Origin of the sequence: Litoribaculum gwangyangense (genome assembly GCF_039543505.1) — a bacterium.
In the GTDB taxonomy this organism is placed as follows: domain Bacteria; phylum Bacteroidota; class Bacteroidia; order Flavobacteriales; family Flavobacteriaceae; genus Litoribaculum; species Litoribaculum gwangyangense.
This window is the reverse complement of record NZ_BAABJW010000001.1, coordinates 230686-288356: the sequence shown is the minus strand read 5'-3', so window position 1 is coordinate 288356 and position 57671 is coordinate 230686. Positions and strand designations below refer to the sequence as shown.

Here is a 57671-nt window from a genome sequence, read left to right as displayed (position 1 = left end):
TTTTACCTGGTAAAATTTTATCCCAAATTTGCTCTGGTTTACCTTCTGCTTTTAACTCAGCTTTTGCAGTTTCTTCAGCTTTTGCTAAAACCTCAGGAGTTAATTGGGCCATAGAAATATAGCTAGGAACATTTTTTAATGTTTTACCTAAACGAGCCAACTCTTCATTATCTTTTTCAATTATTGCTATTCTTGCTTCCGTTTCTGAGGCGATAAAAGCAGGATCAAAATCTTTATATGATAAGGTGGTTGCTCCCATTGAAGCCACTTGCATAGCTACATCTTTAACTAAGGTCTCAGCATTATTCACTTTTGAAGATAACCCAACTAAAGCAGCAATTTTATTAATGTGAACATAAGAGCCCACATAAGGTGCCTTTAATTTTTCAAAACTAGTGATATCTAGTTTTTCACCAATAACGCCAGTTTGCTCGGTTAACTTATCGGCAACTGTCATACCACCGAAATCCGCCGCTAAAAATTCTTCTTTTGTATTGTAGTTTAAAGCTAATTCAGCCAAATCGTTGGCTAAGGATACAAAATTTTCGTTTTTTCCAACGAAATCAGTTTCACAACCTAGAACAATGGCTACGCCTTCGGTTTCATCAGCATTTATTTTCGCTATAGCAGCGCCTTCAGAAGACTCTCTGTCAGCTCTTTTTTCAGCTACTTTTTGTCCTTTTTTACGCAGAACTTCAATGGCTTTATCAAAATCGCCTTCAGCTTCTACTAAAGCTTTTTTGCAATCCATCATTCCTGCACCAGTGGCTTGTCTTAATTTATTTACTTCAGCTGCTGTAATTTTTACTGTAGTACTCATAATTATTATAATTTAAAAAAAGTCGTTTAATTTAATTTCAAAAAAGAAAAGAACTAAACGACTTTTATATGTTTTGTTAACGTTATTTATTCTTCTTCTTCAGATGTCACAGCTTTTTTAGCTGCTTTTTTAGCTTTTTTAGGCGCTTCATCAGAATCTGAACCTTCTTTTTCGGCTTTGCGTTCTGCTAAACCTTCTGCTATTGCTGATGTTACATGAGATAAAATTTTATCTATTGATTTAGAAGCGTCATCGTTTGCTGGGATAACATAATCAACTTGACGTGGGTCTGAGTTGGTATCTACCATTGCAAAAATTGGAATGTTTAATTTTTGAGCTTCCTTAATCGCGATATGCTCACGTTTAATATCAACAACAAACAAAGCACCTGGTAAACGAGTCATATCACTTATAGAACCTAGGTTTTTCTCTAACTTTGCTCTTAAACGATCAACTTGTAAACGCTCTTTTTTAGATAATGTCATGAAAGTTCCATCTTTTTTCATTCTATCAATGGAAGCCATTTTTTTAACAGCTTTTCTAATAGTAACGAAGTTAGTTAACATTCCACCTGGCCATCTTTCAGTGATGTAAGGCATGTCGATAGCTCCAGCTTTTTCAGCAACAATATCTTTTGCTTGTTTTTTGGTAGCAACAAATAAAATTTTTCTACCGGAAGATGCAATTTTCGCTAATGCATTTCCAGCTTCTTCAATTTTAGCTGCTGTTTTGTATAGGTTTATAATATGGATGCCGTTGCGTTCCATATAAACGTAAGGAGCCATGTTCGGATCCCACTTACGTGTAAGGTGACCAAAGTGTACACCTGCTTCAAGTAATTCTTTTACTTCTACTGCCATTTTTGTAATAGTTTACGTTCTGTTGAATTAGCAATGATTAAGTGGTCATTAAAAAAATTCGCCTTAACCATTTAGATGCTAAACTAAATCCTGTCTTTTGGACTAGGACAACAATAACTAGTTTAATTTTTTTTAATTTGGTATTAACGTTTAGAGAACTGGAATTTCTTACGCGCTTTTTTCTGTCCGAATTTTTTACGCTCTACCATTCTAGGATCTCTTGTTAACAAACCTTCTGGTTTAAGCGTTAATCTGTTTTCAGCGTCTACTTCGCACATTGCGCGAGATAAGGCTAAACGAACAGCTTCAGCTTGTCCAGTAATACCACCTCCATATACATTTACTGTAATATCAAAGTTGCCGTCATTGTTAGTCATAACTAAAGGTTGCTTTACTTTGTACTGTAAGGTAGCTGTAGTAAAGTAATTAGCTAAGTCTTTTTTATTAATTGTAATGTTACCTTTTCCCGGGGCAACATAAGCGCGTGCAACAGCCGTTTTCCTACGGCCAATTTTGTGAATTACGTCCATTAATTGAATTCGTTTAAGTTAATCGCTTTTGGTTTTTGTGCTGCATGAGCATGCTCTGAACCAACAACAACTGTTAGATTACGGAATAAATCGGCACCTAATTTGTTTTTAGGCAGCATTCCTTTAACTGATTTTTCTACTACTCTTGATGGGTCTTTTCCAAACAATTCAGTAGCAGTTAAACTTCTTTGACCTCCTGGATATCCAGTGTGACGAATGTACGTTTTATCGTTCCATTTGTTACCAGATAAACTAATTTTTTCTGCGTTGATAACAATGACGTTATCACCACAATCAACGTGAGGTGTGAAGTTTGGCTTGTGCTTACCTCTTAAAAGTTTTGCAACTTTAGAGGCTAAACGACCAAGCGCCTGACCTTCAGCATCAACCAAAATCCACTCTTTATTTACAGTAGCTTTGTTTGCTGAAATCGTTTTGTAGCTTAATGTGTCCACACTTATAATTTTTTCTAATTAAACATTCCTCTCTCAAAAAGAGTTTGCAAATTTACGATAAACTACGGGATTACCAAATCTAGAATACGTTTTTTTATTGTTGAAAATCAGATAACTACTATCTAAAAAAATTAATGACTAAAAGTAGCACGTTGCAACCGGTCGTTTATGGATTTTCCTAAACCAAAATCCGGTAATTTTTCAGCAATAATAATATCTAAATTTTGATGATCTAACTCATGTAAAGCACTATACAAATTAGAAGCGGCCTCAACTAAATCTCCGTTTTTAGATAACGTAATTACATATTTTATTGAATCATTTTTAATGATGTTATTAAAAACAAGTATACCTATTCTTTTACCTATATATTTATTTAATTCTTCGGGAATATTAGTTGTTAAGATGGTTTTTGTAGTAGGGGCATAGTGACGTGCTAACATGCCAGGCGCATCAGGCTTGAGTTCTTTTTTGTTTTTTATAGATATTTTTCCAACCACAGATTCGATTGCTTCAATGGAAATAGAACCCAAACGATACACTACAGGTATTTCGTTTTCAAAACCAATAATGGTAGATTCAATACCGTTTTTGCATGAACCGCCTTCTAAAACCATTTTAATATCCTCTTTAAAATAGTTTTCCACATGTTTAGCGGTAGTAGGGCTAATGCTTCCAAAAGGGTTGGCGCTAGGAGCTGCGAGCGGAAAATCAAGAGATTGTAATAATTCTAGTGTTACGGGATGATTTGGAACACGAACCGCTACCGTATCTTTTCCTGCTGTTATTAAATCTGGGATACCGGGTTGTTTTTTTAAAACCAACGTTAAAGGTCCAGGCCAAAATGCAGTTGCTAGGTGCATTGCTTTTTCAGGAATGTCCTTCGCAATGTTATTTAAATAATTAATTGAAGGAATGTGAACAATTAAAGGGTTAAAAAAAGGACGTTTTTTAGTTTCAAAAATAGTATTAATAGCTTTTTCACTATAAATATTTCCAGCTAAGCCATAAACTGTTTCTGTAGGAATGGCAACCAATTCTTCATCCTTTAAGATGTTAACTGCTTTGGAAATATCTGATGATATAATACTCATAACTAAACAAAATGCCTGCAAAAATAGTTAAAAAATGAGTTATTAATGTGCTTCCAACCAATTGTTTCCAGATCCTAAATCAACATCCAAGGGAACTTCCAGTTTGTATGCATTTTCCATTTCCATTTTAACTAGCGATTTTATAGTATCCAATTCTGGCTTATAAACATCAAAAACCAATTCATCATGTACTTGCAATAACATTTTTGTTTTGTAATTACCAGCTTCTAGTTTGTTGTAAATATTTATCATGGCAATTTTTATAATGTCGGCAGCACTACCTTGAATGGGCGCATTCACCGCATTACGTTCGGCAGCGCTACGAACCACCGCGTTGCGGGAATTGATGTCCTTTAGATAGCGGCGTCTTCCTAAAACCGTTTGCACATAACCATGATCCCGAGCAAAATCGACTTGCTCACTTATATAACTTTTAAGTTTTGGATAGGTAGCATAATAAGTGTCTATCAATTCTTTGGCTTCACTTCGTGATAAATCGGTTTGATTGCTTAATCCGAATGCAGAAACCCCATAAATAATACCAAAATTGACGGTTTTGGCATTGCTTCGTTGTTCACGAGTCACATTTTCAATGGGCACATTAAATACTTTTGATGCGGTGGAAGCATGAATATCTTCACCGTGCTTAAATGCATTGATCATGGTTTCCTCTTTGCTTAGAGCCGCAATGATGCGCAATTCTATTTGAGAATAATCGGCCGATAGTAAAGTGTAATCATCATTTCTAGGAATAAATGCTTTTCTTACCTGACGACCTCGTTCCGTTCTAATGGGTATGTTTTGTAAGTTCGGGTTATTGCTACTTAAACGTCCCGTGGCGGCCACAGTTTGCATATAATCAGTATGTACGCGTCCTGTGCTGGCTTCAACCTGTGTTGGTAAAGCATCCACATAGGTGCTTTTTAGCTTGGCTAATGTTCTGTACTCTAAAATGTGTTTGATTATCTCATGGTCTTTGGCGAGGTAGCTTAAAATATCTTCGGAAGTGGCATATTGTCCTGTTTTGGTTTTTTTGGGCTTATCCACCAATTTTAATTTATCAAATAGAATATCGCCCAATTGTTTTGGTGAGGCTATATTAAATTCTTCACCAGCTTCTTTGTAGATGTTTGTTTCTAAATTTTTAATATCGTTATCTAACTCTTCAGAAAGCGAGTTCAAGAATTCTTTATCAAGTTTAATGCCTTCTAATTCCATATCGGCTAAAACTCTAAGCAACGGAATTTCAATGTCATCAAACAATTTTTGGGTGTTGGCTTCGCCTAATTCTTTCTCAAAATGCTCTTTAAGTTGAAGGGTGACATCGGCATCTTCGACAGCGTATTCGGTTTGTTTTTCCAAAGGCACATCGCGCATTGATAATTGGTTCTTTCCTTTCTTTCCAATTAATTCTTCAATGGAAATGGGGGTGTAATTCAAATAGGTTTCAGCCAATACATCCATGTTGTGGCGCATATCAGGATTGATGAGGTAATGGGCCAACATGGTATCGAATAATTTGCCTTTTACTTTGATGTTATATTTTCGAAGAACCTTGATATCATATTTTAAATTCTGACCAATTTTTTCAATGGTTTCACTTTCAAAAAATGGGCGTAATTGTTCTATTAATTCTTGAGCATCATCTTTATTTTCTGGAAACGGTAAGTAAAACCCTTTACCAACTTCCCAAGAAAAAGCAATACCCACCAATTCGGCAGTTATGGGATCTATGCCAGTAGTTTCAGTATCAAAACACACACTAGATTGCTTCATTAAATTTTGAATAAATAGCTTGGTCGCCAATCCTGGTGCAATACTTTGGTAAAGGTGTGAAGTTGTTTCAGAAGTGTTTCTGGAACTTTGAGTAGAAACAATAACATCCTCATTGCCTTGGGCATCAAACAAAGAAAATTGACCAGCTCCAGCTGATGGTTTTGAAGTTTTTGGTGTTTTTGAGTTTTCTTTAGAAGGAGTTTCTTCTGTATCGGTTTCGGCAGATGAATCTTCAACAGCAAATGTTTTTTGAAAATTGGATAATAATTGACGAAATTCCAGTTCTTGAAAAATCTTGGTTACTTTTTGGATATCGGGATGATCCAACTCAAAGTCTTTGGCATCAAATTCTACTGGAACATCCAACATAATGGTGGCCAGTTTTTTGGAGAGCATGCCCAATTCTTTGGAAGCCTCAATTTTCTCCTTCATTTTGCCCTTAAGCTCATGCGTATTGGCAAGTAAGTTTTCCATACTTCCATATTCTGCAAGTAGTTTTTTGGCTGTTTTTTCACCCACACCTGGTAGCCCGGGGATATTATCGGAGGAATCGCCCATCATTCCCAAAAAGTCAATGACTTGCAAAGGGTCATCTACCTCAAATTTTTTCTTCACTTCCTCAATGCCCCAAGTTTCATAACCACCTCCAAAAACTGGGCGATACATAAAAATATTGTCACTTACCAACTGCGCAAAATCTTTATCTGGGGTTACCATAAATGTTTTATAACCCTCTTTTTCGGCTTGTTTTGATAAGGTGCCTATAACGTCATCGGCTTCGAACCCTTCCTTTACCATAATAGGGATATGCATGGCTCTTAGGATTTGTTCAATGTAAGGAACCGCTACTTTTATCGCTTCCGGAGTTTCATCTCGGTTGGCTTTGTATGCTTCAAACATTTCAACTCTATCGGCACTTCCACCTTTATCAAAACATACGGCTAAATGGTCTGGGCGTTCCCGCTTTATCACATCCAAAAGCGAGTTCATAAACCCCATAATGGCTGAGGTGTCAACTCCTTTTGAGTTGATTCTTGGGTTTTTTATAAAGGCATAATAACCACGAAAAATAAGGGCATAAGCATCTACTAAAAAAAGGCGTTTTTGATCGGACATGGATTTGATTTTGATAGAAAACCAAAACTACAAAAAGTTAATCGTAAAACAGCGTTTTATGCTATTTGGATTTCTAACTTCAAATAAAACCTTAACAATTAGTTAAATAAAATCTACTTGGGGAGTATAAATTTATAATACCATTATCTTTGAAAAAAAAAGAGGTATGCTACGTTGGATTATTTTTTTAGTTGTTTTTATAATAATAGACTTATATGCTTTTCAGGCATTTAAAACAGTTACAAAAAACAACTGGTTACACGGATTATATTGGCTCATCACTACATTGGTTATTGCTAATTTTGTGTTTCATTATTACGGTTTCAATAGGCGAGATGGATTTTCTCATGCCCATGCATTTGCTTTTGGATTTTTAGTGGCTCTAATAGTACCTAAGATAGTGATGTTGGCCATCATGTTAAGTGAGGATATCTTTAGATTACCTCAAGCTCTATTTAGATATTTTACCGAAGGTGAGACGGCCAAAGGCAACTATTTTGCGTCTAGAAGACAGTTTATAAGCAAGATGGCTTTAGGTATTGCAGCGATACCATTGGCATCCATTATCTATGGTATTTATAAAGGGAAATACAACTACAAGGTTTTTAAATATACCCTACATTTTGAAGATTTACCCGAAGCTTTTGATGGTTATAAAATTACGCAAATTAGTGATATTCACTCAGGTAGTTTTGATAATATAGATAAAGTTAAATACGGCGTTGAATTAATAAATGAACAACAAAGCGACGTCATATTGTTTACTGGTGATATTGTTAATAATATTACCGAGGAATTAGTCCCTTATAAAACGGTTTTTAATAAACTTAAGGCAAAGGATGGTGTTTTTTCAGTTTTAGGCAATCATGATTATGGGGATTATGTGTATTGGGATTCAGATGAAGCTAAACATAAAAATCTAGAGGATTTAAAAACGCTTCAAAAAGAAATGGGTTTTGATTTGTTGTTGAATGAAAGCAGGTATTTAGAAAAAAACGGACAAAAAATTGCTTTGGTTGGTGTTGAAAATTGGGGAGCTGGCGGATTTAAAAAAGCGGGGGATTTAAAGCAAGCTGCTGCTGGGATAAAAAAAGATGATTTCAAAATATTGATGAGTCATGATCCATCACATTGGGAAAAAGAAGTAATTAATGATGATTATCACTATCATTTAACCTTAAGTGGCCATACGCATGGGATGCAATTCGGTATTGAAATTCCGGGTTGGTTTAAGTGGAGTCCTGTAAAATGGCGCTATAAATATTGGGCAGGTATTTACAAAGAAATGGGTAAGTATATAAATGTAAACAGAGGTTTTGGTTATTTGGCATTTCCGGGGCGTGTGGGGATTTGGCCAGAAATCACCGTTATTGAGCTTAAAAAGACTACAAATAACGCATAATTCGGAAGAAATGCTATATTTGTATTAGCACATTTGACTAATAAAAATAAAGTATGTCAAAATTTGGAGAACTTATAGATGTTGACATTCCTGTATTGTTAGATTTCTACACAGAATGGAATGAACAATCGGAAGCTATGCATCTTACTTTAAGAGATGTTGCGGCGGCTCTGGGTGATAAAGCTAAAGTCATTAAAATTGATGTTGAAAAAAACGAAGAATTAGCTGAAGCCTTGCGTGTAAAAACTTTACCAACTCTCATTATTTATAAGGATGGTGAGATGAAATGGAGGCAAAGTGGCGAGCAAGATGCCAACACGCTTATTGGGATTATTCAGAAATATATTTAATATTCCAAAGACTTAAATTGAAATCCTTTACCATTAAAATAATCCAAAACTTTTGGAAGTGCATATTGCATATTTTTTGACGCCTTAATGCTATCGTGAAATACTACAATACTGCCGTTTTTAGCTTTTGAGGTAACATTATTCAAACACAGTTCTGGTGTTATACTCTTATCCCAATCAAAAGATAGTACATCCCACATAATGATTTTGTATCCCAAACTTATTAAAGTTTTGCCTTGTTTTGGGGAAATTTGTCCATAAGGAGGCCTAAAAAGATTGTTGATTGTAGATTGACGATTTGCAATTGAAAATTTTTCTTTATGAGAATCAATTACTTTTTTTGCTTCAGTGATATTATTTAAATAATCTTTTGTTTTGGTTTTCCAACCTTTAATATGATTTTGGGTATGGTTTCCAATAGTATGCCCATCGTTTAAAACATTATAAAAGATATCGGGGTGTTTTTCAATATTATCTCCAATACAAAAAAAAGTAGCTTTGGCCTTATAAGCCTTTAATGTTTTTAGAGTCCAATTGGTTATTTCTGGGGTTGGACCATCATCAAATGTTAAATAAATAACCTTATCATTGGCAGGGATATCCCAAACATAATTTGGGAATAATTTTTTTGCGACAATGGGTGTTTTTATGGGTGTAAAGGTCATACCTTCTTCCTTGTTAATTCGATGTATCGATTGACCTCAAACCACTATCTGTAGGGATATCTTTGTCGGTTCTTATTTCATCTTCGTTTTCATCATCACCATAAAAATGTTTAAAAGCCCTTAAGTAATTATTAAAAACATTACCTTCGGTTTTAGCAAACTCAATATCATATTTTAGCAAGACATCAATAAGTCCTTTATAACGTTGAATATCAGTGTAAATATCTTCAAATAAACGCTCTTGATTATCAATCTTTAAACTACTATAATAAGCTAGGTTTTCTTGATATTTTTTAGCCACATCCTTAAATAAACGTTGCGCTTTCTCTTTGCTGTCTACTTCATAATAGGTGCTAATGAAAGGTTCTAAAAGCGTGTAATATCCAAAGTATTCAACTGGCATGTTTTCCATGGCAATATCTGCGATTTCCTCAGCCTTATTCAGTTTGTCCTCATTAATTAATTGCTCTGCCAAACGCGCTAGGTTACCACGATACGTAATAGAGTTTTTACGAGTTTCAACATCATGATAAATATTAGAACTACCGCTGTTTCCCCAATCCCAATTTTTTACTTTTTCATACATTAAATCACTATCAACGCGGCCCATATCAAAGGGGTTTGCTCTATCAACAGGGGTTCTAATGGGCACCAATTTATAACACATACCGTCTAATTGCAAGTAGTCTTTCATCCAGATATAATCATCATCACCAAAACTGCCTCCAGTAAAATAAATGGGACGTTTCCATTCGTTGTTGGCAACAATATCAAGCATAAGCAATCTGTTTTTATAAAGTGCGCCACCTTTTACTTCAATATCAATATGAGGTACTATTTCGTCTGTGTCTTCAGGTTTAACAATTCCAGATTTTAGAGCGTTTTCCTTGTTTACAGGAATTCGTAGAAAAGGCGTTGGCATATAAGTTGAGTTTAAATCTTGGCTTCGAACTTGTGATAAATCAACACCTTCTTGTTGCAAAATATACTTGTATTTTGTTCTGGGATTATCACTGGCAACAAAATCTAAAAATTGTTTTACTTCTAAGGTGTCTTTAATAACAGGTTGGATAATGATATAATCATTAGTGCCATACTTATATAAATCGTGTGAGAGTTGTGAAGGAATAGGATCACTTTCATAAGCCTTACGTTTCATTTGGTCAATATACCAATCTGTTTGAAATAAACTGGTATTAACCACGCGAACATCAGTTCTATAGCCTTCAATTTCTTGAGCATACCATAAAGCAAAAGTGTCATTATCACCAATGGTAAATAAAATAGCATTTTCAGCACAAGAGTCTAAATACATTTTAGCCATGGCTTTGGCCGTGTATTTGCCAGAACGATCGTGGTCATCCCAATTGTTGGCCGCTAAAATACCAGGAACTAAAATTAGGCAAATTATAGCTGTTACTGGAGCTAGTAATTTTTTAGAGATTTTATTTTTTAAAGCATCATAAATACCATAAACACCAAAACCTATCCAAAGGGCAAAAACATAAAAGGAACCCACTACCGAGTAATCACGTTCGCGTGGTTCAAAAGGGCGCACGTTGGTGTACACTTGAATGGCAATTCCCGTAAATAGGAAAAAAACCAGCATGACCCAAAATAGTTTTTTGTCTTTATTAAATAAGAAAAAGAAGCCTATAAGACCTAAAATAAGAGGTAATAAATAATAAGTGTTTAGTGCTTTATTGTTTTTAACATCACTTGGTAAATTATCTTGCGAAAATCCTAAATGCCATTCATCTATAAATTTAATTCCTGTAATCCAATTTCCGTGATTATCATATTTTCCTTGAATATCATCTTGTCTTCCAGAAAAATTCCACATAAAATAACGCCAATACATATAGCCCAATTGATATTCAAAAAGATAAGCAATATTGCTAGCTAAGGATGGCTTTTCAATTTCTATGTAACTTTTAAAACGCTTTAAGAAATTATTGTAATCTTCATAATCTACATTGCCTTGCGCGACTTCTTTTTTAAATTGGGAAATAGCAGAACGCAATTCGTTTTCCATTTGATATTCTGGTTTCAGTTTAAAATCCAAAAAACCAGAAAACATCATGTAGTTTTCAGCATGCTCTGCACTCCACATACGAGGTAAAATGGAAGCGTGTTTGTGATTGTAATTTTGTTTAGCGTTTTTATAATCGTTAACTACTACGTATTTGCCTTTTTCGTAATCTTTTTCATATTTAGGCTTATCATCTACATACGGATTGTTTTCATCCAAATATGCATATTGATCGGTAAACTGGGGGCCATAAAACAGATGTGTTTCAGGGTATTGCTCTAGGTTGTAATAAGCCAGCAATTCTCTCGCACTTGACGGATTATTTTCATTAATCACCACATTGGCATTTGCCCTTATAGGTAACATCAACCAAGTAGAAAATCCAATAATCACAAACGTTACACAAAGAATTCCTGTGTTTAAATGAACAAAACCTTTTTTTCTAGTAAACCGTAAGGCATAGTTAATTAAAGCCACTAAAACGATACCGGCTATGATAGAACCTGAATTGAATGGTAAACCAATGCTATTCACAAAAAAGATTTCAGAAATACTGAATATTTTAAGAATATTTGGTGCTAACAATTTGAATATAAATAGTAAAACAGCTACAGAAACCACATTGGCTACAATAAAGTTTTTAATGGTAATGGTTTTGTAATTTTTAAAGTAGTAAATAAGTCCAATAGCTGGTATGGTTAATAACCCCATAAAGTGCACTCCAAAAGATAAACCAATAATGAAAGCAATTAAAACCAGCCAACGATTACCGCGGGGTGTATCCATGTCTTGTTCCCAGCGTAAACCTAGCCAGAATAATATGGACATAATTAAAGTTGCCATTGCGTAAACCTCCGTTTCAACGGCATTAAACCAAAACGAATCGGTAAAAGCAAACGCTAAACTGCCTACTAAACCACTACCTAAAATAGCCATGGCTTTAGGTTGGGAAAGTTCTTTATGGCCAGTTAATTTTTTCAACAATAAAGTAATAGTCCAGAACATAAACAATATGGTAAAAGCACTGGAAACAGCACTCATCATATTCATCATCCATCCAATAAGTTCATTATTGCCAAAAGTAAAAATGGAGAAAAATGCACCTATCATTTGGAATAATGGGGCTCCTGGTGGATGGCCTACTTGAAGTTTAGAAGATGTTAAAATATATTCACCGGCATCCCAAAAGCTAACGGTAGGTTCAACGGTTAAGGTATATGTAATAAGCGCTATTAAAAAAGAGAACCAGCCTAAAATAGTGTTCCATTTTTTATAGTTGAAATGTGCCATGTATGTCTATGTTTGTTTGCTTTGGCGAATTTAGCAATAAATCTGTTAACGCAAATGTTTTTAAGTAAACGTTAAGTTTTGATGATTATTTTTCAAAAAAATACTTGTGAAAATAAAACTTTGTACTAAATTTGCACCCTCAATTACACATTGGCCCATGGTGTAACTGGCAACACGTCTGGTTTTGGTCCAGAAGAGTCTAGGTTCGAGCCCTAGTGGGCCAACAATAATTGTAAATCCTAATCATTAATTTGATTGGGATTTTTTATGAAATGTTGGCCTGTAAGTTTTTCCCCAGCGCAGTTAAACGAAGAATATTTGGTTAATAAAACTTTTTTATATTTTAAAGGTAATTACAGGTCTTTTGGCGTGATTAACCAAATCCTCACTAATACTACCATTAAAGAAATGAGATATACCTTGTCTGCCATGGGTGCTCATACCTATTAAATCTGCATTTAAGGTTTTCGAAAAATTCATAATACCTTTTTCAATACTTATATCATTGTAAATATTCATGGTGTAATTTGAAAAATCGAAAGAGTTAGCGAAATTCTCAATTCTATTTTGGGCATCGTTGGTTGTTATAAATTTTGCAGGTGTTATAACCATTAGCAAATGTATTTTTGCACCCAATGTTTTGGCAAATTTCAAAGCTTTTTCATAAGTTTTTTTGCTCTCATCTTTGAAGTCTGATGCAAAAACAAAATCATTTACATTAAAAGTTTTATGCTCATTTTTAATAACCAAAACCGGTGTTTCTGAGGTGCGAACCACTTTTTCGGTATTGCTTCCTATAAGCATTTCCCTTAATCCGCTTACACCGTTGGATCCCATAATTATTAAGTCTATATGATGTTTTTTACAAGTTTGAAAAATACCTTTGAATATTTCATGAAAATCTACAATTTCGTGAATAATTAAGCCATCTAAGTATTTTTTGTCCTTAAGTTTTTCAAACTTTTGATGTGCCAATTTCATAAAAAATACAGCTTCAGGTAAACTACTGTAGGAACTTATGGGGTCTACCTCTTGTAAAGGTATTTCAAGGATGTGCAACAAATAAATTTCACAATCGTGTTTTTTTGCCAATTGTGCTGCTACTTTTAGGGCATTTTCTGCTTGTTCAGAAAAATCGGTTGGGACTAGAATTCTTTTCATATGTTCATTTAGTTTAGAACTTTGTAAAGATGTTATTCACAAAACATTTTTTTACTTATGCGGTTTTTCAGGTTTTGTGCAATTCAAATTTCATAAGCAAGTTACATCTAAATTTATAAAATATTCCTTTAAAAATCAATAAAATGTTATATCTTTGCACCGTTGAAAGGCAAAATTAAGGATTCGAGGGGACACAAAGTCCCCTCTTTTTATACTGAAAATGTTTAAAACCAAAGTTACAAACTTACTGGAAGCAGCACTAGAAGAAAGATCAGATTTATTTCTTATTGATTTCTCTATAAAAGGCGACAACCATATTATGGTGGTTATTGATGGAGATAATGGGGTTTTAGTTGAAGATTGCATGTTTATAAGCAGAGCCATTGAGCATAATTTAGATAGAGAAGAAGAAGACTTTTCTTTAGAAGTTATGTCAGCTGGAGCCACCGCACCATTGGTTCATAAAAGACAGTATATAAAGAATTTAAAAAGAACACTGGAAGTAAAAACAACTTCAGACAAAATGGAAGGAACCCTTGCAAAGGCTACCGACAACGATATTACATTAGAATGGAAAGTTAGGGAGCCTAAACCCGTTGGTAAAGGTAAAATAACTGTAAAAAAGGAGGCGAAAATCGCTTACCCAGATATTGTAGAAGCAAAAGTTATGATTAAATTTTAATTCAAAAAGAGTTATGGAAAATATCGCGTTAATTGAATCTTTTTCTGAATTCAAAGACGATAAGCTCATTGACAGAGTAACGTTAATGGCCATTTTAGAGGACGTTTTTAGAAGTGCCCTAAAGAAGAAGTATGGTGATGATGATAATTTTGACATTATTGTAAACCCTGATAAAGGAGATTTAGAAATATGGAGGAATAGAGTGGTAGTTGCTGATGGAGAAGTGGAAGAACCAAACCAAGAAATATCATTATCGGAAGCTCGCAAAATAGAACCAGATTTTGAAGTGGGCGAAGATGTGTCTGAAGAAGTGAAGCTTGTGGATTTGGGAAGACGTGCTATTTTGGCTTTACGCCAAAACCTAATTTCTAAAATTCATGAGCATGATAACACCATAATCTATAAGCAATTTAAGGATTTAGTCGGGGAGATTTACACAGCCGAGGTTCACCATATTCGCCATAGAGCCGTAATTTTGTTGGATGATGAAGGCAATGAAATCGTGCTTCCAAAGGACAAACAAATCCCTTCTGATTTTTTCAGAAAAGGGGACAACGTAAGAGGTGTTATTGATAGTGTGGAGCTTAAAGGTGCAAAACCAACCATTATCATGTCAAGGACCTCACCTTTATTTTTAGAAAAATTATTTGAACAAGAAATTCCAGAAGTTTTTGATGGTTTAATCACTATTAAAAATGTTGTTAGAATACCGGGTGAAAAAGCTAAAGTGGCTGTAGATTCTTATGATGACAGAATAGACCCAGTTGGGGCCTGTGTTGGTATGAAAGGATCAAGAATTCACGGTATCGTTCGTGAATTAGGGAATGAAAATATCGATGTTATCAATTATACCAACAATTTACAATTATACATAACCCGATCATTAAGTCCGGCAAGGGTAACTTCCATAAAAATTGATGAAGAGACCAAGCGTGCAGAGGTTATTTTAAAACCTGAAGAAGTAAGTAAGGCTATTGGTAGAGGTGGTCATAACATTCGTCTGGCTGGACAATTAACGGGTTATGAGATAGATGTATTTAGAGAAGGAGCTGAAGAAGATGTTGAGTTACGAGAGTTTTCTGATGAAATAGAAGGCTGGATTATTGATGAATTCAGTAAAGCTGGCTTAGACACTGCTAAAAGTATTTTAGAACAAGAGGTCGAAGATTTGGTGAAAAGGACAGATTTAGAAGAAGAAACAATTAAAGACGTTATTAGAATTTTAAGGGAAGAATTCGAAGAATAACATATATTTGAGTATTTTAAGGGCAATTTATGGCTGAAACAATAAGATTAAATAAAGTATTACGCGAGCTTAACATCTCTCTGGACCGTGCTGTAGAATTTTTAGATTCTAAGGGTGTCGAGATAGAAAAGCGTCCCACAACAAAAATTTCTGAGGAAACTTACAAAATTCTTTCAGATGAATTTGAGACGGATGCTAACAAAAAAGTGAAGTCGCAAGCAGTAAGTGAAGCAAAGCTAAAAGAAAAGGAAGATTTACGTATCAAGCGTGAGCAAGAAATAGAAGCTAGGCAAAAGGCACAAGAAGCTGTTGAAAAGGCCCAAAAACAAGACATAGTTAAAGCTTCAAAAATACTTACAGGCCCTAAGCAAGTTGGAAAAATTGATTTAGAACCGAAAAAAGCGGAAGAAAAATCAATTGATTCAAAACTAGAACCTGTAAAGCCCCAAGAACAAGCTCCCAAAGTTGAGATTAAGAAAGCTGAGGAAAAACCAGAGTTGGAAAAACCAAAACCAAAGCAAATTATTGTAGATGGGGAATTGGTGACACCAGAAGAGAAAGTTGAAACTCAATATAAAAAACTCAGTGGACCAACCATTGCAGGCGATAAAATTGATTTAACTCAATTCAATAAACCCAAGAAGAAAAAAGAAGAAAAGAAGCAAGAAGCAAAATCTGGTGATCCATCTTCTGCAAATAAAAGAAAACGTCGTCGTATCAGTAAAGCAGGGGGTCCGCAAGACAGTAAAAGGGAAACGACAAATAAAACTAGCGGGAATGATAGGTTTAAAGGTAAACCAGGTCAAGGTCGTAGGAATATCGTTAAAGAAGAGCCTAGTGAAGAGGATGTGAAAAAACAAGTGAGAGAAACACTTGAAAAACTCCAGGGAAAATCCACTAAAGGTAAAGGTGCCAAATACAGAAGGGATAAAAGAGATCAACACAGGGAACAAACTGAAATTGATCAACAACTAGAAGCAGCTGAAAGCAAAATACTAAAAGTAACTGAATTTGTTACAGCGAGTGAAGTAGCGACTATGATGGATGTTAGCGTTACTGAAATTATTTCCGCATGTATGTCCTTAGGTATGATGGTTACGATGAACCAACGTTTGGATGCAGAAACACTTTCTATTGTAGCCGAAGAATTTGGATACCAAGTGCAATTTGTAACTGCCGATATTGAAGAATCTATTGAAGTTGTTGAAGATAAACCAGAAGATTTAAAACCACGTGCACCTATTGTAACTGTTATGGGTCACGTAGATCATGGTAAAACATCTCTTTTGGATTATATTCGTGAAGAAAATGTAATTGCTGGTGAATCAGGTGGTATTACTCAACATATCGGTGCTTATGGTGTTGAATTGGAAAATGGTCAAAAAATAGCATTTTTAGATACACCAGGTCACGAGGCCTTTACAGCGATGCGTGCTCGTGGAGCGCAAGTAACAGATATTGCTATTATAGTTGCGGCTGCAGATGATGATATTATGCCACAAACTAAAGAAGCTATTTCGCACGCACAAGCAGCAGGAGTACCTATCGTTTTTGCCATAAACAAAATTGATAAGCCCGATGCGAATCCTGATAAGATCAAAGAAGGATTGGCTCAAATGAATTTGTTGGTTGAAGATTGGGGAGGTAAAATACAATCGCATGATATATCAGCTAAATTTGGAACTGGCGTAAAAGAATTATTGGAAAAAGTGTTGCTTGAAGCTGAACTATTAGAGCTTAAAGCAAACCCGGATAAACCAGCAACAGGAACGGTTGTTGAGGCATTTCTAGACAAAGGACGAGGTTATGTGTCTACTATCTTAGTACAGGCAGGAACGTTACGTGTTGGCGATTATGTTCTAGCCGGGCAGCATAGTGGTAAAGTAAAAGCGATGCATGACGAACGCGGCAATGATGTTCATGAAGCCGGTCCGTCTACACCTGTATCTATTTTAGGTTTGGATGGTGCGCCTCAAGCAGGTGACAAGTTCAACGTATTTGCAGATGAACGTGAAGCGAAACAAATTGCGGCTAAAAGAGCCCAATTACAGCGCGAGCAGTCTGTAAGAACACAGCGACATATTACACTTGATGAAATTGGTCGACGTATAGCCCTTGGAGATTTCCAAGAGTTGAATATCATTCTTAAAGGCGATGTGGATGGTTCCGTTGAAGCATTGACCGATTCATTCCAAAAATTATCTACTGAAGAAATCCAAGTGAATATTTTACATAAAGGGGTTGGAGCCATCACTGAAAGCGATGTATTGTTAGCTTCAGCATCCGATGCTATTATTGTTGGATTTAACGTGAGACCAGTTGGAAATGCAAGAGCTATTGCAGATAAAGAAGAAATTGATATTAGAACTTACTCAATCATTTATGATGCTATAAACGATCTTAAAGATGCTATGGAAGGCATGTTATCTCCGGAACTTAAAGAAGAGATTACAGGTACAGCTGAAATTAGGGAAATCTTTAAAGTATCTAAAATTGGAAGCATTGCTGGATGTATGGTTACAAATGGTAAAATTTTCAGAACATCTAATATTAGATTGATTCGTGATGGGGTTGTTGTATTTACAGGCGAATTGGCTTCCTTAAAACGATTTAAAGACGACGTAAAAGAAGTTGCCAAAGGTTATGACTGTGGTATGCAAATTAAAAACTATAACGATATTAAGGAAGGTGATGTCATTGAAGCCTTCCATGAAGTTGAGGTAAAAAAGAAATTAAAATAGTACCCTAGTGACATAAAAAAAGCGCCCATAATAGGCGCTTTTTTTATGAGTATTATTTTACATTATTTTTTTTGGCTTGAAAATGAATGCGCTAGGAAACTTTTTTTTGATTTTATCTAAAGCCCTATCAGCTTCTAATCGCGTTCTAAAATTTCCAGCCCAAATTTTAAAGTTTGGGGTTTCATATTCCATGGTTGGTTTCCAATCTCCAAAAGATTGTGAAAATTCTTTTTCGACATTTTGTGCACCAACACGATTACCTGAATAAACTTGAATTTTATATCTCTCCGAGTCATTCTCGTTTTTGTTCATCTCTTTTTTAAGTTCCAGTAAATCATCTATTTTTTTATCTTGCCGAATAACAACAGAACCTTGTTGTTGAGCATAACTTTCAGTGATACTTAAAATGATACAAAAAACGGTTAAAATGCTAATTTTCAAATTCATTGATTTCATATTCAAAATATATTTACACAAATGTATACGATATAAACTTAATTGTGGTCTTTTTTATTATTTAGAATCCCTCTAAATTAGCAATTAACACTTCTCTAACATTTCTAAAATCGACTTTTAATATTACTTTTGCGAGAGATTTTTTTAACTGTATTTTTTTCAATTATTATATGAAAAAATCATACCAAAGTATAGAAGTTAATTTAACCAACAATATGAAACAGGTGATTCACCGTAAATTAAGTAAAAACTTTCTTCGTTTAAATTTAATTATTTTACTAGCTTTCACATCAGTTCTTTCTGCTCAAGAAGGGGATTCAGCTAAAGGAAAATCATTATTCAATGCTAATTGTGCCGCGTGTCATCAACTAGATAAAAAAATGACAGGCCCTGCTTTACGTAATGTGGAAGCGCGTTTAGCAGAGACAGAAGGTTTAGACAGAGCATGGCTTTATGCTTGGATTCGTAACAGTGCTGGTGTTATAAAATCAGGTGACGCTTATGCCAATAAAATATACAATGAGTACGGTGGTGCTGCCATGACAGCTTTCCCTCAATTTTCAGATGAGGATATTGATAATATTTTGGCGTACACCGCTGAAGAAAAAGCAGCTCCTGCGGAAGCCGGAGGCGCTAGCATTGAAGGAGGTGGAGTAACTTCTCAACCGGCTGCAGGTGTTTCAAACGATATTATTTTAGGAGCCTTAGCCATTCTGTTTGTGTTATTGGCAACGGGTTTATATTTAGTTAATAAAACCTTACGTCGTTTTGCTACGGCTCAAAATATAGAATTACCTGAAGAAACCAAAAGAACACCACTTTGGAAAGCTTTCGTACAGAATCAATTTTTAATGTTGGTAGTAGCAATTTTCTTTTTGTTATCCAGTGCCTATTTTGTTTACGGATATTTTATGCAGATAGGAATTGACCAAGGGTATCAACCAGTGCAACCTATACATTATTCCCATAAAATTCATGCAGGAGATAATGGGATTGACTGTAAATATTGTCACTCTTCAGCAAGAGTAAGTAAACATTCTGGAATTCCTTCATTGAATATTTGTATGAACTGTCATAAATCTATTTATGAGTACAATGGTGAAACAACACCTGAATACTCAAAAGAATTTTATGATGGTGAAATCAAGAAATTATACAAAGCTGTTGGCTGGGATGATGCTGAACAAAGATACACTGGTGAAACACAGCCTGTAAAATGGGTCCGTATTCACAATTTACCAGACTTTGTGTATTTCAACCACTCACAACACGTTACAGTTGCTGGTGTTGAGTGTCAAACATGTCACGGTCCTGTTGAAGAAATGGAAATTATGTACCAACACGCGCCATTAACCATGGGTTGGTGTATAAACTGTCACAGAGAAACCAATGTCAATGTAAAAGACAACGCTTACTACACTAAAATACATGAAGAATTGTCTAAAAAATATGGTGTAGAAGAATTAACAGCTGCTCAAATGGGTGGATTAGAATGTGGTAAGTGTCACTATTAATAAATTAATAAAGAAGTAATTCAATTATATAATATGTCATCAAACAAGAAATACTGGAAAAGTGTTGAAGAGCTAAACGAGAATAGCTCTATTGTTGAGACGCTAAAACAAAACGAGTTTGTAGCAGAAATACCTACTGATGAATTTTTAGGTGATAAAAAAACATTAGAGGCAACTTCTACAACACGACGCGATTTCTTAAAATACGTTGGTTTTAGCACTGCTGCTGCATCTTTAGCGGCTTGTGAAGGACCAGTAAAAAAATCAATTCCTTATGTAGTGCAACCAACGGAGATTATTCCTGGGGTTGCCAACTATTATGCAACTACTATTGCTGATGGTTTTGACTTTGCTAGTGTTTTAGTTAAAACGCGTGAAGGTCGTCCAATCAAGATTGAAAACAATACGATGGCCGCTACCAAAGGTGGTGCCAATGCCAGAGTGAACGCTTCTGTTCTTGGGTTGTATGACAGCTTAAGAGTGCAAAGTCCTAAAAAAGATGGAGAATCCATTTCTTGGGATACATTTGATGTTGAGACAACTAAAAAGTTAAATGAATTAAAAGATGCTGGTAAACAAATTGTCTTATTAACACAAACCTTTGCAAGCCCATCAACCAGTAAATTAATTGCTGAATTTTCTGAAAAATATGGTAATGTGCGTCATGTAATTTATGATGCCATTTCAGAATCTGCTGCATTGGATGCTTACCAAGCTAAATATGGTGAGCGCGCTTTAGCTAATTACGATTTTGCAAAAGCGATGACGATTGTATCTATTGGGGCAGATTTCTTAGGAGATTGGCAAGGTGGCGGATTTGATTCTGGATATTCTAAAAACAGAATTCCAGACCATGGCAAAATGTCTCGCCATATTCAATTTGAATCCAATATGTCGTTAACCGGTGCGAATGCTGACAAGCGTGTACCATTAACACCTAGCGAGCAAAAATTAGCTTTAGCTAAATTATATAGTTATGTAGTTGGTGGTTCTGTTTCTGGAAGTTTACCAGAACATATTGATAGTGCTATACTAAAGGCAGCTTCAGAATTAAAGAAAGCAGGAAGCAATGGTGTTGTAGTTACTGGTATTCAAGATGTCAATGCTCAAACGGTAGTTTTAGAGATAAACGAAGCTTTAGCAAGTAAAGCTTTCGACCCGAAAACTCCAATAAAAACAAGACAAGGTAGTGATAAAGCAGTTGCACAATTAGTAACCGATATGAAAGCTGGTAAAGTGGGTGCTATCATCATGAGTGGTGTGAATCCATTATATACCTTACCAAATGCCTCAGATTTTGCTGAAGGCTTAAAAAAAGTAGAATTATCTGTGTCGTTTTCAATGAAAGTTGATGAAACGTCTTCAGAAACTGATTATATAGCTGCGGCACCTCATTACTTAGAATCTTGGGGAGATGTAGAATTAAAGAAGGGACATTATGCATTAACACAGCCAGCTATTCGTCCGTTGTTTAATACTAGACAATTTCAAGAAGTGTTGTTAAAATGGACAGGAAACGATAGTTCTTACCATGATTATATAAAAGAGGCATGGGGAACAAGCATTTTAGGAGGAAGTTCTTTCAATAAAGCGCTACATGATGGTGTTTTTGTTGGAACAATTGCTACTGAAGTTGAGGATACTACAGAGGCCAAGGAAACTGTAGAAACACCGTCTGGAAATGCTGCAAGAGCTCTAGCTGCATCAGTAAAAGCAAGTGATGGTTTAGAGTTAACCTTATATACCAAAGTTGGTATGGGTGATGGTCAACAAGCCAACAACCCATGGTTACAAGAATTCCCAGATCCTATTACAAGAACATCTTGGGATAATTACTTAACGGTTTCTAAAGCTGATGCCGAAAAACTTGGTTTAACCAATATCAATGTTGCAAACGGAGCTTTAAATAGTAATTATGCTAAAGTTACTGTAAATGGAGTTTCAGTAACAGCTCCTGTAATTATTCAACCAGGACAAGCTAAAGGTTCGGTCGGATTAGCATTTGGTTATGGAAAAACAAAAGGTTTAAAAACCGAAATGCAAACAGGTGTAAATGCCTATCCATTATATCAAAACTTCAATAACGTTCAAAATGTAACTGTTGAAGCTGTTGGAGGCGAGCATGAATTTGCTTGTGTTCAATTACATAATACGTTAATGGGTCGTGGTGATATCATCAAAGAAACTACTTTAGAGATATTTAATACTTATGATAGAGAAGACCATGAACATGGTTGGAACAAAGTGCCTAAAGTGTCTTTAAATCATGAAGAAACTCCAGTAACGTCTCCAGAAGTAGATTTATGGGATTCGTTTGATCGTTCCATCGGGCACCATTTCAATTTATCGATTGATTTGAATGCTTGTACAGGATGTGGTGCTTGTGTGATTGCTTGTCATGCAGAAAACAACGTTCCTGTAGTTGGAAAAACGGAAGTACGCCGTAGCCGTGATATGCACTGGTTACGTATCGATAGATATTATTCATCACAAGAGTCTTTCGAAGGTGATAACGAAAAGAAAGATAACATTTCAGGTTTAGGAAGTTCATTGAGTGAATTTGGAGAAATGGAAAACCCATCCGAAAACCCTCAGGTAGCTTTTCAACCCGTTATGTGTCAGCACTGTAATCACGCACCATGTGAAACAGTGTGTCCAGTAGCTGCAACGGCTCACGGCCGTCAAGGTCAAAACCATATGGCTTACAACCGTTGTGTAGGTACCAGATACTGTGCTAATAACTGTCCTTATAAAGTACGTCGTTTCAACTGGTTCTTGTATAATGGTAATGATGAGTTTGATTATCATATGAATGATGACCTAGGGCGTATGGTATTAAACCCAGATGTGGTGGTGCGTTCAAGAGGTGTAATGGAGAAATGTTCTATGTGTATTCAAAAAACACAAAAAACCATTTTGGATGCGAAGCGTGATGGACGTGAGATTAAAGATGGTGAATTCCATACAGCTTGTTCAGCAGCTTGTAACAATGGTGCTATGGTTTTTGGAGACATTAATGATAAAGAAAGTAAAGTTGCAAAACTTAAAGAAGATAATCGTATGTATCACTTATTGGAGCACGTTGGAACAAAACCAAACGTGATGTACCAAACAAAAGTGAGAAATATAACAGAAGCATAAATCTAATTAAAGAATCAATTATATAATTATGGCGTCTCATTACGAAGCACCTATTAGAAGACCTTTAGTTACAGGGGAAAAATCATACCACGATGTAACCGTGGATGTTGCAAAACCTGTAGAAGGAAAAGCCAATAAGCAATGGTGGATAGTTTTTGGTATTGCACTAGCAGCTTTTCTTTGGGGAATTGGATGTATTATTTATACCATTTCTACCGGTATTGGAACTTGGGGTCTTAACAGAACAGTAAACTGGGCTTGGGATATTACTAATTTCGTTTGGTGGGTTGGTATTGGTCACGCAGGAACATTAATTTCTGCCGTACTTTTACTATTCCGTCAAAAATGGAGAATGGCAATTAACCGTTCAGCGGAAGCCATGACCATTTTCTCGGTAGTTCAAGCAGGTTTATTTCCTATTATACACATGGGTCGTCCATGGTTAGCGTATTGGGTACTACCAATTCCAAATCAATTCGGATCGCTGTGGGTGAATTTTAACTCACCTTTACTTTGGGACGTATTTGCGATATCAACTTATTTATCAGTATCCTTAGTGTTCTGGTGGACAGGTTTGTTACCTGATTTTGCTATGATTCGAGACAGAGCAGTTAAACCGTTTCAAAAGAAAATATATTCATTACTAAGTTTTGGATGGTCTGGAAGGGCTAAAGATTGGCAACGTTTTGAAGAAGTATCTTTAGTACTTGCTGGTTTAGCTACACCTTTGGTACTTTCTGTACATACCATTGTATCTTTTGACTTCGCAACGTCGGTAATTCCAGGTTGGCATACTACCATTTTCCCACCTTACTTCGTTGCAGGTGCGGTATTCTCTGGTTTTGCCATGGTAAATACACTTCTTATAATCATGAGAAAAGTGTGTAATTTAGAAGATTATATTACTGTACAACACATAGAATTGATGAATATTGTAATAATGATAACAGGTTCTATTGTAGGCGTAGCCTATATTACTGAGTTGTTTATTGCATGGTATTCGGGTGTTGAATACGAGCAATATGCCTTCTTAAACAGAGCAACGGGTCCTTACTGGTGGGCTTATTGGGCGATGATGACCTGTAACGTATTCTCTCCACAATTCATGTGGTTTAAGAAATTAAGAACCAGTATCATGTTCTCTTTCTTTATCTCCATTGTGGTAAATATAGGTATGTGGTTTGAGCGTTTTGTAATTATTGTAACCTCCTTGCATAGAGATTACTTACCATCTTCATGGACTATGTTTTCGCCAACATTTGTTGACATAGGGATCTTTATTGGAACCATAGGTTTCTTCTTTGTTTTATTCTTATTATACTCTAGAACATTCCCAGTGATTGCTCAAGCAGAGGTGAAAACCATTTTAAAATCATCAGGAGAGAAGTATAAAAACTTAAGAGAAGCTGGAAAAAGTTTAGTTGGTGCTGGTGCTGATGAAAGAACTTCTGGAATTGTTAAAGCTAATGTAACTTCAAATACAGAATTAACTCAAGGAGATAAATCTGAAATGACCAATTCCTTATTGAGTAGCATAGGAACATTCGATCCATCAACTCAAAAAGCAGATGATTTAAAGAAAATAAGTGGTGTTGGTCCGAAAATGGAAGAAGTATTAAACAGTATTGGTATATTTTCCTTCCTTCAAGTGAGTAAGATGACCAAAAAAGAATACGATTTGTTAGACAGTATTACGGGTTCTTTTCCAGGAAGAGCGGAGCGTGATGATTGGTCAGGACAAGCTAAAAAATTAATAAACTAGAATAGAGTCAATGGAAGCTTCAAAAGTTATTCACGCTATTTATACGGATGATGATGTATTAATGTCGGCTGTTAAAAAGGTCAAGGCAGAAAAACATCATATCGAAGAAATATATACACCGTTTCCGGTTCATGGCCTAGACAAAGCTATGGGATTAGCACCAACCCGTATTGCCATTACCTCATTTATGTACGGTTTGGTTGGATTAACAGTAGCCATTGTGATGATGAATTTTATCATGATAGAAGATTGGCCTCAAGATATTGGAGGAAAGCCAAGCTTTAGTTACTTAGAAAATATGCCAGCCTTTGTGCCTATTATGTTTGAGTTAACCGTATTTTTTGCGGCGCATTTAATGGTTATTACTTTTTATTTAAGAAGTAGAATGTGGCCATTCAAAAAGGCTGAAAATCCAGATCCAAGAACAACGGATGACCATTTCTTGATGGAAATTGCAGTTCATGGAAACGAAAACGAACTTACCAGCCTTTTAAAAGAAACTGGTGCAGTAGAAGTAAATATTATTGATAAAGAAGATGAGCATTAATATGAGAAGCTTAGTAAAAATATTAGTAATAGCATTTGTATTTGTAGCCGTATCATGTAAAAAAGATTCAGCCCCAAATTATCAATATATGCCTAACATGTACGAACCTGTTGGTTATGAAACTTATGCAGAATCCAATGCATTTGCAAATGGAGTTGAAGCACAGATACCAGCACAAGGTTCTATTCCTCGAGGATTTGTTCCTTTTGATATAGAGAACACTACAGAAGGTTACAATTTAGCTAAAGAAACTTTAAAAAGCCCTTTAGATTCTACTCAAGTAGATTTAGAAAGAGGTAAAGTTCTATATGAGATTTATTGTGGTATTTGTCATGGGAACAAAGGTAATGGACAAGGTAAGTTGGTACAACGTGAAAAAATCCTTGGTATACCAAGTTATGATGATGCTGTTAGAGCTATCAATGAAGGAAGCACTTACCACGTTATCTATTATGGGAAAAATGCCATGGGCTCGTATGCTAACCAACTTAACGAAGAAGAGCGTTGGCAAGTGGTATCCTATGTGATGAAGTTAAAAGCAGATTTAGAAAAGTAAGATTAGATAAGATATGTACACATTTTCAAATAAGTTAAGAACATTTTCTGTCATTCTGATAATATTAGGATTATTAGGTGTTGGATATGGTTTTATGACATCTCATAAATCTTTTGAAGAGGTTGAAACCTTACTTGCAGAAGAATCACATCATGGTGGTGGTCATGGTGAAGAAGCCTCACATGCTGCGCCAACTCATGATGCCCATGATGCTGCTGAATCTCATGGAGAATCTGCTCATGCCCAAGTTGATGAACATAAAAAACATGTTGAGCATGTTCAGCATCAAATAGCAAATCGTCCATGGTCTGCTTTGTATGTGGCAGCGTTTTTCTTTATGATGATAGCTTTAGGTGTTTTAGCTTTTTATGCCATTCAAATAGCATCTCAAGCGGGATGGTCTCCTGTGCTTTTTAGAGTGATGGAAGGCATTACATCTTACTTATTACCAGGCGCATTAATAGTATTAGCTATTGCAGTGGCATCTGGAACTTTAGGCCATTATAATTTATTTATTTGGATGGACCCTGAAGTAGTTGCACACGATAAATTAATTCAAGGAAAATCAGGATTTTTAAATTTACCTTGGTTTGTTATACGTGGTTTAATATTTATTGCAGGTTGGAGTTTATATCGTCATTTTTCACGTAAATTCTCTATAGCTCAAGATACTGCAGACGATAAAAGTAACTTCAAAAAGTCGTTCCGAATTTCTGCTGGTTTTCTAGTGTTTTTTATTTACACCGAATCCATGATGTCATGGGATTGGATAATGAGTGTCGATCCTCATTGGTTTTCAACATTATTTGGATGGTATGTATTTGCAAGTATGTTTGTAAGTGGTATTACAGTAATAGCTTTGATAACTATCTATTTAAAATCTAGAAATTATTTAGAATTTGTAAATGAAAATCATTTGCATGATGTGGCTAAATTTATGTTTGCATTCAGTATTTTCTGGACATACTTGTGGTTCTCACAATTTATGTTGATTTGGTATTCAAACATCCCAGAAGAAGTAACGTATTTTGTAACACGTTTCAATGATTACAAGTTGCCATTCTTAGGTATGGTGGTTATGAATTTCGTATTCCCAATATTAATGTTAATGAATGCCGATTATAAGCGTATACCTTGGTTTGTTGTTATGACGGGCTTGGTTATTTTATTTGGTCATTATATAGATATATTCAACATGATTATGCCTGCAACCGTTGGTGATAGATGGTTTATTGGAATTCCTGAAATCAGTTCCATATTACTTTTTGCTGGGTTATTCATATTTGTTGTATTTACAGCGTTAACAAAAGCTCCTTTACTAGTAAAAGGATATCCTTTTAGAAAGGAAAGTGAAGATTTTCATTATTAATTAAGATATAAATAAAGACGAACGATAACAATGACTGCTTTATTAACAATTATAATTTTAGTATTTATTTTGGTTGCCATCTGGCAAATGGTAAAGATTTTCGATTTAGCCCAAGCTAAAAGCGATAATTCTCAGGTTGCTAGTGATAAAGATAATGCCGTAAACGGATATCTAATGATGGGCTTTTTAGCATTCATTTATGTTATCACCATTATCTGTTTTGTAAAATGGGGTGATTTGCCTTTGATGTCAAACTCGGCATCAGAACATGGACCCACCATAGATAATCTGATGATTATTTCTATGATTATCATCTTTTTTGTGCAAACTGTTACACAATTTTTATTACACTATTTTGCTTATAAATATAAGGGTGAGAAAGGTAGAAAGGCCTTGTTTTTTGCTGATAACAACAAACTAGAAGCTATCTGGACCATCATTCCTGTGATTGTTTTGGCAGGTTTAATTATATACGGATTGAATACTTGGATTAGCATTATGGGTGTTGACGAAAGTGATGACCCTTTAGTTGTTGAATTATACGCGCAACAATTTAACTGGAAAGCAAGATATGGTGGAGCGGATAACACTTTAGGTAAGGCCAATGTCCGCTTAATAGATATTGATCGTGCAAACATTTTAGGATTAGATGAAGCTGACCCTAATGCTCAAGATGATGTAATTACTACAGAGTTGCATTTACCGGTGGGAAGACCTGTTTTATTCAAAATGCGTTCACAAGATGTTTTACACTCTGCTTACATGCCACATTTTAGGGCGCAAATGAATTGTGTTCCTGGTATGATTACCCAATTTGGATTTACGCCAACGGTAACCACTGCTGAAATGAGACAAAACCCAGATATTGTTGAAAAAGTAGAAAATATCAATAAAATAAGGATCGGAAAGAAAGAAGCCGTGGAAGCAAAAGGCCAAGAATTAAGATATGAGTTTGATTACTTATTGTTATGCAATAAGATTTGTGGTAAATCTCATTATAATATGCAGATGAAGATAGTAGTAGAAACTCAAGAAGAATTTGATGCTTGGATGAAAGAGCAAAAAGAATTTAAAAACTCTCTAATTAACTAATTAAAAAGATAAAAACGATATAAGATTATGTCAGCACACGCAGATACTCACGCTCACGAAGACGACCACGGACATCATCATAAAGAAACGTTTATAACTAAATACATATTTAGTCAGGACCATAAAATGATTGCTAAACAGTACCTGATCACTGCAACGATTATGGGTGTGATAGCGGTTGTCCTTTCTATGATGATGCGTATGCAACTCGCATGGCCAGAAGAACCTAATGTAATTTTTGAAGCTTTATTAGGAAAATGGGCTCCAGATGGTGTAATGGATGCTGATATTTATTTAGCATTGGTTACTATTCATGGTACGCTTATGGTATTTTTTGTTTTAACAGCTGGATTGAGTGGAACATTCAGTAACCTTTTGATTCCATTACAAATTGGTGCACGCGATATGGCTTCAGGTTTTTTAAACATGATTTCCTATTGGTTATTCTTTTTATCAAGTGTCATAATGATTATCTCATTATTTGTTGAAGCTGGACCTGCAGCAGCCGGTTGGACGATATATCCACCATTAAGTGCTTTACCAATGGCCCAAGGAGGCTCTGGTATGGGTATGACCTTATGGTTAGTCTCGATGGCTATATTTATTGCTTCATCACTTTTAGGATCGCTTAATTACATTGTAACAGTTATTAACCTGCGAACAAAGGGGATGTCTATGACAAGATTACCTTTAACTATTTGGGCATTTTTTATAACAGCCGTCATAGGTGTAATTTCTTTCCCAGTATTATTATCTGCGGCCTTGTTGCTAATCATGGATAGAAGTTTTGGAACCTCTTTTTTCTTGTCAGACATATTTATTCAAGGTGAGGTACTGCATTATCAAGGTGGTTCACCTGTATTGTTTGAACACTTATTTTGGTTCCTTGGTCATCCTGAAGTATACATTGTACTTCTACCTGCATTAGGTATAACCTCCGAGATTATTGCTACAAATTCTCGTAAACCTATTTTTGGTTACAGAGCCATGGTTGCTTCCATTTTAGCTATAGCATTTTTGTCAACCATAGTTTGGGGTCATCACATGTTTATTTCAGGTATGAATCCATTTCTAGGATCTGTGTTCACATTCACTACCTTATTAATTGCAATTCCATCAGCTGTAAAAGCCTTTAACTATATCACAACGCTTTGGAAAGGTAATCTACAAATGAACCCTGCCATGTTATTTTCCATTGGTTTGGTATCAACTTTCATTACAGGTGGTTTAACGGGTATTATTCTTGGAGATAGTGCTTTGGATATTAATGTTCATGATACCTATTTTGTGGTAGCTCACTTTCATTTAGTAATGGGTATATCTGCACTTTATGGAATGTTCGCTGGAATCTACCACTGGTTCCCTAGAATGTTTGGAAGAATGTTAAATAAGAATTTAGGATATATACATTTTTGGGTGACAGCCATAAGTGCTTATGGTGTATTTTTCCCTATGCATTTTATAGGAATGGCTGGTTTACCACGTCGTTATTATACTAATAGTAATTTTCCTTTATTTGATGATTTAGCTGATGTGAACGTTGTGATTACTATTTTTGCCGTTATTGGTGGAGTATTTCAAATAGTATTTCTTTGGAATTTCTTTTACAGTATTTTTTATGGTAAAAAAGCCGAGCAAAATCCATGGAAATCTAATACGCTTGAATGGACCGCACCGGTTAAACATATCCATGGTAACTGGCCAGGTGAAATCCCTCATGTACACCGTTGGGCTTACGATTATAGTAAACCGGGACATGACAATGATTTCGTGCCTCAGAACATTCCATTAAAGGATGGAGAAGAAGAACTGCAGCATTAATTTTATAGACATACACTAAAAAAGCCCACCTGAAAAGGTGGGCTTTTCTGTTTAAAAGCATATTTTTTCGATAAAATGTAAAAAAATTACATAAAAATCGATGAAATACAAAAAAATCAGTTAAATTGCACCTATAAATAATTTAGTCTATAAGGTTTCCCTTAATCTTATATTTAAATTTAGTTATAAGTAAATGCTATTAAACAATAATAAATTAACCAAATCTATGAAAACAAAACCCCTTTTTGGGGTAACAAAATCTTTTGTTACCCTTATGACGGTTTTTCTATTGGCAATTTTTTCAATGCATGCGCAATGTCCGATAGTAACCAACTCTTCGCCGCCACCTATATGTGATGCCTCTGGTTATACTTTTGCCGATTTAAGTTCAGATTATGCAACTGATGGTGGTAATGGTATAGTATGGTATAGTTTGGCAAGTGGAGGTGTTCCCTTTAATAACTCCCAATTGGTGCGTGATGGTCTTACTTATTATGCGGATGACAATTCTGGATCTTGTGGAGTTAGACAATCTATAACAATAGATTTTCAAGTTAATCCTTCGGGAGATAATTTAGACAAAATTTATTGTAGTAATGAAAACAGAACAATTCAAGATTATATCGACGAGGTACTTTTACCAAGTTTTCCATTAGGGGTAACATCAGTTGAAATATTCTACGATTTAAGTTTAACTATTCAAGCGAATACTACAGATACTTTATCTGTTGGAGGAACTAACCTATATATTGTTTTTATAGATGGTTCTAATTGCAGAAGTCAAATAGAACTTGCTCAGGTTGGTGTTTTTAGCTCACCTGCTGATCCAACACCTGCTAACCCTCAAGCTTTTTGTTCGGATACCAACCCCACAATTGCTGATTTAAATCCTGGAACCACAGCAACCAATTACAGTTGGTACAATAATGTTGATGTTTTTGGAGACCCAATTCCTCCTGTTCTTGCATCTACCACCCCGTTAGTAAATGGAAATACTTATTACATTCAAATCAATGATGTTTTTTGTACAAGCAATGCAGTTCCAGTGATGGTTGAAGTAGATGATCCAGTTGATGCGGGTAACTCAGAAGCCTTAGAATATTGTAATGATAATTTACCAGCACCATTAAATTTGTTTGACGAATTAACGGGTACTCCAGATATCACAGGAACTTGGAAAGGTCCTGTTCCAACTTCAAATGGTCACTTAGGAACAGTTGATATTTCATCATTAACCACTGCTGGAACATATACTTTTACATATACTGTATTAAGTAATAATGCATGTCCAAATGCTACTTCTAATATTACAATAACTGTTTTTGAAACATTAACATCGGGAACTCCGTCCCTGATAAATCCAGAATCGTTTTGTGAAGCTAGTTTACCAGTTTCTTTTGATTTGTTTACATTGATCGAAAATTATGATACTGGTGGACAATGGACACAAGGGACATTAAGTACAGACCCCGTAGTTACAAGTCCTTTAGATTTAACGGGTTTTATACCTGGAACTTATAATTTTACTTATTTTCAAAATTTGTTACCGAATCCTTGTCCTGAAGAATCAACTACAGTTCAAGTTATTGTGTTGGCAGATCCTAATGCAGGAGTTGCCATAAACCAAGTATTTTGTGAAAATGAATTGGCTGCAAATTCACCTTTTGATTTGTTTAATGCTTTAGATGGTTCTCAAGATGACAACAGTGGAACTTGGACAGATTCAAGTAACAATGTTATTTCAAATTCTTTAGATTTAACTACGCTTACAATTTCAGGCAGTCCATATACCTATAATTATACCATTGATAATGGCATATGTTCTGATACAGAAGCCATAACAATAACTATTGAACCTGCCCCTGAATCGGGTATTGCTAATCCACCAGTAGAATTTTGTGAAGGAGCTGCACCATCAAATTTTAATTTATTTGATTTACTAACAGGTGAAGATCAAACAGGCACATGGAATGATGACAATGCTTCAGGAGCTTTAACAGGCAACACTGTTGATTTATCAGGATTAGCCGCAGCTACTTATAGCTTTACTTACGACGTAACAGCTATTGGAAGTTGCGACGATGTAAACGTAACGGTAAGTATTATAATCAATCCGTTACCAAATACAGGTACGCCAACTAATGCGACATTTTGTGAAAATGATTTAGTAGCCAATTCACCATTAGATTTGTTCGGACAATTATCTGGAACCGTTGATGCAGGTGGTATTTGGAATGACGATAACACATCAGGAGCTTTATCAGGAAGCAATTTAGATTTAACCATATTAACTATTGGTTCATATAATTACACATATAGCATTACAGATGCCAATGGATGTACAAACAGCAGTACTGTGACTGTTACTATTGAAGATGCCCCTGAATCGGGTATTGCTAATCCACCAGTAGAATTTTGTGAAGGAGCTGCACCATCAAGTTTTAATTTATTTGATTTACTAACAGGTGAAGACCAAACAGGCACATGGAATGATGACAATGCTTCAGGAGCTTTAACCGGCAACACTGTTGATTTATCAGGATTATCCGCAGCTACTTATAACTTTACTTACGATGTAACAGCTATTGGAAGTTGTGACGATGTAAACGTAACGGTAAGTATTATAATCAATCCGTTACCAAATACAGGTACGCCAACTAATGCGACATTTTGTGAAAATGATTTAGTAGCCAATTCACCATTAGATTTGTTCGGACAATTATCTGGAACCGTTGATGCAGGTGGTCTTTGGAATGACGATAACATATCAGGAGCTTTATCAGGAAGCAATGTAGATTTAACCATATTAACTATTGGTTCATATAATTACACATATAGCATAACAGATGCCAATGGATGTTCAAACAGCAGTACTGTGACTGTTACTATTGAAGATGCACCAGAATCTGGTACTCCTAATTCACCTGCCGAATTTTGTTTGGCCGATATAACAACGGGTCAAACTTATAATTTATTCGACTTGTTAACAGGTGAAGACCAAACAGGAATTTGGAACGATGATAATGCTTCAGGAGCATTAACGGGAAATACGTTAGCACTTGATGTGCTAACCCAAGGAACATTCAATTTCACATTTGATGTTACTGCTATTGGTAGTTGCGATGATGTTAATGTGACGGTGAGTATTGTTATTAATGATACTCCAGCTCCAACAGTATCATCAACTCAAGAATTTTGTGATACCGCAACGGTAGCGGATTTGGTAGCCACAGGAACAGCTATCCAATGGTATGATGCTGCGACGGGCGGAGCAACATTAGCTGGCTCGACAGTTTTAATAGACGGCCAAACCTATTATGCGACACAAACCGATGCCACAACAGGTTGCGAATCCTCAGTAAGAACCCCAGTTTTAGCAACTATATATATTTCTCCTAATGCTGGAGCTCAAAATATAACACCCATTGTGGCCTGTAATAATGATAATAATATTGATTTATTTACAGGTTTGGATGGCACACAAGATGCCGGAGGAATTTGGAACAATGATAACGCTATAGGATCGTTATCCGGGAATATTTTTGATTCTACAGGAGTTTCAGCGGGAACTTACAGTTTTACTTATACAGTCGTGGCCTCTGCGCCATGTCTTGACGATAGCGAAACGATAACTATCACCATTGAAGAACCTTTAAGTGCAGGAACAGATGGTGCTCCATTAGATTTATGTAGCAACAATGGAACGGTAGATTTATTTACGCAATTAGGTGGAACTCCAGATGTTGGAGGAACATGGTCACCTGCATTAGCAAGCGGAACGGGAGTTTTTGATCCCTTGGTAGATGCAGATGGTACTTATTCCTATACAGTAGCCAACGCTTGCGGAACCAATACTAGTAATGTAGTTGTTACAGTTACTTTAGCTCCAAATGCAGGTACAGATAATTCAGTAGCATTATGTAGGATTGATGCACCAATAGATTTATTTCTGTCGTTAGGAGCTGCTGCTCAAAGTGGCGGAACATGGTCACCAGCATTAGCTAGTGGCACGGGTATTTTCGATCCTGCCATTGATGCACCAGGAGTATATACTTATACGGTAAATGCAGTTACACCCTGTGCTCCAGATTCAACAGCAGATATCATAGTTATTGTTGATGATACACCAACACCTCCAGTTACAAATAGCAATCCAGAATTTTGTGCTGCCGATGTACCAATTGTGTCGGATTTAAATAGCCTAATAAGTTCAACAGGGACGATAAACTGGTACCAAGATGCTGCTTTAACCTTACCACTAAATGGCTCAGAGGCTCTTGTTGATGGAGAAGATTATTTTGCAACACAAACGAATAGTACAGGTTGCGAATCATCGTCATCTGCTCAAATAAACGCTATTGTAAATGATTCCCCAACACCAATTTTATTGAATCCAGCACAGGAATATTGTATTAATGATGACCCAACAATCAATGATTTGACATCTAATTTAAATTACAATTCAGCCCAATATAACGTGGTTTGGTATGATTCCGATATTGGTGGTGCAACCGTATCTGGAAGCATGACGTTAACAAATACAACGTATTATGCTGCTTTGATTGATATTACTACAGGGTGTGAAAGTAGCATTCGATTATCGGTTACACCAAATGTGACAGCATGTGGTCAACTACAATTACCAGATGGGTTCTCGCCAAATGGTGATGGTGTTAATGACACATTTGATGTTGATAATCTAGCCATAATATATCCAAATTTTGAAATTGAAATTTACAATCGTAATGGAAATATTGTTTACAAAGGAAATGCCAACACCCCTAGGTTTGATGGGACATCCAATCAATCTAGAGTCGTTGCTAAAGGCAATTTACCAGTAGGGGTATATTTCTACATTTTCAGATTTAATGATGGTGTAAACAACCCAGAGCAAGGACGCTTATACTTAAGCAGATAATTTATAGATAAAGCAAAATTTAGAAACGATGAAAGATTTAAATATATATCATAAAATAGCTGCTTTGTTAAGTTTGACGCTCTTGTCATTACAAAGTTTTGGGCAGCAAGATCCTCAGTTTACACAATACATGTATAACATGAGTATCATAAACCCAGCTTATGCAACGGCTGAAGAAGGCATTTTGAACTTAGGTGGCCTATACAGAAGTCAATGGGTAGGTATTGAAGGTGCGCCAAAAACAGGAACCTTTTTTGCCCATACACCAATAAACGAAAAGATTGAGATGGGAATCTCTTTTACTAACGACAATATTGGTGATGTTGTGAACGAAAATAATATATATGCAGATTTTGCCTATGTATTGCCAGTAGGTATAGAAAGTAAAATATCATTTGGTTTAAAAGCCGGCGTAACCTTATTTGATACCAATTTTGATGGCTTTATTTTACAATCAGGAGGGACCAATACTGATGTTGCTTTTGATGAAAACATTAGTAGAGCTTTTCCAAACCTTGGTATAGGCGCATTCTTCTTTGCTAATAATTATTACTTAGGGTTATCGGCTCCAAATATGCTTTCAACAAAACATTTAGAAGACCAAAATGGCATTAAAGCAACTGGTGTCGAAAATGTCCATTACTTTTTAACTGGAGGTTATGTTTTCGATATTAATCAAAATTTAAAACTCAAGCCTGCTTTTATGGCTAGAGGTGTAAAAGGTGCCCCATTAGCTTTAGATGTTACAGCTAATGTACTGATTGATGAAAGGATTGAAGCTGGTTTGGGCTATCGTTTGGGAGATGCCATGAGTGCTTTAATTAATTTTAGAGTTACTCCAGAGCTTCGAATAGGTTATGCATACGATTATACAACTACTAACTTAGGGGATTTTAATTCAGGGTCTCATGAGATATTTATTTTGTTTGATGTTGATTTATTCGGATTTAAGAACGGATACGATCGTTCACCAAGATTCTTCTAAAATTTAATAATAGGGAAAGATGAAAAAAAATATATACATACTAGCGAGCCTTTTATTAGTTAGTGGAATGGCTTTAGCGCAAAAAAGTAATACAAAACGAGCGGATAAGCTTTTCGAAATAAAGGCATATACCAATGCTGCCGAAATTTATGAAACTAAAGAACGCAACCAAGAAGTGCTCCAAAATTTGGCAGATAGTTATTACTACAACACGAGTCTTCAAAAGGCTGTTAAAACCTACAGGGAATTATTTGTAGAATATGGTGATTCAATCGATATTGAGTATCATTTTAGATATGCACAAGCATTAAAGGGCGTGAAAGACTATAAAGAAGCTGATAAGCATTTAAGTCTATATTACAATAAACCAGTCAATACCCAAGCTTTTATAGAGGAAACAGATAAAACTACACCACACTCGTTTAAGCTTGAGCAAGTTGTAAATGAAGGCTCCAGTAGTGATTTTGGATTGTCATTTTTTGGTGATGATAAAGTAACTTTTGCTTCGGCAAGAAACACTGAAAACCCATCATATTTATGGAATAATCTGCCATATTTAGATTTATATAATGCTACTTTAACAAATTTAAACACCTTAGAGAATGTGCAACCATTTTCTGATGCCATCAATACAGATTCCCATGAAAGCAATGCGGTTTTTACCAAAGATGGCAAAACCATGTATTTTAATAGAACGAACTCCACTCGAAGCAAAACAGACCAAGAGCGAATTGCTCATATTAAAATTTATAAAGCGGAATTAGTGGATGGTGTTTGGGCAAATGTTTCTGCATTGCCATTTACATCAGATAGTTACAGCACAGAGCACCCTGCATTAAGTAAAGATGAAAAAACATTATATTTTGCTAGTGATATGCCTGGAACTTTCGGAAGTTTTGATATTTACCGAGTGGACATAAATGATGATGGTACATATGGAGAACCAGAAAATTTAGGAGAAGTCATTAACACAAAACACCGCGAACAATTTCCGTTTTTAAGTGAATATAACGTATTATATTTTTCATCTATTGGTCATGAAGGATATGGTGGTTTGGATGTGTTTAGAAGTAATATGGTAAATGGGGGTTTTGACAAACCCGTGAATTTAGGAAGCTCTATAAACAGTAATTTGGATGATTTTGCGTTTGTGATAAGAGAAAAAAATAACCAAGGGTATATGTCATCTAACCGCACTGGCTATGACCGAATATTTGGTTTTTCACGTGGAATAAATCCATTAACTGTCTATCAAGTGGAAGGTATTGTTCAAGATAAAAACAGTAAAGAATTGTTAGGGGGCTCTTTGGTAACCTTATTTGATGAATCCAATACCGTCATTCAAGATACTTTAGTGGGTGATAATGCCTATTATATTTTCAAAATCGAACCCAATAAAAAATACAAAGTTAGGGGTACTAGAAAAGCCTATATTCCTCAAGATGTTGAGTTTTCAACAGATAGTAAAGGTAAAGTTCAACACAATATTTATTTAAATTTAGAGTCTTTTGCTGACGCCGAGGAACGTGTTAAAGAAAACGAAAAAGGTGATGTACAAATTGAACTGGAAAAAATATATTTCGATTTTGATAAATCGGATATCCGGGAGGATGCTGCCACTACTTTAAATGTTTTGGTAGATTTAATGAAGAAATACCCAACTATGGAAGTTGAAGTGTCTGCCCATACCGATGCACGTGGTCCTGATCAATATAATTTAGAGTTGTCAAAACGTCGAGCGGCCTCTACATTGGATTATTTGGTAAGCCAAGGTGTTGAGAGAAACCGATTAAAAAGCATCGGCTATGGCGAAATGCAACCACTTAATGATTGTGTCAAAGAAGGTATTTGCAATGACGAGGAATACGACATTAACCGACGTTGCGAATTCACCATTTTAAATTAAATGAAAACCTAAATATCCTACCATAAATTTAACCAATAATTATTTGAAAGCCTTTCCAATTTGGAAAGGCTTTTTGTTAATATTTATTTTTTTAACTGTAAATTGTAACGAATTAGCATACAAACCGTCATATTGTTTTAACTGTATAAATATTTCTTCATGAATAAATTAACTATTACCAACCTATCAAAAACCTATCCTAATGGTGTTAAAGCGCTGGATGATGTGACTATAGAAATTGAAAATGGAATATTTGGTTTGTTAGGACCTAACGGAGCTGGCAAATCTTCATTAATGAGAACCTTGGCAACTTTACAGGAGGCCGATTCAGGTTCAGCATCCTTGGGAGACATAGATATAATAAACCAACCCAGTGAACTCCGAAAAGTTTTAGGGTACTTGCCACAAGAGTTTGGTGTTTACCCGCGTATTACGGCAAAGCAATTACTGGATCATATGGCCATATTAAAAGGAATTGTAAAGGCTTCAGAGAGAAAAGAAGTAGTAAATTATTTACTGGATAAAGTAAACTTATTTGATAAACGAAACAAAAGTGTTAAAAGTTTTTCAGGAGGGATGAAACAACGAGTTGGTATTGCTCAAGCTCTTATAGGAGAGCCAAAGCTAATTATTGTAGATGAACCAACCGCCGGACTAGACCCTGGAGAACGCAACAGATTTTATAATTTATTGGCAGATGTAGGCAAGGAGGTTGTAGTAATTCTCTCTACGCATATAGTTGATGATGTTAGAGAACTATGTACTAAAATGGCCATTATGAATTTTGGTAGAATTGTATATCAAGGATCTCCACAAAGTGCAATTGAAGAGCTAGATGGCAGAGTTTATAGAAAGCTAGTTGAAAGGGAAGAGTTGGAAATGTATGCGAATAAATACGATATTATTTCAAATAAAATGTCTGGGGGTAAACCATTGATTCACATCCTTAAGGAGTCAAATCCTGGCGATGGTTTTGAATTAGTAACTCCAAATTTAGAGGACGTATTCTTCTCCAAAATTAATACTACAAACATTCTTGTTTAATAAACCAGCTTTAATATTATGTTTAAAACATTCTTTACATCAGAATTAAAATATACATTAAAGCAACCCATGATTTATATTTTCTTGGGGGTAATAAGTTTGCTTGTGTTTTTTGCTATAGTTAGTGACAATGTGGTAATTGGTGGCTCTATTGGTAACGTTTATAAAAATGCACCTCATATCATAACTGTTTACATTAGCACAATGACTATTTTTGGGTTGCTCATTGCTACTGCATTTTATAATAACGCTGCTTTAAGAGACTTTAATAGTAATTTTAACGAAATAATTTTTAGTACGCCCCTTAGTAAATCAGGATATTTTTTCGGCAAATTTTTTGCAGCTTTAATTTTAGCAACCATACCATTACTTGGAGTTTATATAGGAGTTCTTGTTGGCTCATTCATGGCGCCTGTTTTCGGTTGGGTCGATCCTGAACGATTTGGAAGTTTTTACATTAAAACTTTTATAAATAACTATTTTATTTTCGTGCTTCCAAATATGTTTTTTGTAGGAACTGTTATTTATGCGATTTCTAATAAATGGCGAAGTACTGTTATTTCTTTTGCAGGCACATTAATAATAATTGTTGCTTATATTATCTCAGGTAATTTGATGTCTGATATTGATAATGAAACTTTAGCAGCTCTAACAGATATTTTTGGAAATCGTACCTATTCAATTCAATCTCAGTACTACACTCCCATGGAGAAAAATACACTGAGTCCAACATTTTCAGGTCTGGTTATGTGGAACAGAATGATTTGGATTTCTTTAGGTGTTATAATTTTACTTCTTTCCTATTTCACATTTTCATTTCAAGAAAAAAATAAAAAAGCTAAAAAGGAAACAAAACAACGCATTGGAGATAATACCATTTATACTTTACCCAAACTCAATTTTCAGTTTGATGGTAAAACCAATTGGCTTCAGTTTAAAAGCTTTTTCTATATAAATTTGATAAGTATAATTAAAAGTGTCACATTCAAAATCTTATTTATTTTTAGTGCCATTATACTTATCACTAATTTAGCTGGAGGTTTTGAGTATTTTGGTTTACAATCTTATCCATTAACCTACAAACTCATAGATGAGATAAATGGTGCTTCTGGAATTTTTGTAGTTATTATTTTAGTGTTTTTTAGTGGCGAATTAATTTGGCGAGATCGAGATAGCAAAATTAATGAAGTAATTGATTCAACGCCCCATCAATCATTAATATCCTTATCGGCAAAGGCACTTTCTTTGGTAAGTATTACTTTAATTTTACATGTGTTTTTTGTGCTTTGTGGGGTTGTTTACCAATTACTTAACGGTTATACCAGAATAGAACTAGATGTTTATTTTCTGGATTTTTTCTATTCAAATTTCATTACTTACATTATTTGGAGTAGCGTAATGATTATGATACAAGTAGTAATGAACAACAAATATTTAGGATATTTTGTTTCAATTGCGGTCATTTTCATTTGGGAAATTATCCTAGCTATTTTAGATATTCAAAGTAATATGCTAGAAATAGGAGCTAGACCTTCATTGGCTTATTCAGATATGAATGGATTTGGACCAGGATTGAAGGGAGCCATGTGGTTTAATCTATATTGGATCCTTTTTTCAATAGTTTGTTTATTAATTGCAGGAGCTTTATGGAATAGAGGGGTTATAAGTTCTTTAAAAGATAAAATTCAAACGGCTAGAAAAGATTTATCCAAGGGATACAAAATTTTAATTTATGGGTTTTTTGTGGTTTGGATTTTAGTAGCGGTATTTGTCTATTATAATACCCAAGTTTTAAACACTTATAGAACTTCAGATGAACAAGAAGTTTTCCTCTCCAATTTTGAAAAGAAATATAAAAAGTATGAAAAAGTTAAACTTCCAAAGGTAACAGGCGCCAAATATTTTATAGACATTTTTCCTTACAAAAGAGATGTATTGGTGAAAGCTAAAGTTAAGCTTACAAATAAAACAAATGTAGCCATTGATTCCATTCATTTTGTTATCGATAAAAGGTGGGAACCAGAGATTAAAATACCAAACGCAAGTTTAGTTTTAAATGACGAAGAGTTTGGATATTTAATCTATCAATTAAGCCAACCGCTGCAACCAGAAAAAGAGATAGAAGTAGAAATCAATACACAATTTATTACCAGGGGTTTTGAAAACGAACGTGGAAATACCAGTATAATAAATAATGGAACATTCTTAAATAATTTTGAAATATTACCAAGTTTGGGCTATAACTCCAGTAATGAATTAAGTGATAAAAATAAACGCAGAAAATATGGATTAGGTCCAAAAGACAGAATGCCTGAACTAGAGGAAAACTGTTCTGAAAACTGTATGGCGAATTACATAAGCGATGGTCGTTCTGATTTTATAAACGTTGAAACGATAATCTCCACCTCTAGCGATCAAATTGCCATAGCACCTGGTTCTTTGATTAACGAGTGGCAAGAGAAAGGTAGGAATTATTATCATTACAAATCAGATCATCCATCTCTCAATTTCTATTCGTTTATTTCGGCTAAGTACAAAGTGGCTAAGAGACGATGGAATGGAATAAACATCGAAGTATATTATGACGAAAAGCATTCATGGAATGTTAACATGATGTTGGATGCGGTTGAACGTTCCTTAAAATATTATACTGAAAATTTCGGCCCATATTATCATAAGCAATGCAGAATAGTAGAATTTCCTCGTTATGCTTCCTTTGCACAAGCATTTCCTGGAACGATGCCTTATTCTGAAGCGATTGGGTTTATTATTAACCTTGAAGATGAGGAAGAAAACAATGTTGTAGACGCCGTAATAGCTCATGAAATGGCACATCAATGGTGGGCACATCAAGTAATAGGTGCCAATATGCAAGGAAGTACTTTAATGAGCGAAAGTTTTTCGGAATATTCGTCATTAATGACTATGAAGGGGATTTCTAAAACACCAATGAAAATGAGAGAATTTCTCAAATACGACCACGACAGATATTTAAGAGGTAGAAGTAGAGAGGTAGATAATGAATTGCCACTCTATAAAGTAGAAAATCAAGGGCATATACATTATGGAAAAGGAAGTGTTATTCTGTATGCCCTGCAAGACTATATAGGTGAAGAAAAGGTAAATGAAGCAATGCAAGAGTTTCTTAATGAGTATAAATATAAAGAACCACCTTATCCCACATCATTAGATTTTTTAAAATATCTTGAGCCTAAAGTACCAGACTCTTTAAACTATTTAATTCAAGATTGGTTTAAAGACATAACGCTATATGATAATAGATTAAAAGAAGCTAGCTATAAAAAGTTAGATAATGGGAAATATGAAGTTTCGATGGATATTGAATCTTATAAAATAAAGGCAGATTCTATTGGCAACGAAACAAAAGTTGATATAAATGATTGGATTGATATTGGTGTCTTTTCTGATTCTGAAGAAAAAAAGTTGTTATTTGAAAAGCGCATTAAAATCAACAAACCTACAATGTCATTTAATTTTATTGTCGACTCCATACCAAAAAAGGCAGCGATAGATCCTCGGCACTTGTTAATAGATAGGGTTTATGAGGATAATATAAAGAACCTTTCTTTACAATAATATTAAAAAGCCTTTCCAATTCTGAAAGGCTTTTTGTTTATATTTGAACATATTTAAATTAGTTTATATATTTAGAATAAATAATCCAGAAAACATGACTGAGTTTTGGCTTTTTGCCATAGGCATATTTCTTATTGTCATTTACACTTTGCACAAATTGGGCAACAATTATTTTGGTAAAAAAAATAGAAAGGACAAGCATCTGTTTAATATTTATCATTGGGAAATTTTGGTTGCCTTAAGTTCAGGGCTAACATATCTGGTTTTACTTATTTTAAAATCAACAAGTATTTTGCCTTTTTAATCGTTATAAAATAAATTGTCATTTTTGTAATGTCCGAAATGCATCTTGAAGAGCTCATAAAGTAATTAATAAAATTCCTTTTTTCGCAAGAAGTTGTTATGAACGAAAACCTAGACCCGACAGATCACCATTTTTCTCCAGAAGAATTAGACGTAGAAAAAAAGTTAAGACCTTTAGCTTTCAACGATTTTACAGGTCAAGAACAAGTTTTGGAAAACCTTCAAATTTTTGTTCAAGCTGCCAATTTGCGAACGGAAGCCTTAGATCATACTTTATTTCATGGCCCTCCAGGATTAGGTAAAACAACTTTGGCCCATATTCTCGCGAATGAACTCAATGTGGGCATAAAAGTAACTTCAGGACCTGTTTTGGATAAACCTGGAGACTTAGCTGGCTTACTAACCAATCTAGAAGAACGCGATGTATTGTTTATTGATGAAATACATCGGTTAAGTCCTATTGTTGAAGAGTATTTATACTCTGCTATGGAAGACTACAAGATTGATATTATGATTGAAACTGGGCCAAACGCCAGAACCGTTCAAATCAATTTAAACCCTTTTACATTAGTTGGAGCGACTACTCGTTCAGGGTTGTTAACAGCGCCCATGCGTGCCCGTTTCGGTATTCAAAGTAGATTGCAATATTATAACACCGAATTGTTAACCACCATCGTACAACGCAGTGCCACTATTTTGGATGTGCCAATTTCTATGGAAGCAGCGGTAGAAATTGCAGGTCGTAGCCGTGGTACACCCCGTATAGCAAATGCTTTGTTACGTCGTGTTCGCGATTTTGCTCAAATAAAAGGCAATGGTAAAATAGACATTAAAATAGCAAAATTTGCACTAGAAGCACTTAATGTAGACACCCATGGTTTAGATGAAATGGACAATAAAATCTTATCAACCATCATTGAAAAATTTAAAGGCGGTCCAGTTGGTATTTCAACTATTGCCACAGCAGTTAGCGAAAGCCCCGAAACCATAGAAGAGGTTTATGAGCCATTTTTAATCCAACAAGGCTTTATTATGCGAACCCCACGTGGGCGTGAAGTCACTGAACAGGCCTATAAACATTTAGGCAAAATAAAAGGACCCACGCAAGGTGGATTGTTTTGAAGTTAACCAGTATTCTGAATTTGTTTCGGAATCTCATAAAATGATAAACAATAAATTAAAACATACAAAACTCATAAAAACCGAAGCTAAACGCCTCGGTTTTTTGTCTTGTGGAATTAGTAAAGCACAATTTTTAGAAGAAGAAGCACCACGATTAGAAAAATGGTTGAAAAAAAACATGCATGGAGAGATGCGTTATATGGAAAACCATTTTGACAAGCGTTTAGACCCGACAAAACTGATTGAAGGCTCCAAAAGTGTGATCTCTTTATTGCTTAATTATTTTCCATCCGAGATTCAAAATTCAGAAAGCTACAAACTATCCAAATATGCTTATGGAACCGATTATCATTTTGTAATAAAAGACAAACTCAAATTACTTTTAAGCTTTATCAAAGATGAAATAGGAGATGTGCAAGGGCGTGCTTTTGTAGATTCTGCCCCTGTTTTAGATAAAGCTTGGGCTGCAAGAAGCGGTTTAGGCTGGGTTGGTAAACATAGTAATTTATTAACCCAACAAGTGGGTTCGTTCTATTTTATTGCCGAATTAATTGTAGATTTAGAATTGGAGTACGATTCCCCAACAACCGACCATTGTGGAACTTGTACTGCTTGTATGGATGCTTGCCCTACTCAAGCTATCACTGAGCCGTATGTGGTAGATGGCAGTAAATGCATATCCTATTTCACTATTGAATTAAAAGAAAATATTCCTACTGAATTTAAAGGGCAACTAGACGATTGGATGTTTGGTTGTGATGTTTGTCAAGACGTATGCCCTTGGAATCGATTTTCAAAAGCGCACGCAGAGCCATTGTTTAACCCACATCCAGAACTACTCTCCATGACCAAAAAAGATTGGGAGGAGATTACAAATGATACTTTCGTAAAGGTTTTTAAAAATTCTGCAGTAAAGCGAACTAAGTTTTCTGGTTTAAAAAGAAATATTAATTTTCTAAAATAATTAATGTCCTTAATATTGGATTATTATCTTTGTTAGTTAAGTTAATTACCTATTCTTATGAGCGAAGAAAGCAAACGAAGAGAAGCCCTGATATACCACGCTAAACCAACCCCAGGAAAAATTAAAGTAGTCCCAACTAAAAAGTATGCAAGCCAAAGAGATTTGTCATTAGCTTATTCTCCTGGAGTAGCTGCGCCTTGTTTGGAAATTGAAAAAAATAAAGAACACGTTTATAAGTACACTGCTAAAGGAAACTTAGTGGCTGTGATTTCTAATGGAACAGCAGTTTTAGGACTAGGTAATATTGGTCCAGAGGCTTCAAAACCTGTTATGGAAGGTAAGGGATTGTTGTTTAAAATATTTGCCGATATTGATGTTTTCGACATTGAGGTAGACACAGAAAATATTGAAGAGTTTATTCAAACCGTTAAAAATATAGCACCAACGTTTGGAGGCATTAATCTTGAGGATATCAAAGCACCTGAAGCCTTTGAAATTGAAAGACGTTTAAAAGAAGAATTAGATATCCCAGTCATGCATGATGATCAACATGGGACTGCCATTATTTCAGCAGCAGCTTTACTAAATGCCGTTGAGCTTGCTAAAAAGAAATTGGAGGATGTAAAAATTGTAATTAGTGGAGCTGGTGCTGCAGCTATTTCCTGTTCCCGTTTATATCAAGCCTTTGGTGCCAAACGGGAAAATATGGTTATGCTCGATAGTAAAGGCGTTATAAGAGATGATAGAGAAAACCTTTCACCAGAGAAGGCAGAATTTGCAACTTATAGAAAGATTGACACCTTAGATGAGGCCATGAAAGATGCCGATGTATTTATAGGGTTGTCCATGGCAAATATTGTCTCACCTGAAATGTTGCTATCCATGGCTAAAAACCCTATAGTTTTTGCTATGGCCAATCCTGATCCAGAAATAAAATATGATATCGCCATCAAAACACGAAAGGACATTATTATGGCAACGGGCAGGAGTGATCATCCTAATCAAGTCAATAATGTACTAGGTTTTCCATTTATTTTTCGTGGTGCTTTAGATGTTCGCGCTACAAAAATTAATGAAGCTATGAAAATGGCCGCTGTAAAAGCCTTGGCTAAATTAGCAAAAGAACCAGTGCCTGAGCAAGTAAATATTGCTTATGGTGAAACGCGATTAACTTTTGGTAAAGATTATATTATTCCAAAACCTTTTGATCCTCGTTTAATCGCTGAAGTACCACCAGCAGTTGCCAAAGCTGCTATTGAAAGTGGTGTGGCAAAGCTAAAAATAACAGATTGGGAGCGTTACAAAGACTCCTTGTTGGAACGTTTAGGTTCTGACAATAAACTAGTAAGGTTGTTGCTCAATAGAGCAAAACTTAATCCAAAACGCATCGTTTTTGCTGAAGCAGATCAATTGGATGTTTTAAAAGCTGCTCAAATTGTTTATGAAGAGGGTATTGCTACTCCAATTCTTTTGGGACGTAAAGAAACCATTGAATCCCTTATGGCAGAAATTGAGTTTGAAGGAGACATTCTAATAATCGATCCAAAAACAGAAGAAGAAAACGAACGCAAAAACAAATATGCCAAAGTTTATTGGGAGCAACGTAAACGAAGAGGAGTAACCTACTATTCTGCCCAAAGATTAATGCGCGAACGTAATTATTTTGCCGCTATGATGGTAAATGAGGGTGATGCAGATGGATTAATTTCTGGCTATTCGCGAAATTATCCTACAGTTGTAAAACCTATGTTAGAACTTATTGGCATGATGCCCGGTATAAGTAGAGTGGCTACCACAAACCTAATGATGACAAAAAGAGGCCCCATGTTTTTAAGTGACACCTCTATCAATATTGACCCCGATGCAAAAACATTGGCCAAAATTACGCAAATGACCTCTAGGGTTATTAAGATGTTTGGTTTAAGTCCTGTGATGGCTATGGTATCCTATTCGAATTTTGGTTCGTCGACCAACGAGCGTGCTTCCAAGGTTAGAGAGGCCGTTTCTATCTTACATCGTAATTATCCTGATATGGTGGTTGATGGTGAATTGCAAACGGATTTTGCTTTAAATGATACGATGCTTCGTGAAAGATTTCCATTCTCAAAATTGGTTGGGAAAAAAGTAAATGCACTAATTTTTCCAAATTTGGATTCTGCCAATATCACCTATAAATTATTGAAAGAATTAAATGAAGCTGATTCTATAGGTCCTATCATGATGGGCATGCGAAAACCAGTACATATTCTGCAATTAGGAGCTAGCGTTGATGAAATCGTAAACATGACAGCCATTGCTGTTATAGATGCACAAAACAAAGAAAAGTGGGAACAGGAACACCCTGACAAGTAAGAACTCTTAATGTAAATAATTTTATTACATTTGGTCGGATAACCAACACAATTCATGATAACTCATATTCAAGGAAAACTTATTGAGAAAAATCCAACACACGTTGTTATTGAATGCAATGGCCTGGGTTATATGCTTAACATCTCGTTGCACACATATTCTCAAATTCCAGATAAAGAAAATTTAAAATTATTCACACATCTTCAAGTAAAAGAAGATTCGCATACCTTATATGGGTTTTCATCACTTGTAGAAAGAGAAATTTTTAGATTACTAATATCTGTAAGTGGTATTGGGGCTAGTATAGCTCGCACCATGTTATCTTCTCTTACGCCACAACAAATTAAAGAAGGTATAGCTAATAATGATGTTGCTTTAATTCAATCAATAAAAGGAGTTGGAGCTAAAACTTCGCAACGTGTTATTATAGATTTAAAAGATAAAATATTAAAGATTTATGATATAGATGAAGTTTCTGTTTCTAAAGACAATACCAATAAAAATGAAGCGTTATCTGCTTTAGAAGTTCTGGGTTTTGTAAGGAAACAGGCAGAACGAGTTGTGGACAAAATTTTAGTGACTCAACCCGAAGCCAATGTTGAAACTATTATCAAGCAAGCGCTCAAAAATTTATAATTTATTTTGAATAGAACTAAACTAACTCTCTATAAGTCGCTTAAACATTACATTTTGTTTGTTGTTGCTCTGTTTTTAACAGTTGCAGCATGGTCACAGCAACCCGTTCAAGATTCCGTAAAAACTGGTTTTAGTTTAGGGCAAATAAAGCTTCCTAACCCCAATAGTGTTGAATCTAAATACACCTATGACCCTTTAACCAATCGTTATATTTACACCGAAACAATTGGAAGTTATAATATTAAATACCCTATTATTTTAACTCCAAAGGAATATTATGATTTAGTTGCAAGAGAAAATTTGCGAAGCTACTACAAAGAAAAAATTGATGCATTTGATGGGAAAAAAGATGGTGCTGAAGATGGACAGAAAAATTTACTACCAGAGTTTTATGTAAAATCAGATTTTTTTGAAACCATTTTTGGTAGTGATGCCATATCAGTAGTTCCAACAGGATCTGTTGAAATGGATTTAGGTATTCTGTTTTCAAGGCAAGACAATCCATCTTTTTCACCAAGAAACAGAAGTAATTTTACCTTCGATTTTGACCAACGGATTAGCTTGAGTTTATTGGGTAAAGTGGGAACCAGATTACAGGTTACAGCTAATTATGATACCCAATCTACCTTCGATTTTCAACAACTTATAAAGTTAGAATACACACCTACAGAAGATGATATCATTCAAAAAATTGAAGTAGGTAACGTAAATATGCCTTTAAATAGTTCATTAATCACGGGTGCGCAAGCTTTATTTGGTGTGAAGGCACAATTACAGTTTGGAAGAACCACTGTTACTGGTGTGTTTTCAGAGCAGAAATCTCAATCTAATACCGTTGTGGCTCAAGGTGGCGGAACACTTGAGGAATTTGAATTGTTCATTAGAGATTATGACGAAAATAGGCATTTCTTTTTGGCGCAATATTTTAGGGATACTTATGATGATGCATTAAAGAATTATCCCTTTTTAAACAATAAAGGTTTACAAATAACACGGATTGAAGTATGGATGACCAACCGAAGCAACCGAACCGAGAACGTCAGAAATATCGTAGCACTTCAAGATTTAGGGGAAACCGATAAAATTGGTTCAACTGTCAATGTTTTTGCTGCTCCAGGGGCATTTCCGGATAATGCTAACAATGCTTTTAACCCAACCAATATTGGAGGTGGTGGGTCTCAAATTACTGAGGCTATTAGAGATATTGCCACCGTACAATCGGGTATATTAGTTTCCGGGGTTAATGAGGGGTTTGATTATGCTAGTTTAGAAAACGCCAGAAAATTAACGAATGGTCAAGAATATACGTTAAATAAAGATTTGGGTTATATATCATTAAACCAACGACTGAATAACGATGAGGTTTTGGCAGTGGCATTTCAATATACGTTGGGCGGAAAAGTGTATCAAGTAGGTGAATTCGCTAACGATGGTATTGATGCAACCGATGTTACAACCAACAATCAAGGGCAAGTAACTCAAGTAATAAATTCAAACTTGGTATTGAAAATGCTGAAAAGTAGTATTACCAATGTAAATCAGCCTATTTGGGATCTGATGATGAAAAATATTTATGACACAGGAGCATATAATTTAAATCAAGATGATTTTAAGCTAAATATTTTTTACAATGAAGCATCGCCATTAAACTTCATTACACCAGTTGGAGCTAGTTTCAATGTTGATATAAATGGGACTCCAGTTACAGGAAGTACTGATGACAATGATTTAATTGAAAATGTACCCCTATTAAGGGTTTTTAATTTAGATAAACTTAACTTTAATAACGACCCTCAAAGTAGAGGTGATGGTTTTTTTGATTTTGTACCAGGGATAACCGTGATTCCTCAAAACGGAAAAATAGTATTTACTAGTGCAGAACCCTTTGGTGAATATTTATTTAATGTTTTAGGGGGTGGTGATTATGAAAATGAAGCATCCTTTAATGCAGATCAACAAAAATATGTTTACGATTTGCTTTATAAAAGTACTAAAACAGCGGCCTTGGAAGAAGTTGAAAAGAATAAGTTCAAATTAAAAGGGCGATATAAATCCAGTGGAGGTGATGGTATCCCTATTGGATCGTTCAATGTACCAAGAGGTTCGGTTAGAGTAACAGCCGGTGGTAGGGTTTTAGTGGAAGGTATTGATTACACAGTCAATTATCAATTGGGACGTGTACAAATTTTAGACGAGGCTTTAAAAGCGTCTAACACACCCATTGAAGTTTCCACTGAGAATAATGCGGTATTTGGGCAGCAAACCAGACGTTTCACAGGTATAAATATTGAGCATAAATTCAATGAAAATTTTGTTTTGGGTGGAACTCTTTTAAACCTTAATGAAAGACCCATCACTCAAAAAGCTAATTATGGTACAGAACCCATTAATAATACCATTTTTGGAATAAATGGTAATTATGCTACCAAAGTGCCTTTTTTAACACGTTTGGCCAATAAGTTGCCAAATATTGATACGGATGTAGAATCCAATCTTTCAATTCGAGGAGAGTTTGCATATTTAGCACCTGGCGCTCCAAAGGGTACAGATTTTAATGGAGAAGCTACCTCTTATGTAGATGATTTTGAAGGGTCACAAAACGGAATCGATTTAAAATCGCAACAATCTTGGTTTTTATCGAGCAGACCTGCTGATTTGGATGGTGATGGGCAAACAGATCCTGAGTATGTCAATGGTATTGAAAGTGGATATGATAGGGCCCTACTAAACTGGTATAGCATCGACCCCATATTTTATAGCAGTCAGCGTCCCAGCGGCATTACAGATGAGGACGTATCAAGTTTATATACTAGTAGGGTATTTATAAATGAGCTTTTTCCAGACAGGGATATTGTGCAAGGACAAAACTCAGTATTGTTCACCTTGGATTTGGCATATTATCCTCAAGAACGTGGGCCTTATAATTTTGAACCCCTTGCTGATTCCGATATTAATAATGATAAAATTTTAGATTTCCCAGAACAAAGTTGGGCAGGTATTACACGGCAACTAACATCAACGGATTTTGAACAACAGAATGTGGAATATATTGATTTCTGGCTACAAGATCCTTTTCAGGATAATCCTTCTAATCCAGGAGGAAAGTTAGTTTTTAACTTAGGAAATATTTCCGAGGATATTATCAAGGATGGCCGGAAATTGTACGAAAACGGTTTGCCTAAAGATGGCGATGTAAGTCTATTACAACCAACTGCATGGGGTACTGTGGTGCCTCAAAATCAATCCTTAATTTATGCATTTGATACAACCGGACAAGAACGAACCAACCAAGATGTAGGTTATGATGGATATGATGATAATGAAGAAGCAGCCATTTTTGGAAATGTTTTTGGCGAAGACCCTTCAAATGACAACTATGCTTATTTTTTAAATGCTGATGGAAATATTTTTGATCGATATAAAAAATTCAATGGGGTTGACGGGAATACACCTGACGTATTTTCGGACACAAACAGAGGTGCTAACACACAGCCCGACGTAGAAGACATCAACCGTGATAACACCATGAACACGATTGATAGTTACTATGAATATGAGTTAGATGTAACCAGACAGAATTTGCCCATTTCGCAAGCGGAATTTAATAATATACCCAATAGTAACCCGCTGAAAGACTATTTACGTGATTTTAAAGAACAACCCAGAGCACTGCCAAATGGCGATAACGTGAACGTAAGATGGTATCAATTTAGAATACCGGTACAAGGCGCACTTGCAAGACCAGTTGGCGGTATTACTGATTTGAGGTCTATTAGGTTTACTAGAATATATTTAAAAGAGTTTAGACAACCAACGGTATTTCGTTTTGGGACTTTAGATTTAGTTAGAAGTGATTGGAGACGTTATACACAGTCTTTAGAATTTGATAAAGATGACCCAAACGATGATGGCACCGAATTTTCTGTTGGGGTCATTGGAACACTTGAAAATGAAGGGAGTTACGATAGGCCTCCAGGAATTGAACCAGAGCAACTGTTCAATAATAATACCGTTGTTAGACAAAACGAACAATCATTGGTTGTAAAAGTATGTGGTTTAGAGCCTGAAGATTCTAGGGCAGTTTTTAAGAACATTAGTGTAGATATGCGTCAATATAAACGTATTAGGATGTTTATGCATGCCGAAGACGATGAATCGGGAGTTGGTTCTTTAACTGATGATGATTTGGTTGGTTTTATAAGGATGGGTAACGACCTTAATGAAAACTATTATCAAATTGAAATACCACTATTACTTTCAACTTCAACAACCAGAGAAGGATTGTGGCCCATAGAAAACGAAATTAATCTACCCATAGAAATTCTAGGAAGAGTAAAGGCCCAAGGTATCTCTGACATGACATTGGCGAACGATGACCCTACGTTTTATGATGTAGTTAACGGCGATATTGTTTTAGCTACTGATCCTTTTAGCGGTTATCAAATAGGACAACACCGAGTAGGTATAAAAGGGAATCCAAATTTTGGGGATATAAGAACCCTTATGGTTGGTGTAAAAAGTAGGTCTAACAATGATGTTTGTGCAGAACTTTGGTTTAACGAATTACGTTTATCCGATTTAGATAACGAAGGTGGTTGGGCCGCTGTGGTAAGCATGGATACCAATATTGCCGACTTTATGAATATAAGTGCTACAGGTAGACAAAGTACCTCCGGGTTTGGTTCTTTAGAACAAGGTCCAAGTCAGCGTAGTTTGGAGGATGTGAAGCAATATGATGTCGTAACCAATATTAATGTTGGACAATTATTGCCAAAAAAATGGGGCATTCAAGTTCCCTTTAATTATGCACAAAGTGAAGAATTAATTACGCCTAAATACGATCAGTTTTATAAAGATTTAACACTAGATTCTAGATTGGAGGCTGCCAACAGCAATGCGGAAAGAGAACAAATAAAACAACAATCAGAAGATTACACAAAACGTCAAAGTATTAATTTTATAGGTGTTAGAAAAACAAGAACTGGTGATGCAAAGCCACGTTTTTATGACGTTGAAAACGTGACTTTAAATTATTCTTATAACAAAGTTGAACATCGAGACTTTGAAATTGAAAATGCTGTAAACCAAACGGTGCGATTAGGTGCTAATTACGCCCATAATTTTAATCCTATTACTATCGAACCTTTCAAAAAAAATGATTCCCTTTTTACTGGAAAATATTGGAAATTTTTAAAAGAATTTAATTTTAATTTATTACCTACAAATTTTACTGTTAACACTAATATCAATAGGCAATTTAACAGGCAAAAATTTAGAGAGATAGATTTAACGGGTTCTAATATTGGTATTGAAGAATTGTTCAGAAGAAACTATACCTTTGATTTTGAATATGGTATTAATTACAATGTATCAAAATCGTTACAGTTTAACTTCACAGCGGCCAACAATAACATTGTTAGAAATTATTTTAAGGATAATGATCTAATTGCCGGAGAACAGGACGAAAACCTAGACGTTTGGGACGGCTTATTTGATGTTGGCGACCCTAATCGGCAAACACAAAACCTTGGGATTACGTACCAATTGCCATTGAATAAGATTCCGACGTTTAATTTTATTGATGCCACTTACCAATATACAGGTAGCTTTTTGTGGCAAAAAGGATCAGATTTATATGGCGATTTAGATCTTTCGTATACAGACCCAAATGATCCAAATAATCAGCTTACTGGAAACTTCGACTTGGGAAATACCATTCAAAATTCTAATTTACACAATATAAACGCAACGTTAGACATGAACCGTTTATACAAATATATTGGTTTGGTAAAAAAACCAATTAGAACCGTTAGAGCAAGAACCACACCCGCTGGTGGGCCTCCAGGACCGGCACAAAACAGAACAACACCAAAAGCAAAAAATCAATCGGTTACAAAACTATTAAACGCTGGAGTTGATATTTTAACAACTATTAAAAGAATTCAACTAAATTATTCAGAAAACAACGGAACTTTTTTACCAGGTTATACTCAAACGCCAGGGTTTTTAGGCACCCTAAAACCCACCACAGGTTTTACCTTTGGCAGCCAAAGTGATGTGCGCTTTTTAGCCGCACGTCGTGGTTGGTTAACGTTGTTTCCAGAGTTCAATCAGCAATATGCTACAACTAACACCAAGCAAATGGATATCTCAGCCACTTTAGAGCCGGTAAGGGATTTAAAAATTGATATTGTTGGCAATCGAACCTATTATGAAAATTATACTGAAAACTTTAGGGTAAATAATATTGGAGGAAATTATGAGTACGAATCTTTAACTCCTAATACATTCGGTAACTTTAATATTTCAACCATTTTAATAAAAACAGCATTTAGTAAAAGTGATGAAAATATAAGTGAGGCGTTTAATGATTTTAGGGCAAATCGATTAAAAATTGCTGATAGGCTTGCTGAAGATTTTTATGGGAACTCTACTTATGCCAGAGATGCAGAAGGCTATCCATTAGGCTTCGGTAAAAACAACCAAAAGGTTTTATTACCAGCATTTTTAGCTGCTTACACTGGGCAAGATGCCAACAAAGTTAGAACCAGTGCGTTTAGAGATGTGCCCATACCAAATTGGGATTTAAAGTACACAGGTTTTATGAAGTTTGCTTGGTTTAAAAAGAATTTCAAGCGCTTTTCGTTAACACATGGGTACCGTTCCACATATACCATTAATCAATTCACAACCAATCTAAACTTAAATACTGATGAAAATGCCAATCAACAACCTATCCCAGGGACGCCATATTCAGGCCAACCACAAGAAGCTTTAGACCAATCAGGGAATTATAAAAACGGACGTTTATTCAGTAACATCAATTTAACAGAAATGTTTAGTCCTTTGGTAAGATTGGATTTTGAAATGAACAATTCGGTTAAAATTTTAGCCGAAATCCAAAAGGACAGGTTGCTATCACTAAGTTTTGATAATAATTTAATGACAGAAGTTTTAGGGAATGAATACATTATTGGGTTAGGATACAGAATTAAAGACTTACGTATTCGTTCTAATCTTGCAGGGCCTCAAAAACGTATTGTAAGTGATTTAAATATGAAGGCCGATATTTCAGTAAGAGATAACAAAACTATTATTAGATACCTTGATTTAGAGAATAACCAAATCACTTCGGGGCAAACCATTTGGGGTTTAAAATATTCAGCAGATTATGCCTTCAGTAAAAATCTAACAGGAATCTTTTATTTCGATTACACGTTTTCAGATTATGCTATTTCAACAGCTTTCCCACAAACTACCATACGCTCTGGTATTACCATCCGATATAATTTTGGGAATTAGTAAATAACAGTTTGAATTTATAGTTTGAATAAATACATTTGCTAAATAAATAAACTTAAAGAAAAAGTATGAATATTCCATCCAATTTAAAATATACCAAAGACCACGAATGGGTTAAAATAGAAGGCGATATTGCAACTATTGGTATCACAGATTTTGCCCAAGGGGAGCTAGGTGATATTGTTTACGTTGAAGTTGAAACAGTTGATGAGACCCTAAGTGCTGAAGAAGTTTTTGGAACCGTTGAAGCAGTTAAGACCGTATCCGATTTATTTTTACCGCTGTCAGGCGAAATCATTGAGTTTAATGAAACTTTGGAAGACGAGCCTGAAAAAGTAAACACTGATCCTTATGGAGATGGGTGGATGATAAAATTAAAATGTTCAGATGTCTCTGAAGTTGATGCTTTAATGTCTGCTGAAGATTATAAAGCCCTTATTGGTGCTTAAAAAAATAGCTTTAATAATAACCTTAATATACACCATAGCATTGGCTATAATAAGTTTAATAAGGTTAAATAATTTGCCAGATATAGGGGTTTCCTTTGGAGATAAAATTTTTCATTTTCTAGCATATGGCTTGCTTACCTTTTTGTGGTATCAGGCTTTTTTGCAATCATTTAAATTTAAAATAAAGAGAGCCATTTATTCCGCAGTTATCCTATCAGTAATATTTGGTATAATTATTGAAGTGTTACAAGGTACAATAACAGTTGTTAGAGCAATGGATGTTTATGATGCAGTGGCCAATACTCTAGGAGCTTTATTGGTATCAATTTTCTTGTGTTTTAAAAATAGTTTACACATTAAAAACTCTTAAACACTTGCTTTTTTGATAAATAAATAGTTATTTTAGCAATCTTGATAAACGATTAAATTATGGAACCTAAAAAAAATCCTAAAGCAAATGTTGGACGTAACAGTTCACTTTACTTTGCCATTGGTTTAGCTTTAATGTTATTTTTAACAAACTATGCCATCAATTACAAAACGTACGACAAATCTAATATAGACATCGGGCAATTAAATCTTGATGAAGAGTTAGAAGAAGAAATTCCAATCACTGAACAAATACAAACACCACCTCCTCCTCCTCCCCCTCCTGCAGCGCCGGAAGTTATAGAGATTGTGGAAGACGAAGAAGAAGTAGAGGAAACTGTAATCGAATCTACAGAATCAGATCAAAATACCGAAATTGTTGAGGTTGAAGAAGTAGAAGTTGAAGAAGTAGAGGAAGATATTGATGTACCATTTTCTGTAATTGAAAATGTACCCGTTTTTCCGGGTTGTGAAGGAGAGCCAAACAACAATGCTAAAAGAGATTGTATGTCAAAAAAAATATCGGACTTTGTAAACAAAAAGTTTAATACCGATTTGGCAAGCGATTTGGGCTTATCAGGAAGACAACGTATCAACGTAATCTTTAAAATTGATAAAACTGGAAGTATTACTGGTGTTCGTGCCAGAGCACCACACCCTGGATTAGAAAAAGAAGCAGCTCGTGTTATTGGCTTGCTGCCAAAAATGAAACCTGGTAAACAACGTGGTAAACCAGTAAACGTTCCATATTCGTTACCAATCATTTTCCAAGTTCAAGACTAAGTAAAAGCTAAATTTCTATAGAAATAAAAACCCGTTACTATTATGTAACGGGTTTTCTTTTTGGTATGCTTATTGTGACTTTATCATAATATTAACATTTAAACTATAATCATTATGAGAAATCTAAAGAATTCTCACGTACCCATTCGGCAAAATGGGCAAAACGTGAAAAAATCACAAAAGCATGAAACAAATTTACAAAAAAACTCAACCCTTTATTTTCAAATTGGGTTAATTGTGTGTTTACTGGCAGCCTTTGGTTTGCTTGAAATGAAGTTTGAAACAACTACTAAAAATTATGGGTCTTTACCTCCATTAGATGATCCAATTTATTTAGATGTTCCTCTTATTAAGCCTGAAGTTTCAACAAAAAATGAACCTGTAAAGCAAGAGCGAGTAAAACAACCTCAAAATTATAAACAAGTTGAAAATGATACTCCAGATCTTCCCTTTTTAGATGAGC

37 protein-coding genes and 1 tRNA gene (2 of these 38 only partly in view) are annotated in these 57671 nt (G+C 35.2%); 28 read left to right on the top strand and 10 right to left on the bottom strand.

What is annotated here, in order from left to right; all coding sequences use genetic code 11:
• The 6 genes from tsf to polA form a co-directional block, all read right to left on the bottom strand.
• Positions 1-820, bottom strand: the 5' portion of a protein-coding gene (tsf, locus tag ABD963_RS01200) for a translation elongation factor Ts (RefSeq protein ID WP_345275110.1). The gene continues 155 nt to the left of window position 1, outside the view; the window shows 820 of its 975 coding nt (coding positions 1-820); the start codon lies at positions 818-820; the stop codon falls past the left edge of the window.
• Positions 821-906: 86 nt separating this feature from the next.
• Positions 907-1680, bottom strand: coding sequence for a 30S ribosomal protein S2 (gene rpsB, locus ABD963_RS01195; RefSeq protein WP_345275109.1), 774 nt, complete (start codon positions 1678-1680; stop codon positions 907-909).
• 143 nt (positions 1681-1823) lie between these two features.
• Entirely contained in the window at positions 1824-2210 is a 387-nt protein-coding gene (gene rpsI, locus ABD963_RS01190; protein ID WP_345275108.1) for a 30S ribosomal protein S9, read from the bottom strand.
• Complete coding sequence (gene rplM, locus ABD963_RS01185; RefSeq protein ID WP_345275107.1) at positions 2210-2665, bottom strand: 50S ribosomal protein L13; 456 nt, start codon at positions 2663-2665, stop codon at positions 2210-2212. The genes rpsI and rplM overlap by 1 nt, the downstream gene beginning before the upstream one ends.
• Before the next feature lie 131 nt (positions 2666-2796).
• On the bottom strand, positions 2797-3759 hold the full coding sequence (locus ABD963_RS01180; RefSeq protein WP_345275106.1) for an L-threonylcarbamoyladenylate synthase: 963 nt from the start codon (positions 3757-3759) through the stop codon (positions 2797-2799).
• 42 nt (positions 3760-3801) lie between these two features.
• Positions 3802-6651, bottom strand: coding sequence for a DNA polymerase I (polA, locus tag ABD963_RS01175; protein WP_345275105.1), 2850 nt, complete (start codon positions 6649-6651; stop codon positions 3802-3804).
• 166 nt (positions 6652-6817) lie between these two features.
• Between polA and ABD963_RS01170 the strand changes: the two genes are divergently transcribed.
• Positions 6818-8053, top strand: a complete 1236-nt coding sequence (locus ABD963_RS01170) for a metallophosphoesterase (protein WP_345275104.1) — start codon at positions 6818-6820, stop codon at positions 8051-8053.
• 53 nt (positions 8054-8106) lie between these two features.
• On the top strand, positions 8107-8403 hold the full coding sequence (locus tag ABD963_RS01165; RefSeq protein ID WP_345275103.1) for a thioredoxin family protein: 297 nt from the start codon (positions 8107-8109) through the stop codon (positions 8401-8403).
• On the opposite strand, the gene ABD963_RS01160 is transcribed toward ABD963_RS01165, so the two are convergent.
• Together ABD963_RS01160 and ABD963_RS01155 are read right to left on the bottom strand one after the other, a co-directional pair.
• The gene (locus tag ABD963_RS01160; protein WP_345275102.1) at positions 8400-9068 is read right to left on the bottom strand and encodes a polysaccharide deacetylase family protein; all 669 of its coding nucleotides are present in this window, start codon (positions 9066-9068) and stop codon (positions 8400-8402) included. The two genes, ABD963_RS01165 and ABD963_RS01160, sit on opposite strands and share 4 nt — an antisense overlap.
• Before the next feature lie 13 nt (positions 9069-9081).
• A complete protein-coding gene (locus ABD963_RS01155; RefSeq protein WP_345275101.1) occupies positions 9082-12390 on the bottom strand; it encodes a glycosyltransferase family 117 protein in 3309 nt (1102 codons plus the stop codon).
• 151 nt (positions 12391-12541) lie between these two features.
• Between ABD963_RS01155 and ABD963_RS01150 the strand changes: the two genes are divergently transcribed.
• Positions 12542-12614: transfer RNA gene (locus ABD963_RS01150), tRNA-Gln, on the top strand.
• Positions 12615-12726: 112 nt separating this feature from the next.
• Here ABD963_RS01150 and ABD963_RS01145 read toward each other — a convergent pair.
• Positions 12727-13551 (bottom strand): universal stress protein, encoded by an 825-nt coding sequence (locus ABD963_RS01145; protein WP_345275100.1) that lies wholly within the window; start codon positions 13549-13551, stop codon positions 12727-12729.
• A 220-nt stretch (positions 13552-13771) separates the two neighbouring features.
• Here ABD963_RS01145 and rimP point away from each other — a divergent pair, with 220 nt between their 5' ends.
• Genes rimP through infB form a run of 3 tightly spaced genes read left to right on the top strand, consistent with a single transcriptional unit; the run spans position 13772 to position 18220 of the window.
• The gene (rimP, locus tag ABD963_RS01140) at positions 13772-14233 is read left to right on the top strand and encodes a ribosome assembly cofactor RimP (protein WP_345275099.1); all 462 of its coding nucleotides are present in this window, start codon (positions 13772-13774) and stop codon (positions 14231-14233) included.
• Positions 14234-14246: 13 nt separating this feature from the next.
• Positions 14247-15479, top strand: coding sequence for a transcription termination factor NusA (gene nusA / locus ABD963_RS01135; RefSeq protein ID WP_345275098.1), 1233 nt, complete (start codon positions 14247-14249; stop codon positions 15477-15479).
• A 29-nt stretch (positions 15480-15508) separates the two neighbouring features.
• Entirely contained in the window at positions 15509-18220 is a 2712-nt protein-coding gene (gene infB / locus ABD963_RS01130; RefSeq protein ID WP_345275097.1) for a translation initiation factor IF-2, read from the top strand.
• A gap of 57 nt (positions 18221-18277) precedes the next feature.
• Here the strand turns inward: infB and ABD963_RS01125 are convergent, their stop codons facing one another.
• Positions 18278-18667 (bottom strand): SPOR domain-containing protein, encoded by a 390-nt coding sequence (locus ABD963_RS01125; protein WP_345275096.1) that lies wholly within the window; start codon positions 18665-18667, stop codon positions 18278-18280.
• A gap of 224 nt (positions 18668-18891) precedes the next feature.
• On the opposite strand from ABD963_RS01125, the gene ABD963_RS01120 reads away from it, so the two are divergent.
• The 22 genes from ABD963_RS01120 to ABD963_RS01015 all read left to right on the top strand — a co-directional run.
• Positions 18892-20190: a c-type cytochrome gene (locus ABD963_RS01120; protein WP_345275930.1), complete on the top strand. Its 1299-nt coding sequence runs from the start codon at positions 18892-18894 to the stop codon at positions 20188-20190.
• A 33-nt stretch (positions 20191-20223) separates the two neighbouring features.
• Positions 20224-23331, top strand: coding sequence for a TAT-variant-translocated molybdopterin oxidoreductase (locus ABD963_RS01115; RefSeq protein WP_345275095.1), 3108 nt, complete (start codon positions 20224-20226; stop codon positions 23329-23331).
• 28 nt (positions 23332-23359) lie between these two features.
• Positions 23360-25093, top strand: a complete 1734-nt coding sequence (gene nrfD / locus ABD963_RS01110) for an NrfD/PsrC family molybdoenzyme membrane anchor subunit (protein ID WP_345275094.1) — start codon at positions 23360-23362, stop codon at positions 25091-25093.
• Between the two features lie 10 nt (positions 25094-25103).
• A complete protein-coding gene (locus ABD963_RS01105; protein ID WP_345275093.1) occupies positions 25104-25640 on the top strand; it encodes a DUF3341 domain-containing protein in 537 nt (178 codons plus the stop codon).
• A 1-nt stretch (position 25641) separates the two neighbouring features.
• The gene (locus tag ABD963_RS01100) at positions 25642-26196 is read left to right on the top strand and encodes a c-type cytochrome (RefSeq protein WP_345275092.1); all 555 of its coding nucleotides are present in this window, start codon (positions 25642-25644) and stop codon (positions 26194-26196) included.
• A gap of 13 nt (positions 26197-26209) precedes the next feature.
• Entirely contained in the window at positions 26210-27565 is a 1356-nt protein-coding gene (locus ABD963_RS01095) for a quinol:cytochrome C oxidoreductase (RefSeq protein ID WP_345275091.1), read from the top strand.
• A 30-nt stretch (positions 27566-27595) separates the two neighbouring features.
• On the top strand, positions 27596-28657 hold the full coding sequence (locus tag ABD963_RS01090; protein ID WP_345275090.1) for a cytochrome c oxidase subunit II: 1062 nt from the start codon (positions 27596-27598) through the stop codon (positions 28655-28657).
• A gap of 27 nt (positions 28658-28684) precedes the next feature.
• Entirely contained in the window at positions 28685-30478 is a 1794-nt protein-coding gene (locus tag ABD963_RS01085) for a cytochrome c oxidase subunit I (protein WP_345275089.1), read from the top strand.
• Positions 30479-30704: 226 nt separating this feature from the next.
• On the top strand, positions 30705-35396 hold the full coding sequence (locus ABD963_RS01080; RefSeq protein WP_345275088.1) for an Ig-like domain-containing protein: 4692 nt from the start codon (positions 30705-30707) through the stop codon (positions 35394-35396).
• A 28-nt stretch (positions 35397-35424) separates the two neighbouring features.
• On the top strand, positions 35425-36381 hold the full coding sequence (locus tag ABD963_RS01075) for a PorP/SprF family type IX secretion system membrane protein (protein ID WP_345275087.1): 957 nt from the start codon (positions 35425-35427) through the stop codon (positions 36379-36381).
• A 19-nt stretch (positions 36382-36400) separates the two neighbouring features.
• Entirely contained in the window at positions 36401-38287 is a 1887-nt protein-coding gene (locus ABD963_RS01070; RefSeq protein ID WP_345275086.1) for an OmpA family protein, read from the top strand.
• Between the two features lie 159 nt (positions 38288-38446).
• The gene (locus ABD963_RS01065; RefSeq protein ID WP_345275085.1) at positions 38447-39331 is read left to right on the top strand and encodes an ABC transporter ATP-binding protein; all 885 of its coding nucleotides are present in this window, start codon (positions 38447-38449) and stop codon (positions 39329-39331) included.
• Between the two features lie 18 nt (positions 39332-39349).
• Positions 39350-42928: a M1 family aminopeptidase gene (locus ABD963_RS01060; RefSeq protein WP_345275084.1), complete on the top strand. Its 3579-nt coding sequence runs from the start codon at positions 39350-39352 to the stop codon at positions 42926-42928.
• Between the two features lie 402 nt (positions 42929-43330).
• Positions 43331-44353: a Holliday junction branch migration DNA helicase RuvB gene (ruvB, locus tag ABD963_RS01055; RefSeq protein ID WP_345275083.1), complete on the top strand. Its 1023-nt coding sequence runs from the start codon at positions 43331-43333 to the stop codon at positions 44351-44353.
• A gap of 40 nt (positions 44354-44393) precedes the next feature.
• Entirely contained in the window at positions 44394-45317 is a 924-nt protein-coding gene (gene queG / locus ABD963_RS01050) for a tRNA epoxyqueuosine(34) reductase QueG (RefSeq protein ID WP_425562780.1), read from the top strand.
• 57 nt (positions 45318-45374) lie between these two features.
• Positions 45375-47669, top strand: coding sequence for an NADP-dependent malic enzyme (locus ABD963_RS01045; RefSeq protein WP_345275082.1), 2295 nt, complete (start codon positions 45375-45377; stop codon positions 47667-47669).
• Between the two features lie 54 nt (positions 47670-47723).
• On the top strand, positions 47724-48305 hold the full coding sequence (gene ruvA, locus ABD963_RS01040) for a Holliday junction branch migration protein RuvA (RefSeq protein WP_345275081.1): 582 nt from the start codon (positions 47724-47726) through the stop codon (positions 48303-48305).
• 6 nt (positions 48306-48311) lie between these two features.
• Positions 48312-55607, top strand: a complete 7296-nt coding sequence (gene sov, locus ABD963_RS01035) for a T9SS outer membrane translocon Sov/SprA (protein ID WP_486346773.1) — start codon at positions 48312-48314, stop codon at positions 55605-55607.
• 68 nt (positions 55608-55675) lie between these two features.
• Positions 55676-56056: a glycine cleavage system protein GcvH gene (gene gcvH, locus ABD963_RS01030; protein ID WP_345275079.1), complete on the top strand. Its 381-nt coding sequence runs from the start codon at positions 55676-55678 to the stop codon at positions 56054-56056.
• Positions 56049-56426, top strand: coding sequence for a VanZ family protein (locus ABD963_RS01025; RefSeq protein WP_345275078.1), 378 nt, complete (start codon positions 56049-56051; stop codon positions 56424-56426). The genes gcvH and ABD963_RS01025 overlap by 8 nt, the downstream gene beginning before the upstream one ends.
• Positions 56427-56485: 59 nt before the next feature.
• Positions 56486-57208 carry an energy transducer TonB gene (locus ABD963_RS01020; RefSeq protein WP_345275077.1) on the top strand — a complete coding sequence of 241 codons (723 nt, stop codon included), beginning with the start codon at positions 56486-56488 and terminating at the stop codon, positions 57206-57208.
• 114 nt (positions 57209-57322) lie between these two features.
• Positions 57323-57671 carry the start of an energy transducer TonB gene (locus tag ABD963_RS01015; protein ID WP_345275076.1) on the top strand. The gene runs 437 nt beyond the window's last position, so only the first 349 of its 786 coding nucleotides appear in the window; it begins with the start codon at positions 57323-57325; its stop codon lies off the right edge, out of view.

Excerpts from the sequence above, each read along its gene's own strand:
- rpsB (WP_345275109.1), bottom strand. The coding sequence starts at position 1,680 with ATGGCAGTAGAAGTAAAAGAATTACTTGAAGCAGGTGTACACTTTGGT.
- rpsI (WP_345275108.1), bottom strand. The coding sequence starts at position 2,210 with ATGGACGTAATTCACAAAATTGGCCGTAGGAAAACGGCTGTTGCACGC.
- ABD963_RS01180 (WP_345275106.1), bottom strand. The coding sequence starts at position 3,759 with ATGAGTATTATATCATCAGATATTTCCAAAGCAGTTAACATCTTAAAG.
- polA (WP_345275105.1), bottom strand. The coding sequence starts at position 6,651 with ATGTCCGATCAAAAACGCCTTTTTTTAGTAGATGCTTATGCCCTTATT.
- ABD963_RS01170 (WP_345275104.1), top strand. The coding sequence starts at position 6,818 with ATGCTACGTTGGATTATTTTTTTAGTTGTTTTTATAATAATAGACTTA.
- ABD963_RS01165 (WP_345275103.1), top strand. The coding sequence starts at position 8,107 with ATGTCAAAATTTGGAGAACTTATAGATGTTGACATTCCTGTATTGTTA.
- ABD963_RS01160 (WP_345275102.1), bottom strand. The coding sequence starts at position 9,068 with ATGACCTTTACACCCATAAAAACACCCATTGTCGCAAAAAAATTATTC.
- ABD963_RS01155 (WP_345275101.1), bottom strand. The coding sequence starts at position 12,390 with ATGGCACATTTCAACTATAAAAAATGGAACACTATTTTAGGCTGGTTC.
- ABD963_RS01145 (WP_345275100.1), bottom strand. The coding sequence starts at position 13,551 with ATGAAAAGAATTCTAGTCCCAACCGATTTTTCTGAACAAGCAGAAAAT.
- rimP (WP_345275099.1), top strand. The coding sequence starts at position 13,772 with ATGTTTAAAACCAAAGTTACAAACTTACTGGAAGCAGCACTAGAAGAA.
- nusA (WP_345275098.1), top strand. The coding sequence starts at position 14,247 with ATGGAAAATATCGCGTTAATTGAATCTTTTTCTGAATTCAAAGACGAT.
- infB (WP_345275097.1), top strand. The coding sequence starts at position 15,509 with ATGGCTGAAACAATAAGATTAAATAAAGTATTACGCGAGCTTAACATC.
- ABD963_RS01125 (WP_345275096.1), bottom strand. The coding sequence starts at position 18,667 with ATGAATTTGAAAATTAGCATTTTAACCGTTTTTTGTATCATTTTAAGT.
- ABD963_RS01120 (WP_345275930.1), top strand. The coding sequence starts at position 18,892 with ATGAAACAGGTGATTCACCGTAAATTAAGTAAAAACTTTCTTCGTTTA.
- ABD963_RS01115 (WP_345275095.1), top strand. The coding sequence starts at position 20,224 with ATGTCATCAAACAAGAAATACTGGAAAAGTGTTGAAGAGCTAAACGAG.
- nrfD (WP_345275094.1), top strand. The coding sequence starts at position 23,360 with ATGGCGTCTCATTACGAAGCACCTATTAGAAGACCTTTAGTTACAGGG.
- ABD963_RS01105 (WP_345275093.1), top strand. The coding sequence starts at position 25,104 with ATGGAAGCTTCAAAAGTTATTCACGCTATTTATACGGATGATGATGTA.
- ABD963_RS01100 (WP_345275092.1), top strand. The coding sequence starts at position 25,642 with ATGAGAAGCTTAGTAAAAATATTAGTAATAGCATTTGTATTTGTAGCC.
- ABD963_RS01095 (WP_345275091.1), top strand. The coding sequence starts at position 26,210 with ATGTACACATTTTCAAATAAGTTAAGAACATTTTCTGTCATTCTGATA.
- ABD963_RS01090 (WP_345275090.1), top strand. The coding sequence starts at position 27,596 with ATGACTGCTTTATTAACAATTATAATTTTAGTATTTATTTTGGTTGCC.
- ABD963_RS01085 (WP_345275089.1), top strand. The coding sequence starts at position 28,685 with ATGTCAGCACACGCAGATACTCACGCTCACGAAGACGACCACGGACAT.
- ABD963_RS01080 (WP_345275088.1), top strand. The coding sequence starts at position 30,705 with ATGAAAACAAAACCCCTTTTTGGGGTAACAAAATCTTTTGTTACCCTT.
- ABD963_RS01075 (WP_345275087.1), top strand. The coding sequence starts at position 35,425 with ATGAAAGATTTAAATATATATCATAAAATAGCTGCTTTGTTAAGTTTG.
- ABD963_RS01070 (WP_345275086.1), top strand. The coding sequence starts at position 36,401 with ATGAAAAAAAATATATACATACTAGCGAGCCTTTTATTAGTTAGTGGA.
- ABD963_RS01065 (WP_345275085.1), top strand. The coding sequence starts at position 38,447 with ATGAATAAATTAACTATTACCAACCTATCAAAAACCTATCCTAATGGT.
- ABD963_RS01060 (WP_345275084.1), top strand. The coding sequence starts at position 39,350 with ATGTTTAAAACATTCTTTACATCAGAATTAAAATATACATTAAAGCAA.
- ruvB (WP_345275083.1), top strand. The coding sequence starts at position 43,331 with ATGAACGAAAACCTAGACCCGACAGATCACCATTTTTCTCCAGAAGAA.
- queG (WP_425562780.1), top strand. The coding sequence starts at position 44,394 with ATGATAAACAATAAATTAAAACATACAAAACTCATAAAAACCGAAGCT.
- ABD963_RS01045 (WP_345275082.1), top strand. The coding sequence starts at position 45,375 with ATGAGCGAAGAAAGCAAACGAAGAGAAGCCCTGATATACCACGCTAAA.
- ruvA (WP_345275081.1), top strand. The coding sequence starts at position 47,724 with ATGATAACTCATATTCAAGGAAAACTTATTGAGAAAAATCCAACACAC.
- gcvH (WP_345275079.1), top strand. The coding sequence starts at position 55,676 with ATGAATATTCCATCCAATTTAAAATATACCAAAGACCACGAATGGGTT.
- ABD963_RS01020 (WP_345275077.1), top strand. The coding sequence starts at position 56,486 with ATGGAACCTAAAAAAAATCCTAAAGCAAATGTTGGACGTAACAGTTCA.